Genomic DNA, 57,671 nt, shown 5'->3' on the forward strand with positions numbered 1-57,671 from the left:
CACCCATAGAGTGGGAAGTCATGTATAGTGACACCATCGCCCAACGGGGCGAGGTGGCCTGAACCTCAGCCTCTCGCGAACCCAGGACGGTTCAGCCGCGAACCCTCCGGCAACACACCACCCACACCAGACCGCACATCAAGATTCGCCGCAGCCAACGCCGCCGAACTCACCCCCGGCAAACGCGCCGCCAACGACTCCCACGTATCACCCGCAACCGTCCGCAACACCCGACCAGCAACCACCTCCTCCACCACGACACGCCCACCGCCGTCATGCGGAACCGCCCCCACCGGACCCGACAACGGCCCCCACACAACCGCCGCCGCAAGCGCAACACCAACACCCACCAGCGCGGCACCCTTGCCGAACGCGCGCAGGAGCCGGGACCGGCGGCCAGGCCGGGTCGACGCGACCGTCCGGTCGGACGGACCGACGGTGGCCGACGTCGCCGCGGAGCGGGCGGGGCGGTTCGGCGGGCCGCGGTTGCGCACCACCCGTCCGGTGTCGGTCGCGGCGGCGCTGGATCCCGCTCCGGCCCGCGCGCCCGCCACGAGCACCGGCGCGGCGTCACCGCCCAGCACGGCCGCGGGCCCGCCGCCGGCGCCCGCCGCGCCGCCGCGCCCGCCCACCACCGTGGCCGGCCAGCCACGCGCATCGCCCGGTTGCGCGCCGGTCCGCTGCAGGTGCGCGTCGAGCACGAGGAGGGCCTCCCGCTGGCCGATCGCGCGCAGACCGCCCGGCCGGCGCAGCGCACCTGATCCGTGCCGGACGAGGGCCTGCAGCTCGGCCTCGGTGAGGGCACCCGCGCGCGCCCGCACCAACAGGTCGAGTGCGGCGACCGGCAGCTGCGCCCGGTCCGCGTCGGTGAGCAGGCCGGCGCGGTCGCGGGCGAGCAGCACGTCGGCCAGCGCGGCGAACCGGGCGATCTCGGCGAGGGCACGCAGGTCGTCGAGCAGCTCCGGCGTCGCCTGGAGGTCGGGCGCAGGCGGCAGACCGGCCGCGATCCGCAGCGCGACAGCGAGATCGGCCTGTGTCCAGTCGGTGCGGGTCGCGAGGTCCGCTGCCAGGTGCCGGTCGCGCATCTCCGGCCGCACCGCGGCGCCGCCGGCCGGCGCAGCGGCAGCCAGCGCGACGCGGATCGCCACGACCACCGACCTCCGCAGGCCGAGGGCGGCGAGCTGCGCGGCGGGAACTGTCGCCAGCTGCGTGATCGACGTGATGCCCGCCCGGACCAGAGTGTGGTACGCGAGATCGCGGTGGCGGCCGGGCAGCGCCGCGATCAGCGTCTCGATGCGGTCCATCGGCCGCTGCCAGAGCAGGGTGTGCTCGGCGGGCGTCAGCCCGTCACCGCTCGAGACCTCCGACAGCCACTTCCGCACCTGCGCCCAGACCCCCGGGATGGGCGTCTGGAGCAGCCTGCTGAACGCAGCCGGGTCGAGCGCGACGGCCGAGGCGATGACGCGGTCGCGGACCAGTCGCTGGGTCTGCCGCTCGGTGAGATCGGGCGCGGTGTCGAGCATCTCGTCGTGGATCTGCGCCCGCACGTCCGCGGCGGTCTGCCCGAGCGCCTCCGCGAGCAGCATCAGCGCGGCTGCCTCGGCCATCACCGCGGCCCGCTCCGCGGCCTCCGACCACACCCGGCGGCCGGCCGGCACGGTCGTTCCGGCCATCGCGTCGGTGACCCGATCACGGGTCAGCTTCTCGATCACCGTGCCCGGGCGCTGCGGGTCGAGCCCGAGGTACCAGTCGACGCCGGCCGGCCCCTCCACCGGGACACCGAGCTGCTCGGCGATGCGGGCCCGCGACGCGCCGGACGCGTAGGCGAGGAACGCCTGCAGTTCTCGATCGGTGAGCGCTGTGAGCCGCAGCCGCTCGGCGGGATCGCCCACCGGCGCCGCGTCGGTCTCGCCCGTCCGCCGCTCGATCAGCAGCTGCTCGGCGACGGCGACGGTCGCGGCGAGCTCTGCCGTGTCCATGCCGAGCCGTTCGGCAAGCTCGTCGGCGCGCTCGATCGCGGTGAGCCCGTCGAGCAGGCTCTGCTGGGCCGCGACGGCCTGCTCGACGTCCGCGGCCGTGTAGCGGTAGGGCTGCCACGATCGCTGCGGGATCAGGTCGGCGACCTCGAGCGCGGCGTAGTGCTCGGCGAGGCTCCGCGGAGCGTGCTCGACGGGGTACCGGTTGACCAGCTCCGTCAGGCGCAGGTTCTGCGCTTCGGTCAGTCCGGGGATCTGCTGACCCGCCCGGGCGGCGGTGAGCTGCAGCAGGTCGACGCCCGCCGGGTTGGCAGGCGGTACGGACCGCTGCGCCGCGGGTCCGTCGATGTCGATCCGCCCGGTCAGCGGCGCCTCGTGGACGGCGGTGCGCTGCTCGTACCGCGCCGCCAGCTCGGCTTCCTGCCGGGCCAGCTCGAAGAGCGTGTCCACGCCGACGGAGTCGAGGACCGGCGGGACGGGTTCGGCCTCCACCCGAGGAGCCCGGTACTCGCGCTTCCCGGGCGGCTGCAGCACCCGGTCCTCCAGCGACCGGTGAACGGTCGAGCTTCCGTTCTCACCCTGGCGGCCGGCCCGGCCGCGCCCCTGCATCTCGATCCGGACGGACTCCGGGAACTCGGTGATCACGACGTGCAGCCCGCCGGCCTCGTTCAGCAGGTCGTGCGCCGCACGCACCTGCTCTTCGGCCTCGAGCCGGGCGGCGCGCAGGATCGACTCGTAGGCGGCCTTGTCGCGGGCCGCCAAGCCGGGGTGCTCGCGGTGCGCGATCTCGCGAGCCAGGTACTCGGAGTGACCGCCGAGCGGCGGGTCGACGCCGCGGTTCGCCCGGTTGGTCGCGACGGTGATCCGGCCGGGCCGCCCGGCCTCGGCGAGTACCTGGTCCATCTCGGCGCCCTCGGTCAGGGCGGTGACGAGCTTGTGACCGTGGTCTGCCTTCGTCAGTCGCTCGGAGAGGGCGACCGCATCGAGCTCCGAACCGGCGAGCACCAGGACCGGGCGACCGGACTCCGAGACCTGAACGATCTCGTCGAAGATGCCGTCCCACTTCTCGGCCGCGGTGCGGTAGGTGACCGTCGTGTCTCGGCGGTTCATGCCCTTGTGGGGCCGGATCTCGACGACGTCCTTGCCGGTCAGGCGCGGCCCCCCGGCCGTACCGGTCATCCCGGCGTACGGGCGGCCCTCCAGGAACTCCAGGACCGTCATCGAGTCGAGCACCTGGGCCGGCGTGCCGATCGGGACGTTCTCTGCGTACTCGACGGCCTCGTGGAGACCGTTGTTCCAGCGGCGCCCGTCGCTGAGCAGCTCGCCGTGCTTGTCGACGATGAGGATGCGGCCGTCGTCCGTGCGGACGTAGTGGACGTCCCGCTGCAGGATCAGGTCGGCGGCCAGCGCGTTCTCGACGCGCCGCTGCAGCGCCGCACCGTCGGGTCCGGTGAGGTCGCGACCGGCGACCCCGTGCACCTCCTTCGTGAGCGTGCGGATGTGTTCGACACCAGCGCGGGTCAGTCGCACGCCGCCGCGGCCGACGGTGAAGTGCACGGCCGGGTCGAGCTGCGTTGCCGTGTGCGCCGCCCAGGCGAGCTCGGCCACCGGCGCCGTGGCGTCCTCGACCGGCTTCGACAGCACGTGCGGGGTGTGACCCTCGTCGAGCAGGACGCGGTCGACCTCGTCGATGAGTCGGAAGCCGCCGCGGTTCTGGTGCACCGGCTCGCCGCGCGCGTTGCGGGCCCGCAGCACGTCGAACACCAGCTCGCTGACCATGCCTATCGCGATGTCGGCGCGGTAAGCGGTCCACTTACCGGACCACGTACGGGTCGGCACGACCACGTCGACCGTCACCCCGAGCCGATCTGCGATCGGCCGGAGCGTCGCGTACACGTCACGCACGAGCTTCTCGTTCAGCGTCAGCCACTGCACGCCCCGCTCCGCGGCGGGGACACCGCGAGCGTTGCGGGCATCCAGGGCGTGCGCGAGCGCCGCCAGCGATCCGGTGAGCGTCTTGCCCTCACCGGTGAGCATCTGCACGACGTCCCCGCGGGCGAGGGCGATCGCCGCAGCGATCTGGTCGTCCCGCGGTGTCTTGCCCGTACGACGCGCGGCCTCGCAGGCGAGGGCGGTGCACTCGATCAGCGCATCCTCGACCGTGAGCTTTCCACGCCGTACGTCCTCGGCCAGCTCCTGGTACGACCGCAGGATCTCGCCGTCGGTGAGGCGCCGGACCCCCTGCCACACGGAGTGGGTCGCAGCGACCTCGGCGGCGAAGTCCGCGTCCGTCCGGGTGCCGGACGTCCGAGCCTGCTCGGTGGTGCCCGGAGGCGGCAGGCCGATGTTGTCGGCCGCCGGATCCAGCTGCCGCGCCTCGCCGTCCCGGGTGGGCGGCGCGGCGTGGTCGTCCGTGTGCGGGTGCTGGCTGCCGTCGCGCCCGGCGAGACCGGGCGCCGCGTCGTGGCCGCCACCAGCGGTGTGCGGCCGGGCGCCGTTCACGCGCTCGGTGGGCGACGCGGGTAGCGCCGGTGTGCCGGGGTCACCCACCGGGCGCGCCGGCCGGGACGGGTCACCCGACCCATTACGACCAGCGGAGCCACCGGGGGGGCCGGGTCCGTCGGGCGCAGCGGCCTGGGCGAGCGAGGTCCTGCCGACACCGTCGGTCAGCGAAGCCAGATCGGGCAGCGCGTACGGCTCGCCACGCACCCCGGTCTCGATCTCGGCGAGGTGGTGGCGGACGAGGTCGGCGAACCCCTCCTGGCTGATCCTGCTGTCGCGGACCGCCTCGACGAGGCGCTGGTCGACGACGATCAGGTCGTCGCGGGTGAAGAGGACGTAGTCCCCCTTGTGCATCTGCGGGTCACGAACGAAGTCGTCCACGACGCACAGGCCGCGGCAGCCGGCCGCCCTGATCTCCCGGGCCGGCACGCCCGACAGCCCGGCGAGCTCGACCGGGGTCAGCTGCGCGGCCGGTGTCGTCGGCCGGACGGTGGCGGCCGGTGCGCCGACGCCGCGCAGCAACTGGTCGGTCTGCACGATCCCGCCGATCCGCTCCACCCGGCGCTGGCGGATCTCCACCCCACGCTGGCCGAGCTCGTCGGCCAGCCGCGGACCGACGAACCGGTCGAGCCAGGCCGGTGTCGCGTCGCGACTCACCACGCGCGCTGCGAGACCGAGCTGCGCGGCGGCCACGGCCTCCGGGCTCACCCTGCTGCTGAACTGCAGGCCGAGCTTCCCGTACGCCCGCAGCGTGCCGATCAGGCCAGGGATGTAGCGCGTCCCGGTGAAGTTGATCCGGCCGAACACGCCACCGCGGGCGATGACCTTCCCGGCGAGGCCGGCGGTGGTGAGCCGGCCCGCCGTGGTCGAGAGGGTGTGGGAGAGGCCGATGGAGCGCATCCCGGGGACGATCCGCCCCGCCTCGATGCGGCCGAGGCCGTGATCGCGCAGGATGGTCGCGGCGGCCGTCGCGGCCGTGGCCAGACGCGGCGCCACCAACTCCGTGCCACGGCCGACCGCGAAGCGCGCGGCGGCGAAGTTGATCTTCAGCGGGGTCATCGCCGTGTTGCCCAAGACGACGCCGCTGTGCCAGGCCACCTTCGCGGCGACGTTGAGGCCGGCCGAGACGGAGGCGAGCCACCCGCTGCTGGCGGCCAGGGCGCCACGGATCCCCGTCGAGGACGTCCCGAGCTTGCCGGCGAGCGCGCCCGCCCCCTTCACACCGAGCGAGAGGCCCTTGAGGACCGCACCGGCCCCCGCCGCGACCAGCGCGACCGTTCCGACATCCTCCAGCGCCGTGGAGAACGGCCGGAAGTAGTAGTCGTCGCCGAGGCTGCGCTTGTCGGTGACCCAGCGGTCCCAGAAGTTGACGGCTCCCTGCGCGATGCCTCCGGTGAGTGGACGGTTCTCGGCGTAGCCGGCCAGCCCGTCGCCCCACGACTCGAAGGTGACCCAGCTCTTCAGCTCCTTGCCGACGGCGTGCAGCAGGCCCGGCACCGCACCGGTGACGACGTCCCAGGCGTCCCGACCCAGGTTCTTGAAGAAGCTGGGCACCGACTTCTCGGTGTTGCGCCCGAGCATGATGACCTTGCCGTCGAGCGCCGCGGACCAGCCGTCCACGCAGCCGCCGGAGGACTCGTCGCAGACCCTGTTGTCCTCGCCACCCGGTGCCTTCACGTGCAGGGTGAGCTTGGTGTGCTCGTCGTAGACGCGGCCACCGGTCTCGGCGCGCTCCGAGGTGGCGTCGCCGTAGCAGATCCCGTTGCCGCCCGTGCTGCAGTCGGCGAGGGTGTCCCAGTCGGAGTCGACGTGGATGCGGACCTGTCCACGGCACGTCCCGTTCGTGTCGGTGCAGTTGCCGGAGGCGACCGCGACACCACGGCGCTCGTCGTCGCCGCCCATGGTGAACGCACTCACCGAGATCGAGCAGCTGCCGGCCTGCTCCGCGGCGCAGGCCTTGTGGGCCTCGGCATCGTTCTTGTCCGACGCGTGCGAGGCATCGGCCTTCGCCTCGTAGGAGCAGGTCACACCGGCGCTGCCGAGGCACCAGGCCACCGCGTCGGCCCGGTGCTCCTCGGTGTTGACCTCGGCGTTGGCCGCGATCGAGCACCATCCGCCGCCGACGTTGCCGGAGTCGGAGCACGAGCTGCGCGCGCTCGCGGTGAGCTTGCCGTCGTCGCCGCTCCCCTGCTGAGAGCCGCTGGCGGAGAACTCGTACGTGCAGCCTGAGGCCGGGCCGTCGGTGTCGCAGCTGGAACCGAACTCCAGGTGCGCCGGGATGGTCTTCGGCACAGGCTGGATGCACCCGTGGGGGCTGGTGCACGGCGGCGGCGCGTCGATGTACTCGTCGACGAACTTGGCGACGGAGATCGACGAGCAGAACCCGGCCGTCTCCTTGCAGTCCGACGGGTTCTGCGAGGTCTTCATCCGGCCGTCGGGCGACTCGGCGTAGGCCCGGGTGCTGGTCTCGACCCGGGTGCACTTGGCGGCGCCGTCGCCCTGGCAGGCGGCGAACGCGGCCACCCTGCCGGCCTCGGGGTCGTAGGACACCGTGCCGGTGAGGTTGCAGCCTCCAGAGGTGCCGGAGCAGTCGGCGAGAGCGGAACCGGTGTGCCAGTCGTGCGCGGCGCGCTGCTCCAGCGATCCCTTGACGTGCGCTTCCTGGGTGCAGTGCGGACCCGCCGGGTAGCAGCTGGTCTGCACGTTGACCCGGGCCGGCAGGTAGACCGGGATCGGCTTGCCGTTCTCGTCGAGGACCTGGTTGCCCTGCTCGTCCGTCTCGAACAGGTAGATCTTGTTGCCGTTCTCGTCCAGGACCGGGCGGCCCTGGTCGTCCACCTGGTAGGCCTGCTCCGGGTCGAGCGCGACGAACTTGCCGTAAACCGTGCAGAGGCCGCCGGTCCGCACGCAGTCGACCTTGCCGTCGCCGGTGATCGTGCCCAGCTCGGGCCCGTTCGGCTCAGCCTGGCCCTCGCGGCTGATCGAGCCGACGAGGTGCGCCTCCGACTTCGTGCACGTGGCGCCCTCGGACTGGCAGTCGGAGAACGCGGTGATCTCGCCGGTCTTCTTGTCGTAGGCACCACCCACGACGGTCGAGCACCAGCCGCCGGTGCCGGAGCAGGCGTTCTCTGCAGTCGCCCGGATCGCACCACCCGGCGCCTGGATGGTCGCCGAGGTCTTCGACCAGTGCGAGCAGGATCCGGCGCCCGTGTTCTGGCAGCCGGTGCCGACGACGAGCATCGGCGGAGTCGGGGTGCCGTCCTCGGCGACGCCGGCCGGGTGGTACTTCGCCACGCCGGTCAGGCCGCACGACCCGACGCCGCCGCGGCACGTCCCGCCGCCGGTGCCGGTGAACTCGCCACCCGGGGACTTCGCGTCGATGCTCAGGTTGGCCCAGCGGCTGCACGACCCTCCCGAGGTCGCGCAGTACGAAGACAGCTCGAGCCTGCCGGTCTCCTCGTCGTGGACAGCGCGCGAGCCGGTCGCGCAGTAGCCGCCCGACGCCTGGCTGCCCGAGCACGTGCCACCCGCGTCGCCGCTGATCCCGTTGCCCTTGGCGGACGCGGCCGACCGCGTCGCGTAGTACGCGGAGCACGACCCGGTGCCGGCGCATCCGGCCTGGGCGAACGCGTTCTCGGCGTCGACCTTCACGACGGCCTGGGTGCTGCAGTACCCGCCGGAACCGCCGCCGGAGCAGCTCGACCGCGCCTCGCCGTGCTGGCCGCCGACCGTCTGCGAGGCCTCGGCGTGGCTGGAGTACGAGGCGGTGCAGTTCGTGGCCCCGCTGCAGCCCGCGGCGGCGTACGAGTAGCCCTTGCCCGCCCGGGCCACGGCGTGCACCGCGATCCCGCCGGAGCCCTCGCCGACACCACCGCCGCTGCCCGACGCGTTGGCGTGCGCCCAGGACCGGTGAGTGCCGTCGTCGTAGGAGGCGGAGCCGGAGGCACTGGCCGAGTAGGAGTAGCGGCAGTTCGCCGCGCCCACGCAGGACGCGGACGCCGTGGCCTGCCCCGGACCGGCCCAGGCGCGCGCCGACACCGCGACCCCGCCGTGGCCGACACCACCACCCCCCGAGCCAGCGGCGTACGCGCTGGCGCGGGATCCGCTGGACGCCGCGGACGCAGAAGCGCTCGCCGAGTAGGAATGGCGGCAGTTCGGGGCGCCGGTGCACGATGCAGCCGCCGAGGCCCAGCCCGGGCCGGCTGTGGCCCGCACCGCGACCGCGACCGCGCCCCGGCCCCTGCCACCGCTGCCGGAGCCGGACGCCGACGCGCTGGCCCGGCTGCCGGGCCCGGCCGCCGACTCCCCGGCGCGCGCTGCGTACGAGTGGTGGCACTCGACACCGTCTGTGCCGCGGCACTCGGCCATGGCCTGCGCGGTCCCGCGCGCAGCCTGGGCGCTCACCAGCGCCGCGCCGGAGCCGGTGGTGCCCCGGCCGTGCGCGGTCGCGTCGGCGCGGGAGGTGGCCGAGCGGGCGTGCCCCTCGGCGCGGAAGGAGAACGCGCAGTCCGCTCCCGGCGTACCGGCGCACTCAGCGCCCGCCAGCGCGTAGTCCGAGGTCGCGCCGACCTGCACCGCGCCCGAGCACTGTCCGTCGGTCGCGGCGGTGCAGGCCGACCGCGCGCTGGCAGTGTGCGCGCCGCCGGGAGCCGGGGACTGCGCGGCGCCCTGGAGCCGGGTCGTGCAGCCGGTGCCGACGCAGCCGGCCTCCACTCGGGCGAGCCCGTCGCGGGCCGAGCCGCCCGTCACCACCTGGCAGGCCGGGCCCGCGCACTCGGCGACGCCGACGGCGTGGCTGGTGCGCGCGGTCCGCGGCGCGGATCCGGTCCGCAGCGCGTCGGCGATCGTGGCGGGATCATCGGTGGCGACGGTGACGCTGCGGCCGGAGACGGGGCAGGCCCCGGCCGCCGTCGAGCAGGCGCCCTCGATCGACGCGCCGGTGACGCCGGTGCGGTTCTTGCCGGTCGGCGCGACACCGACCTGGCCCTCGGTCACGAGCGCGGCGACGCAGTCCTCGGCACCGGAGCACGCGGTGGTGCCCTCGGCGGTCGAGACGGACGTGGGGTCGGTGGCTGCGCCGTTCGCGGCCGGGCGGCGGGCGGCCCGCGCTGCGTCAGCGGCATCTCCGTCGGGGCTGGCCGCGGTCGCGGTCCGGCCGGTGACGGTGCCGATGCAGCCGGCGGGGCAGTCGATCTGCGCGGCGGCCTGCGTGGACCCGGACCAGCCGGGGAGCGTCCGCCGGCCCTTCGGATCGTCGGGGTCGGCCTGCCCAGAGCCGTACGCGGTGACGGCGGTGGCACCGGCCTCGGCCGCGCATCCGGTCGGCCCGCCGAGGCATGCGGCCTCCATGCGGGAGTGGCTCCGCGCCAGGTCGCCGGCCGTGTAGGTGGCGTCGGCCGTGGTCGCGGCCGCGCACAGCGGGCCGGAGCACTGCGCCAGCGCGTTCGACGTGGCGTAGGTGGCCGGGGTGTCGGTGACCGGCTTCGCGGCGAGCTCCGCGGCGGCCTCCGCCGCCTTCGTCGCCTCCGCGGCGGCCTTCTTCGCCTCGGCGGCCTTCTCGATGTCTTCGGTTGTCGCGCCCGGGCGGGCGGCGATGCGCTGCGCGCGCTCGGCGGCCTTGCGGGCATCGGCGGCCTGCTGGGCGAGCTGTTCGGCAGCGGTCTGGTTCTGTTCGGCGACGATGTCGGCCACGACCTGGCCGGACGCCGCGATCGAGCTGGTGCGGACCTGGCAGTCGGCCTGGCCGGTGACGCAGGTGCCGCTGGTGGTGCTCGCGCCGGTCGGAGGACCGCGGGAGCCGTCGGCGCCGGTCATGTTCTGCGGGCCGTCCGTGCCCGCGGCGGAGGTGCGGGCGGTGCCCGCGCAGCCGTTGCCGGAGCCTGCGCAGTCGAGGGCGGCGTCGGCCATCGTCCAGGACGACGCGCCCGGCACCGTCGGCCCGCCGGTGTTCGCGCTCGAACCGGGTGCGGTCGGCGCGGGCGGCACCGCGGGCTCCTGGCCCGACGGGCCCTGCCGGCCGGTCGGCTCGTCACCAGTGGTGCCGGAGGTCGTGGTCGCGTTGCTCGTCGGGGCGGCCTGCAGGATCGGCGCGATCCGGTTCGCGTCCGGACCGGAGGAGGCGCCCGAGTTCGACACGCCCTGGCAGATCCCGCCGGTGACGCCCTCACAGACGCTCTCGCTCCACGAGCCGCGCGGGTTCGGCGAGACGCTCGGGTCGGTCGCGGTCGCTCCCGACGACGCGGTGCCGGTGCAGCCGCGCCCGTCCTGGCAGATCACCAGGGCCCCGGCCGCCGACGCCGCGGAGGCGCCCGCCGGCAGCCGCGCCGCGTTGGTGGCCTGCCCGTCACCGGCGAGGGCCAGCGCCGCGCCGGGGCCGCTCGCGGCGGTCGAGACCGACCGCACCTGGCAGCCGCCCGTGCCGCCCGTGCAGGACGCGGTACCGGTCGAGGTGCGCGGACCCACGGTCGTGCCGTCGAACGCGCTGCTGGTGGTCGTGACCGTGCCCGCGCAGACCGCGCTGCAGTCCAGGACCGCCTCCGACCGCGCCACCGACGACGGGCCGGTGAGCGACTGCCCGGCCAGCGGCTCGCCGGTCTCGGGATCGATCGTCACGTGGTCGGGTGCGCTGGATGCGGCCGCGGTCGAGCGGCCGGTGCAGCCGCCGCCGGTCACGGTGCACTCGCTGGTGGTGGAGCTCCCCCGCGCGTCCGGGCTCACCGCGGTGTCGCGCGCGCTCGTCGCTGCCAGGGTGGTGCCGCCGCATCCGGTGTCCGCACCGGAGCAGGACACCTCCGCGGTGGTGGTCGAGACCGACACCGGGCCGGTCACCGGCTCCACACCGGCCGCCACCGCCTGCGCGTCGCGGGCGGAGCGGTTCTCCACCGCGGTGGTCGCCGCGGTCGAGCAGGAGCCGCCGACGCCGTGGACGGTGCACTCGGTGGTGGCCCGGCTGTCCCGCACGCCGGTGACGTCACCGCTCGCGGAACCGGAGGTGCTGGCGGCGCCCTTGCCGGCGCAGCCGTCCTGCGCGCACTCCGCGTTCGCGCTCGCCTCGCTCGCAGCCGTCAGCTGCCGCTCGGCCGGCGTGTCGGCGAACCACGACCAGCGCTGGTGCGCGGTGGAGTCGCCCACCTCGGAGCGGGCCCGGCTGCTGCACTGACCACCCGCGGTCTCGCACGAGGCCGAGGCCTTCGTCTCCCGCACCGCCGTGACCGGCTTCGCCTCCGCCGTGGCGGCATCCGCGGCCTTCGGATCGGCCGGGGCGCGGCCCGGAGCGGCGATCTTGCCGGTGGTGGCGGTGTTGGTGGATCCGGTGCAGGTGTCGGTGTCGCAGTCGACCCACGCCTGCACCGCGGACACGGCCGCACCGTCGCCGTCGACCGTCGCGCCCGGGGTCCGGGTGAACTCGCTCGTCTCCGCCTCGTACGACCAGCGCGCCCGCTCCCGGGCGGTCGGGTTGTCCGCCCGCGTGTCGGACGTCGCGCCGCACGAACCCTCGGTGACGGTGCAGTCGGCCGATCCGGACCCGTCGCGAGTGGTGGCCACGCCGTCGGCGGTCGAGGCGGTCGCCGCCTTCCCGCTGCCGGACCCGTCGATCTCGACGCTCGCCCGCGAAGCCCCCTCGCCTCCGCGGACCGCGTCCGAGCCGGAACGCGCCCAGCACCCGCCGCCCGTGATCGAGCAGTCGGCCGCCGCCGTCGTCCCCCGAGACCGCGGCTTCTCGGCCGCAGGCTCGCCAGTGGCCTCGGCAGCGGTCTTGGCAGTGGTCTCTCCAGTGGTCTTGTCGGTGGCCTTGCCAGTGGTCTCGTCGGTCGCCTCGACCACCGCGGGGATCACCGTGTGCTCGCCGTTGCTGGACGTCGCCGCGGCACCCGTGCAGCCGGCCGCGTCCGACGCGCAGCGGGCGGACGCCTCGGCCGTCGTCTCCTCACCGAGCTGCACGCGGGCTGCGATGCCGCACTCGCCCGCGGTGGTGGCGCAGTTCGCCGACGCCTTGGCCGCGCCAGACCGTTCCTCCGTCGATGCCGCGGTCGCCCGCGTTCTCTCGGTGGCGGTGGTCGCGTCGCGCGCGGCACCGCTCGTCTCACCCGAGCAGGCGCCCGCCGTGGTGCGGCACTCCATCTCCGCGCCCGCGCTCGTCGCCCGGGTGCGCTGCCCGCCGTCACCCTCGCCCAGCTCGAACCGGGCGGTCGCCGTGACGGCGGCCTCGCCCGAACCCTTGCGGCTGTTCGAGGTGCACGCTCCGGCGGTCAGGTCGCACGAGGCACCCGCCGCGCGGTCGCCCGACTCGACGGACACCCCGCACCCCGACGAGATCCCCGCGAGCGCGACGCACCGGTCCTGGCTCGTCGAGCGCTCGTCGTCGTGCCACGCGTCGCGGTCCTGGTCACGGTCCCGCTCCTCGGCGACCGCCGCGCGGCACTCGACGAACACCCCGCTCGCACCACAGCCTGCGGCCGCGCCGTCGCCCGGGTCCGCCTCCGACGTGGGGGCGTCCCGGCCCGTCGCCTGCCGCAGCTCGTCCGTCTGCGCGTAGACCTCGTCGCGGCGCTGTTCGTAGGCCGCCACGTTCTTCTCGTGCTCGGCCTTGCTCACCGTGCCGGCAGCGACCTTCTTCTGCTCGGCCTCCAGAGCGGCCTTCGCCTTGTCCAGCTCGGCGTGCCCGGTCACGACCTCGTCGACCAGCTGGGCATCGTCGTCGGAGACGTACTCCCGCGACTCGGCGAGCTTCTCCTCGCGCTCCTTCTGCGCCTTCTCCGCGGCCTCGAGCTCCTTGGCCGTGAGCTTGCCCGCAGCGGCGTCCTTCTGCGCCTTCTCGAGCTCCTTCGCGCCCTTCTCGACCGCGACCCGGTTCTCCAGGTACTCCTCGGTGGCCTTCGAGGACCAGTCGTCACCGCCGTACCAGCCACCGTGCCGCGGTGACCGTCCGTAGCGATCGTCGGCCCACGACGGCGGGCCCCGACCGGCCATCGCCCGCAGCTCGTCCGGGGCCGATCCGAGCCCGGCGCAGTCGTCGACGGAGGCGCTGCACCGGGCCGGCGAGCGCTGTCCGGTGAGGACGACGTCGCCGTGGTCCTGCCCCGCGAACTTCTGGGCGGCGAGCTTGTTCGCCGACTTCTCGTCGACGCCCGCCCGCACCAGATCGGTGACGAACGCTGCGGCCCTGCGGACGTCCTCGGGGGTCACGCCCTCGGGAAGATCGGAAGCGGTGCGCACGAGGTCGCGCACGGCCTTGCGCACGTCGCCGCCCGCCTCGGCGGCAGTGCGGACCGCGGCGACCTTCTTCCACACCTCGGCGCCGTACTCGCCCCATTCCGCGAGCCGGGTCGTGGTGGGTTCCTTCGAAGTGTTCCTGCCGGCCTTCGCTGAATCCTCGGCAGACGTCTTCGGCGAATCCTTCGCCGTCTTCTTCGCCGTCTTCTCCGCTGCGTCGTCCGCCGAATCCACCGAGGCGCGCTTCGCCGCGGCGGTCACCGCCTCGGTGATCGTCTCGCGCACCGCATCGCGGATCTTCTCGGCGGCCTTCCCACCGGGCCGGCCGCGGCCGTCGAGGGCATCGCGGACGATCTCGTCGACGGTGGCCCGGATCTCGTCGGCGGCGGCGCCCGCCTTCTTCACGACCGCCCGGACGGTGTCGCGTCCGCTGCCGCCCTCCTTCCCGGCCGGACGGGACTCACCGGCGTCCTTCTTGCGACCGGGCCGCTCGCCGGTATCGCCCTCGCGGCCCGTGCCGCGATCCGTGCCGGCCTTCTCGCGCTGGCGGGCCTTGCCGTCGCCACCGCGGTCCCGGTCACCGTCGGTGACGGTCGTGCGGTGGGTCGATTCGCGCACGGTGCCCTGCGGGTCGTCCGCGAACCGGTCGCGCATCTTCTCGACATCGGCGACGGTGACGGTCTTCGGCTTCTTCTTCTCGCCGCCGTCGTTCTTCGGCTTCTTCTTCTCGCCGCCGTCGTTCTTCGGCTTCTTCTTCTCGCCGCCGTCGTTCTTCGGCTTCTTCTTCTCGCCGCCGTCGGACTTCGGCTTCTTCTTCTCGCCGCCGTCGGACTTCGGCTTCTTCTTCTCACCGCCGTCGTCCGTCTTCGGCTGCTTCTTCCCGCTCTCGCCGGACGTCGACTTCTCGTTGCCGTTGTCGCTCGACTTGCTCTTCCCGGAACCACGGCTTCCGTCGTCGGACTTCGACGAGCCGTTCTTCCCGCCGTCGGTCGAGCTGCTGTCCTTGCCTCCCTTCTGGAGGCTCGACGTCGCAGCCATCGGGACGACCACGGCCGCCGACGCCGGCGTGGCCATCAGCACCGAGCCCAGCCACAGCGCCACGAGCGAGCCGGCCAGCACCAGCACCCACCGCAGGAGGCGCAGGACGAAGTCGGCCGGACCGAACCGCAGGTGCACGGCGTCCGCGGGCACACCGGCAGCGAGGCCGGCGGCCTCGCTGTCGTGTGCGCGGTACCCGTGCATGGGAGGTGCTCCTCGGTGGATCCGCCGCGCAGATGCGGCGAGAAGGGGATCTCGACAGCCCGGAAGAGGGCGTCGATCAGGGAAGTCTCGAGCACAGGGGTAGCCAGACCCCTGGAGAATCCGCACGTCGCGCCTGGGGCTGCGACCTGCCGCGGGGAACCCGCCGCCCACCGAGTCGCGCTACTTCAGCAACCCAGGGAACCGCGGTCGTCCCCACCACCCGAAGGTGGATCACGGGGAAGATAGCGAACCCGCGACCCGCTCGTCCAGCATCCGTCCACAGTCAACGATCTCGGCACCCGACGCTCTCGGCACCCGACGCTCTCTCCGCCGGATCGGGCAGCGGCCGGCCGGCACCGGCCGACGGCCCGCCGGCCCGATCGCCGCGTCGGCGACGGACCGAGCCCGCCGCACCCGTCGGAGCACCTCGCGCGGAACCGGGTGCCGCCGCGCCCCGATGAGCGCAGTCCATGATCGAGAGTGCCCGGAAGCACCACCGCGAAACACGGCGACTCCTCGATCGCCGGGAGCGCCGACACCCCCCTGCCCATCGGCGGGCGACAGCTCGGAGAATCACACATCCAGGACCGCGCCCTGCCCCGCTCCCGCACCGGGGAATTCCGCATCGTCACCAGCAGGCGCACACCACAGACCGGAAGAGGATGTGCTCCCGCGCACGACGTCCGGAACACCGGACCCGCCGTTTCCGGACGAGCGCGGAACCGGTCCGCCGAAGGGCGGGCGAAGCCGCCCGTCACACGTGTCGCGCCCCGACGGGATCGGTCCTCCGCCGGTCTTCAGCCGACCAGCGGAACGATCCCGAACGGAGCCCGGAAATCGACTCGGCACGACCCTTCGCCCGTTCCGGTCCCCGACGGCGGACCGGAAGGATCGTCACGCGAGGTGACCGTTGCCGTCCGTCCGCCACCGCGCAAGGCACTCCCGCAGCCGCCCGGCGATGCCGTCCAGGAAGGCCTCCCCCTCCTCCGCCGACGCCCCCGCGGGGTCCCCCAGGACGCCGTTGGGGCTCACCGCCCGCGTGCCGCCGGACCGCAGGGCAGGCATCAGTTCGGACAGGGGCGCGGTGTTGCCCGCCTCGGCCCGGTCCAGCCGCACCGCCCCCGGGTCGAGGGCGAGGAGCATCGACGTCTCCACCCGCCCGGCGTGCGCGTCCCCGCCGGGCACACCGCACCCGAACCACGCCGCGTCCCGGCCCTCCGACCGCAACTGCAGCACGGCGTTGCGCACCGTCGGGAGATTTCCGCCGTGCCCGTTCACGAAGAGGATCCGCGCCGCCCAGGACGACGCGGAGCGACCCAGCTCGACGAGCACCGCGTGCAGCGCCTCGTGCCCGATCGAGAGTGTCCCGGGGAATCCGTCGTGCTCTCCCGACGCCCCGAACACCGCGGGTGGCGCGACGACGATTCCGGGCATTTCCGCGATGGCGCGTTCGGTGATTTCCACAGCCACCCGGACGTCGGTGTCGAGCGGCAGGTGCGGCCCGTGCTGCTCCACCGATCCGACCGGGACGACGACGGTCGGCGAGCCCTCGAGGTCCGGCCAGGTGGCGGCGCAGAGGTGGCGCGGCATGCCCGTCACAGTCCCATCCCGACCCGCTCACCGTCCCGGATGGCGGAGTCGGCGCGCCGCGGTGCGACGCAGTCGCCGATCCGCTGCGCGGGGATCCCGCGCTCCCGCAGCGCCCGCCACAGGTCGTCCGCGGGCAGGGCCGGGACGGCGCACACGACCCAGTCGCAGTACCGCTCGAGGGCCTCTCCGGTGGTGTGCCGGAGCAGCTGCAGGCGGACCCCGGCCCCGTCGGCCGCAGCCCCGACGACGGCGAGTTCGTCACTCAGCGTGATACCGGCGGCTGCGGCCCGGCGGTGGAAGTGCTCGCTGTCGAGGGTGGTCCCGAGCACCTGCGCGACCGTGAGCGCGGGCGTGGAGAGCTCGACGCGGCACCCGCGCGCGGCCAGCAGCTCGGCCACGGAGGTGGCCTCGTGGGAGCCCAACTCGTCGTGCACGACCACGTCCCCGGCCGGGGCGACGCGACCGGCCAGCACGTCGCGCACGTCCACGATCCGCTCGATCCCCACCGCCCACGCGGGTCGTCGGGGCACCGCCCCGGTGGCGACGACGACCGCGTCGGCCCCCTCCGCAGCGACGGCGTCGGCGTCCACGGCCATCCCCGTGCGGACGTCCACCCCGGCGCGCAGGCACGCGGCGTGCAGCGCGTCGACGAGGCGGGCGAACTCGCCCCGGTGCGGGGCGGAGGCCGCGAGCCGCAGCGCCCCGCCGACGGCGGCCGATCGCTCGCACAGCACGACGTCGTGGCCGCGGCGGGCCGCCGACTCCGCCGCCGTGAGCCCGGCCGGCCCGCCGCCGACGACGAGCACCCGCCGCCGGCGCGTCGGCGCGGGCAGCGCGATCGACTCCCGCCCGGCCCGCGGGTTGGCGAGGCAGCCGAGCCGCTGGTTGAACCCGACCCGGCCCACGCACTCCTGGTTGCAGCCCACGCACGGCATGGTCGGCCCGCGGGCCCACGCGGGATCGGCGATCTGGCCGCGCACCACGCCGACGAGATCGCAGTGCCCGCCGGCGAGCGCCGCCTCCGCGGCCGCGTGGGTGGTGAACCGGCCGATCCCGATCACGGGCAGCCCGGCCCGGCGGATCGCCGCCGCCACCGGCAGCGCGTAGCCGGGCGGCACCGACATCGGCGCCTCGATGAGGTGCAGCGTCGCAGTCGCCACCCCGGTGGCGGTGTTGACGTACGTGACGGTGCCGTCGGCGGCGAGCAGCCGTGCCGTTTCCACGGCCTCCGCCAGCGGGGTACCGCCGGGCAGCCCCTCGTCGCCGCAGAGCCGCACGCCGAGCACCCGGTCGCCGATCGCGTCGCGGACGGCCGCGGCGATCTCCCGCACGATCCGCGAGCGGTTCTCGATGCCGCCGCCGTAGCGGTCGGTGCGGCGGTTGGTGAGCGGGGAGAGGAACTGTCGCAGGATCGAGGCGTGCGAGCACTGCAGCTCGACCCCGTCGAACCCGCCCTCGACGCACAGCTGCGCGGCCCGCGCGTACCCATCGGTCAGCTCCCGGATCTCCCGGGTGGTGATCTCGACGGGGACCTCGCGGAACATCGGGTCGGCGATCGGCGACGGCGCCCGGATCGGCTCGCGCGAGTACATGCCGCTCGACTGAGCGCCGTTGTGGTTGAGCTGGGCCAGGATCGGCACGTCGTGAGCGTGGACGGCGTCGGTGATCGCCCGGTACCCGGGCAGCGCCGCCGGGTCGCCGCCGCGGATCAGCTTCTCGTACGGCTGGTCGCCGGGCAGCACCGAGTGCTCCTCGGTGATCACCAAGCCGGTCCCGCCGGCGGCGCGGGCGGCGTAGTACGCGGCGTGCTGGGCGGTCGGCAGGCCGGCCTCCGCGGCGGCGGTCAGGTGCGCGGCGAAGACGATCCGGTTGCGCAGCCGCAGCGGGCCCAGATCGAACGGGCTGTGCAGCAGGCTCACCGCGCGACCCCGATCTCCGTGCTCGCACCGATGGCCAGGGCCACCCGCCGGGCCTCGCGGACGGCCTCGTGCACGGTGCGCGGTGCGACGCAGTCACCGATGCGGGGCAGATCGGGACGGGCCCGCCAGAGGGTGTCCTCGGGCAGCCGGTAGCCGCAGTCGATCACCGCCGCACAGGGCACGGTGCGCCGCTCCCCCGTCCAGACGTGCTCCAGCACGGCGTGCCCGCCGCGCACCTCCACGAGCCGCATCCGCCGCTCCCGCACCACCCCGGCACGGGAGAGCCGCACCGCCACCTCGGCCGGGTCCTGCAGCTGCTTGCCGGCCACCGCGTCCGGGGTGACGAGCGTGGCGCCCAGCGGTTCGGCGACGTCGCAGCCGATCCCGTCCCCGACCGGGTCGTACACCACGACGGGCCCGGCTGGTCGGGCCCCGGCCGATGCCGGGTACACCGGCACGTCCGACGGATACTCCGGCGGCGCGTCCCGCCCGCCGGTCGCGAGCACGACGGTGCCGCGCAGGTCGTCCGGCCCCGCGACCACACCCAGCTCGACGATCACCCCGGCCCGCGCCAGCTCCCGCTCCCACCACTCGACGAGCAGGCCCGCGCGCGGGTTGGGCCAGCACCGCATCGTCCCGCCGAGCCGGTCACCGCGCTCGACGAGCCGCACCCGGTGCCCGCGCAGGCCGAGCACCCGCGCCGCCTCCATCCCGGCCGGTCCACCGCCGACGACGAGCACGTCCCGGGCCACCGGATCGCGGCCCTCGATCGGCGGGTCGATCGTCTCGTGGCCGGAGCGGGGTTCGGCGTCGTCGCTGACGATCGGGTTGCGGACGTCGCGGACCTCGGTCCACCGGTTCGACAGCAGCGGCGGCCGGATCCGCTCCGGGTGCCCGCTGCGCACGTGCGTGACCAGGTCGGGGTCGGCGATCAGGCTTCTCGTCATCTCGACGAGGTCGCAGTCGCCGTGGTCGAGGGCGTCCTGCGCCATCTCGACGTCGACGACGCTGCCCTGCAGGCACACCGGCACCCGGCCGCGGAACGACCGGCAGAGCTCCCGGTTGAACCCCGGCGGGGTGTGCCAGTCCGGCCGGGTCGCCCCGACCGACAGCCCGCTGCCGCGCACTGGGACGAGGTAGTCGGCGTCGAGGTCGCGCGGCACCGACTCCGGCGTGATCCCGGCCCAGGGGGCCAGCTCGTCGCAGCACAGCCGCAGCCCCAGCACCCGCCCGTCGAGCTCCTCGCGCACGGCCGCCAGCACCGCGCGCAGTACGGCGTCGGACGGGTTCGGCGTCGACAGCCCGGAGAGGAACTGCCGCAGCAGCGAGTGCTGCCCGGCGTTGATCTCCACGCCGTCCAGGCCCGCGGTGACGGCGAGCCGGGTGGCCGCGGCGAACCCGTCGACGAGCGCGGCGATCTCCTCCTCGCCCATCGCGAGCGGCACCTCGCCGACGCCGGCGTCCGGGATCGCCGCCGCACCCCACAGCTCCCGCTCCGTGTACGCGGAGCTGCCCTGGGCGCCGGCGTGCCCGAGCCCGGCCAGCACGAGCGCGCCGTACGGGCGGCAAGCGGCCGCGACGGCCCGCCAGCCGGGCACGGCGGAGGTGGCCAGCGGCGCGCGCTCGTAGGGATGGTCGGACGGATGCACCGAAGCGATCTCTGTGACGATGACGCCGGCGCCCCCGGCCGCCCGCGCGGCGTAGTAGGCGGTGTGCCGCTCGGAGAACGCGCGGCCGCAGCCGAGGTTGGTGACGTGCGGACCGAACAGCACCCGGCTGGGCGCCGTCCGCGAGCCGAGTGGGACTGGTCCGGCCAGGGGGAACTCCTGGCCGGACCGGACATCAGCCGCCTGCGACGGGCACCTGCCGGGGATCGAAGCCCGCGATCGGGCTGGACTCGCAGGCCTTGTCGGGCCGCCTGCCGATCTGCAGCAGCACCGGGGCCTTGCCGGTGCGGCCGTTGCGCGGCGCGGACCGGGAGTGGTCGACGTCGGAGCGCGGGATGACGACGCCGTCCCGCGCGGCCAGCGCCTGCTCGCCGTAGCCCTGCACGCACTCCGGGTCGGGCCCGTCGAGCGGCAGGCCGGTGAAGAACTTCGCGGCCATGCAGCCGCCCTGGCAGCTGTCGAAGTGCTGGCAGGACCGGCACGCACCGCCGGTCTGCGGCTGGCGCAGCCGCTGGAACAGCTCCGACTCGCGCCAGACGCGGGCGAAGCCGCCCGGGTCGCGCACGTTGCCGGCGAGGAAGTTCTGGTGGATCGCGAACGGGCAGGCGTACACATCACCGACGGGGTCGATCAGGCAGACGACCCGACCGGCGCCGCACAGGTTCAACCCGGGCAGCGCCTCGCCGTAGGCGGAGAGGTGGAAGAACGAGTCGCCGGTGAGCACCTGGTCGCCGCGCTCGAGCAGCCACTCGTACATCTGCCGCTGCTGCGCGGCGGTGGGGTGCAGTTCGTCCCACACGTCGGCACCGCGCCCGGACGGCCGCAGCCGGGTGATGCGCAGCTGGGCCCCGTACTTGTCGGCGATGGCCTTGAACTCGTCGAGCTGGTCGACGTTCTGCCGGGTCATCACCACGGAGATCTTCGGCTGGGTGAACCCGGCCTCGGCGAGGTTCTCCAGCGCGCGGATCGCCATGTCGTAACTGCCGGGGCCGCGGACGTAGTCGTTGACCTCGGGGGTGGCGCCGTCGAGCGATATCTGCACGTCGACGTAGTCGGTGCGGGCCAGCTGCGCCGCCCGCGCCTTGTCGATCTTGACGCCGTTGGTGGAGAACTTGACCCCCACCTGGTGGTCGATGGCGTAGTCCAGCAGCTCCCAGAAGTCGGGGCGCACGGTCGGCTCGCCACCGCCGATGTTGACGTAGAAGACCTGCATCGCCTGCAGCTCGTCGACGACGCGCTTGGCCTCGTCGGTGGTGAGCTCACGCGGATCGCGCCGCCCGGACGACGACAGGCAGTGCGCACAGGTCAGGTTGCACGCGTAGGTGAGCTCCCAGGTCAGGCAGATCGGGGAGTTCAGGCCGTACTGGAAGTGCTCGACCAGCTTCACTGGGGACGCTCCTCGATCGTGCCGCTGGCCTTCAGCCCGGCCAGCGCGCGCAGGTAGGCGGGGCGCTGCTCCTCGGGAACTCCCGCCGCCTCGACGGCGGAGTGCACGTCGGGGTGATCGGCGAGCCCGGAGACGACCGTGACCAGCTCGGGCGTCTTCAGGAACGACAGCTTGCGGGTCACGAAGTCGTAGACCAGTGCCCCGAACGGTTCCGGGCGCAGCGCCACCGAGGGGCTGCACCGGTGCGGACGTTCCGGACGGAAATCCGGGCTCGCCGTCGACATAGCGGTGATCGCCTCAGTACACGCCGCACATGCCGTCGATCGAGACCTCCTCCACGAGGGTCTCCTCGACGACCGGCTCGTCGGTGGTGGTGGACTGGGGCTCGTTCTCGGCCATGCTCGCTCCTCGGTCGTGACGTCCTGATGGCATGCAGCCACCTGGGACGGTAATTGGCACCCGGTGCCGAATACAAGACCGGTTCCGATGACTGCCCGAAAGCAGGGGGGACAACCGCCATGAGCACGGTTCTGCTGCACCTGATCGCGACGGCGCAGTGGCGGGAGGTGCTCGCCGCGGGCGCGGTGCACCCCCTGCCCGGCGCGCAGTTCGTCCACCTGTCCGCCCCGGAGCAGGTGGCGCTGCCGGCGAACCGGCTCTTCGCCGGCCGCCGGGACCTGCTCCTGCTGGTCCTGGACCCGGACCGGATCGGCGCCGAGGTGCGCTGGGAGCCGGGGGTGCCCGGCGATCCGGAGACGATGCGCTTCCCGCACGCCTACGGCCCCGTGCCGACGACCGCGGTGCTCGCCGTCGTTCCGTACCGCCCGGACGCCGCCGGGCGCTTCGCCGAACCGGACCCGCTGCCCGTCGACGTCGCCCGCCGCTGCCTGTTCCTCGAGGAGTCGGTCACCCGGCGAACGGCGGCCACGGAAGCGCCGGTCACCGGCGGGGTGGCGGTGCGCACGCCCGCTGTCGCCGGCTCCCGCCAGCACAACCAGCTGCTCGTCGCCGGGCCCACCGACGCGGTCACGCTCGCGGCGGACGCCGACGCCGAACTCGGCGGTTCACCGCACCGCACGGCGACCCTGCTCGGCGAGACCCACCGGCCGACGGCCGAGGCGCTGGCAGCCGCCGGGTGGGAGGCCGAGGAGATCGTCGTGATGGCCGCGCGGCCGGGCGGCTCCCGGGTGGCCGGGGTCGAGCAGGTGGACGCCGAAGCGCTGCGCCCGGTCTGGGCGGCGACGTGGCGGCGCGACGTCCCCGGCGTCTCCGACGCCGCCGTCACCGACCTCGTCGACCGCAACCTCCTGCAGGAGGAGGTCGTCGACGCCCGCTACCTCGCGGTCCGCGCCGAGGGAGCGGTCGTGGCCTCGGGGATCCTCCTGCTCGACGGGGCGACGGCGTGGCTCACCGACCTCGCGACCGATCCGGCGCACCGCGGCCGCGGACACGGCGACGCCCTCGTCACCCACGCACTGGCGATCGCGGGCGAGGCGGGCTGCGACGTCGTCGGGCTCGGCGCGGCCGCCGGCGACTGGCCACGGGCCTGGTACGCCCGGCGCGGCTTCGCCGAGGTCGAGCGCCTCTGGTGCGTCACGGCGCAGGAGGTCTGACCACCCGCGGCGGGCTGGCCCGCACCCGGCGGGGAGGCCAGCCCCACCGCCGATCCCGCCAGGTGGCACGCCTGATCACGGCCGCCGTCGTCCCTAGCGTGGTGAGCATGTCGCTTCCCCGGGTCCTCGGCGCCGCGCTCCCCCTGCTCACCGCCGCCGCTCTGACTGCGTGCGGCCCGGCCGTGACCGGCGCGCCCGCCCCGGCGCCGATCCGGGCAGACCACGCCGCCGCGACGCTGTGGACGCAGTACGGCGCCACCCCCACCACGAGCGCGACCGACGTCGCGTCGCTGGGCAGGTCGGTGCTGTGGCTGGACACCGAGGGCCGGGTGTGGACGGCCGAGCCGGCGCCGGCCGGGCCGTGGCAGCCCACGGCCGTCGTCGGGCTGCCCTCGGGGATCGTCGACATCGACGGCATCGAGCGCTCCGACGGCGAGTTCACCGCGGCCGCGGTCGACAGCGGGGGCGGGGTGTGGATGTGGGGCCGGATCACCGGCGCCGATTCGGCCGGCCCGTACGACACCGTGGTCACGACGCCGAAGCGGATCGAGGGGGTCAGCGGCGCCCACAAGGTCGCCGTCGGCCCGGGGGTGGCGTTCGCCGTGACCGCGGCGGGCACCGTCGTGTCGTGGGGGACGTCGACGGACTACGAGCTGCTCGGGCGCACTGCCCCGGCCGACGTCCCCCAGCCCCCGCAGGAGCTCGCCGGGCCCACCGGCGTCATCGACGTGGCGGCCGGGTTCCCGGCGGTGTACGCGCTGACCCGGGAGGGCACCGTGTGGGGCTGGGGCAGCAACAACTACTCGCTGCTCGCGCCCGGCGACGCGCTCACCCCGGACGAGCCGGTCCTGCTGCCGCAGCTGTCCGGCATCGTCGCGATCGACGCCGAGGACTTCACCGCCTACGCCGTCACCGGCCGGGGGACGGTACTGGCCTGGGGCGACGGCGCGAGCGGCGCGCTGAGCACCCGGGCCGTCGAGCGGGCGCCGATCGACGCCCCGGTCACCGTCGCGGGCGTGGACGACGCCGTGGAGGTCGCCGCGGGCGCGAGCGGGGCGATGGCCGTGGGCCGGGACGGATCGGTCCACGTGTGGGGCGCGTACGCCGTCCCCGACGGGAAGGGCGGGGTCCGCGACAACGACGCCGGCACCGCCGTGCGGCTCGACTGGATCAGCGGAACGGTCCTGGTCGCGGTGCCGCCGCGGCAGGTCCAGGAGAGCTACGCGTTCCTGGTCCGACCGTGATTCAGCCGGCCGGAAGGAGCTCGTAACACGCTATTACGCTGTCGGCCGTGAACGTCGACGTTACCCCGCTGCCCGGCATCGGTGTGCGCAAGGACTTCGCGATCCGCGGGGGCCGCCGCATCGGTGTGGTCAGCCACCGGGACGGCAGGATCGAGCTGATCGTCTCCAAGGCCGACGACCCGGACGCCTGCCTGGCCGAGATCCCGCTGACCGTGGACGAGGCGAGCGCGCTGGCCAACCTGCTGGGCGCGCCGCAGCTCGTGCAGCAGCTGTCGCGTGAGCACGGCGACCTCCCGGGGGTGCAGACCCGGGGGCTGCCGATCAGCAGCGGGTCGAAGTACGACGGTCGCACCCTGGGCGACACCCAGCTGCGCACCCGCACCTCCGTGTCGGTGGTGGCGGTCATGCGGGCCGGGCAGGTGCATCCGTCGCCCTCGCCAGATTTCACGCTCACCGCGGGCGACGTGTTGATAGCAGTAGGCACAACAGAAGGGCTCGACGCTGCGGTCAAGATCCTCGAGAGGGGATAGGACCGCGTGGACCACACCGCACTGGAACTGATCGAGCTCGGCGCCGTCTTCTTCGGTCTGGGTCTGCTCGGCAGGCTCGCTGAGAAGATCGGATTGTCACCCATCCCGCTGTACCTGCTCGGCGGCCTGGCGTTCGGCAGCGGCGGTCTCATACCGCTGACCGGCATCGAGGACTTCACGGCGCTGGCCAGCGAAGTCGGTGTGGTGCTGCTCCTGCTGCTCCTCGGCCTGGAGTACTCCGCGACGGAGCTCGTGACCGGTCTGAAGAAGTCGTGGACGGCAGGTCTGCTCGACGTCGTGCTCAACGCGGCGCCGGGTGTCGCGGTGGCGCTGATCCTCGACTGGGGGCTGGTCGGTGCGCTCGCGATGGGCGGCGTCACCTACATCTCCTCGTCCGGGATCATCGCGAAGGTCCTCGGCGACCTGGGCCGGCTGGGTAACCGCGAGACCCCGGTCGTGCTGTCGATCCTCGTGCTCGAGGACCTCGTGATGGCGGTCTACCTGCCGATCCTCACCGCGGTGCTGGTCGGGGTGAGCCTGGTCGGCGGGCTGACGGCCGTCGGCATCTCGGTGGCCGTGGTCGGTGTGGTCCTCGTGGTGGCGCTGCGCTACGGCCGCGTGGTGTCCGCGATCGTCGACTCCCCCGACCGCGAGGTGTTCCTGCTGAAGGTGCTCGGCGCCGCCCTGCTCGTCGCCGGGTTCGCCTCGGCGATGCAGGTGTCCGCTGCCGTCGGCGCGTTCCTGCTCGGCATCGCGATCTCCGGCTCCACCGCGGAGAACGCCACCAAGCTGCTGGAACCGCTGCGCGACCTGTTCGCCGCGGTGTTCTTCGTGGTCTTCGGCCTCAACACCGACCCGGCGATGATCCCGCCGGTGCTCGGCTGGGCGGTCGTGCTCGCCGTCGCCGGCACGATCACCAAGCTCGTCACGGGCTGGTGGGCGGCCCGCCGGCAGGGCATCGGGAAGCTCGGTCGCGCCCGGGCCGGTGCGGCGCTGGTGGCCCGCGGTGAGTTCTCGATCGTCATCGCCGGCCTGGCGGTGGCGAGCGGCGGGGTCGACGATCGGCTCGCCGCGCTCGCCACCACCTACGTGCTGCTGATGGCCGTGATCGGGCCGATCGCCGCCCGCGTCGTCGAGCCGATCGCACGTGCGGTCGGCGCGCGCCGCACCAGCGAGCAGCCCGCCATGAGCCCCTGACGACCAGCCCCGACGACCAGCCCTGACGATCAGCGCCGCCGGGGCAGCCCGCAGGTCACGCAGTGCGCGGACGCTGGTGGCACCGGGGCCGCGCAGCGCACGCACGTCGGCAGCGGCGGTCCGGGCAGGATCGCCGTGCCCACGGCGGCGCGCGGTGCCCCGTTGACCGGGACCGGGGGTGGTGGCCCCCAGGCGCCGGTCGGCCGCCCGCCGTACGGGACCGGGCCCGGCGGCGGGTAGCTCGGGAGGCCGTGCGGCGGGGTGCCCGGTCCGGGCACCGCCGCGGTCCGGTCGGCCCGGCGGCGCCGGGACCGCGCGATCAGCGTCCCGACGAGCAGGAGCAGCAGCGCCCCGCCGCCGGCGACGATCGACCAGAACACGACCGGGGAGAGCCCGAACGGCAGCCCGGAGCCGGAGGGCGTCACCGGGACGTCGCCGTACTTCTCGCGGGCGCCGAGCGCGGCGACGCGCATCTGGGCCGCCTGCGGGTGCCCCGGCGAGATGGTCAGCAGCTCGTCGAACGCGGCGACGGCCTGCGTGTAGTGGCCGGCGTAGTAGTCGTCGAGCGCGGTCCGGTACAGGGTGTCGACGCGGCCGGCCTCGGCGCGCACGCCCTTGGTCGAGAGGAACGCGGCGAACGTGTCGGCCGTCGTGACGAAGCTGAACGACTCGTTGTCGTAGCCGGCGACCCGGCTGTTGATGCCGACGAGCCGGCCCTGCAGGTCCACGGTCGGCCCGCCGCTCATGCCCGGGCCCATCGCGGCGGACAGCTCGTAGAACGGCAGGCCGTTCGTGGTCTTCTTCGAGCTGATGCGCCCGTCCTTGTTCGACGGCTCCAGACTCGGGTCGGTCAGGACGTCGTTGCGCGCGGGGAAGCCGATCGCGATCACGTCGCTGCCGACGGTCACCTCGGCGTCGGTGGCCAGCGGCAGCGTCGGCAGGTTCTTGACGTCGATCTTGAGCAGGGCCACGTCGCCCTGGGAGTACGGCCGGTACCCGACGACCTCGGCCTGGTGGGCGATCGGCCGCTGCCCGGCCTCGGTGGAGCCGGTGACGACGTAGACCTGCATCTGCACCGGGCTGCCCGGCGTCGGGCCGCGCACCACCAGGTTCTTCTGCGCGAAATCGAGCGCAGCGGAGGGATCCACGCCCGGGTTGACGGAGAGGAACCGCTGCACGATCGCGGTGATCAGCTGGCCGGGGATCCCCTCGAGCGTCTCGGTGTCGACGCAGTGCCCGGCCGTGGCGACGAAGCCGTCCGGGTTGATGCCCGCGCCCGTGCAGATGTCCACGTTGTTGGCCTCGATCGGCTCCGGCGCGGCCAGCATCGTGCCGGTGGGGTCCTCGACGACCGCCTGGACGCTGCCGATGATCCGAACGACGGCCGGCCGGGCGAGGTTGACCGCCCGTTCCGTCGGGTTGGACGGCGGGGGCGCGCCGCCCTTGGTCGAGGCCTGGGCCGTACCCGCTCCGAACAGCGTGGTGAGGAGGGTGGCAAGGGTGACGACGGCGACCGCCACCGGGCGTGATCGAGTCATGGTGAGCTCCCGCATCGTCCGTCGACGGCCGACGGATGTCCGGGCTAGAGCATCGGGCTTCGCGGGTGCTCCCCGACATCGCGCGACGCGCAGCGTTTCGCCGCGGCCGCGCAGGAAATCCTCACCGTCCGGCCATTGACAGCCGGGGTCAGTCCGTGCCGGCCACCGCCGCGTTGTACAGCTCGCGCCGGGACACCCCGGCCGCCGCGGCGACCGCGGCGACGGCGTCCTTGAAGCGCTCGCCGCCGGCGACTCGCTCGTTGACCGCGTCGATCAGCGACGCCGTTGTGGGCGGCTCCGGCTCGCCGCCGGCGAGGACGACGGTGATCTCCCCGCGCACCTGCTCCGCGCCCGCCCACTCCGCCAGCTCGGCGAGCGGGCCGCGGCGCACCTCCTCGTGGGTCTTCGTCAGCTCCCGGCACACAGCGGCGGCGCGGTCGGGCCCGAGGACGTCGACGGCGGCAGCGAGGGTCTCAGCCAGGCGGTGCGGCGACTCGAAGAACACGACCGTGCGCCGCTCCCCGCGCAGGGACTCCAACCAGCGGCGCCGCTCGCCGGGGCGGCGCGGGGCGAATCCGTCGAAGCAGAAGCGGTCGGACGGCAGCCCGGACACGACCAGCGCCGTCGTGACGGCGGACGGTCCGGGCAGGCAGGTGACCAGGAGCCCGGCGGCGGCCGCGGCGGAGACGATCCGGTAGCCGGGATCGGACACGACCGGCATGCCCGCGTCGGTGACGACCACGACGGTGCGCCCGGCGCGGACCTCGTCGAGCAGGCCGGGCAGCCGCGCGGCCTCGACGGCGTCGTAGTGGCTGACGATCCGCCCGGACACCGTGACCTGCAGCGACGCGGCGAGCGCGCGCAGCTTGCGGGTGTCCTCGGCGGCGATCACGTCGGCCGTCTCGAGGGCCTCGCGCAGCCGCGGTGACGCGTCGCCCGGGTTGCCGAGCGGGGTCGCGGCGAGCACGAGCCGACCGGTTGCCGCCTCGAGGTCCATGCCATCACCCTACGATCGGGCCCGTGGTCCTCCGCTCAGTCGGCAGTGCCCGCCCGGTCCAGCCGTCGCGGCCGGCCGACGAGACACCCGAGGCGGGCATCGTCGCGGTGGGCGGGGCACCACCGCTGCGCCACCGCGTCGACGACCCCGTCACCCTGCTCGGTCCCCCGCCGCCGGCGGACCGGCTGCGCGGCTGGCTCGTCACGCTCGTCGTGACCGCCGTCGCGGCGCTGGTGCGGTTCACCGAGCTCGGCCGGATCACCGAGGGCGGCCACACGCCCGTCTTCGACGAGAAGCACTACGTCCCGCAGGCGTGGCAGATGCTGCGCAACGGCGGGGTGGAGGACAACCCCGGCTACTGGCTGGTCGTGCATCCGCCGCTGGGCAAGCAGCTGATCGCGATCGGCGAGGCGATGTTCGGCTACACCGGCTTCGGCTGGCGGTTCGCGGCGGCCACCTGCGGGGTGCTGACGGTGCTGCTCGTGGTCCGCGCGGCCCGGCGACTCACCCGGTCCACCCTGCTCGGCGGGCTGGCCGGGGTGCTGCTGATCTGCGACGGGCTCTCGCACGTCCAGTCGCGGATGGGGATGCTCGACGCGTTCCTGGCCCTGTTCGTGGTGGCCGCGTTCGCGACGCTGCTGGTCGACCGCGACGACGTGCGGGCCCGGATGGCGCGCGTGGTCGCCGAGAGCCGCGCCGCCGATTTCGAGCACGGCCCGCGCCTCGGGGTGCGCTGGTGGCGGCTGGCCACCGGGGTGCTGCTCGGACTGGGCTGCGCGGTGAAGTGGTCGGGCGTGTACTGGCTCGTCGCGTTCGCGGCGCTGCTGGTGATCTGGGACGCCACGGCGCGGCGGGCCGCCGGGGTGCCGCGGCCGTGGGCGGGCATGCTGCGCCGCGACCTGCTGCCCGCGGCGTGGGCGTTGGGCGGGGCCGCCGCGATCGCGTACCTGCTGCCGTGGGCACCGTGGTTCGCCAGCGAGACCGGCTACGACCGGTACGCCGTCGAGACCGAAGGTCTGCAGCCCTGGCCATTGGTGCCGCAGGCCCTGCAGGGGCTGTTCGTCTACGCCGACCGCGTCCTGGAGTTCCACTCCGGGCTCACCACGCAGGGCCAGGGTGCGCATCCGTGGGAGTCGAAGCCGTGGACCTGGCCGATGGGGCTGCGGCCGATGCTCTACCACTACCAGTCCGGCCCGGAGATCATCGGCTGCGGTTCCGACGACTGCATCAGCGCGGTGATGCTGATCGGCACCCCGGCGCTGTGGTGGCCGGCGCTCGCCGTGCTCGGGTTCGGGCTGTGGCGGGCGGTCACGCGGCGGGACTGGCGCTGGTCGGCGGTGCTCGTCGGCTACGGCGCGGGCGTGCTGCCGTGGTTCGTCAACATCGACCGGCAGATGTACTTCTTCTACATGACCCCGGTCGTCCCGTTCCTGGTGGCGGGGACGGTGCTCGCGATGGGCGAGGTCCTCGGCAGGCGCGGCATGACGAGGGAACGCCGCCAGACCGGCCTCATCGTCGTGGGGCTGTGGGTGGGCGCGGTGGTCGCGAACTTCCTGTGGCTCTGGCCGATCCTCAACGGCCTGCCGATCACGCAGGAGATGTGGGACATGCAGCTGTGGCTGCCCTCGTGGCGGCAGTAGCCGGTCGCCGGCCGTGCGCGCCGCCCCCCGACGGCGGCGCGCACGGCCGGATCTGACCGCCCTGCACGCTCAACGCCCCGGCGGCGCGGATGGTGCCCGGGAACCGCGACCGTCGCCCGTTGGAACCAACGATCCCGGTGCGTCGGGTCCGGGGCCTCGGTAGCGTCGGGATCGACGGCACGAGGTGGAAGCGGGAGGTGAGCTGGTGAGCACGAACGTGGACACCCTGGTCGACGAGCTGCTGAAGCAGTACGACCGCCCGGACGCGGCCGCTGCGGAGCTGCTGTGCCGCAGGCATCCCCGGGACGCGGTGGCGTTCACCGTGGTGGACGCCGATCTGTCGAGCCGCGACGTGACCTACGGCGAGCTCGACGAGGCGTCCGGCCGGTTCGCCGCGGGATTGGCCGGGCTCGGCGTGGGCACGGGCGACCGGGTCGCGACCCTGATGAGCAAGTCGGTCGAGCTGGTGACCGCCCTGCTGGGGATCTGGCGCCTCGGCGCGGTGCACGTGCCGCTGTTCACCGCGTTCGCGCCAGGGGCGATCGCGCTGCGGGTCACCGGCAACGGCACGAAGGTCGTGATCGCCGATCCGGACCAGCGCCCCAAGCTCGAGCCGGGCCCGGACATGCCCGCCGAGCGGGAGTGGCGGATCGTCGTCACCGGTGAGCCGAGCGGCTCGGACGTGGGGTTCGCGGATCTGCTCGCCTCTGACGCCCCGGCGCCGGACCCGGTGGCGGTCGGCGGCGGCGGTACGCTGATCGAGCTGTTCACCTCCGGTACGACCGGCGCCCCGAAGGGCGTGCCGATGCCGCTGCGCGGGCTGGCCGGCATGCACGCCTACCAGGAGTTCGGCCTCTACCACACCGACGACGACGTGTTCTGGAACGCCGCCGACCCGGGCTGGGCGTACGGACTGTACTACGCGATCGTCGGGCCGCTGGCGACCGGTCGGCGCAGCCTGCTGCTGCGGGCCGGGTTCTCCCCCGCGCTCACCTGGCAGGTCCTGTCGCGGTTCGGCGTCACCAACTTCGCCGCCGGGCCCACCGTGTACCGGGCGCTGCGCAACGCGGACGTGCCGGTGCCCGGCGATCTGACGCTGCGCCGCTGCTCGTCGGCGGGCGAGCCGCTCACGCCGGACGTCGTGACGTGGGCGCAGGAGGTGCTGGGCGTGCCGGTGCGCGACCACTACGGCCAGACCGAGACCGGGATGGTGATCGCCAACGCCTGGCACCCCGATCTCGTGGCAGACATCAAGCCCGGCTCGATGGGCCGCCCGCTGCCGGGGTGGCGGGTCGAGGTGCTCCGCGCGGACTCCGAGGAGATCGCCCCGGTCGGCGAGCAGGGGCGGGTGGCCGTCGACGTGCCGGCGAGCCCGCTGATGCCGTTCACCGGCTACCGCAACGCACCCGAGCGCACCGCGGAGCGGTTCAGCGCCGACCGGCGCTGGTACTTCACCGGCGACGTCGCCACCAAGGACGCCGATGGCTACCTCACGTTCGCCTCGCGCGACGACGACGTGATCCTCATGGCTGGGTACCGGATCGGCCCGTCCGAGGTGGAGAGCGCGCTGACTCAGCACCCCGCGGTCGCGGAGGCCGCGGTCGTCGGCGAGCCGGACGAGCTGCGCGGCGAGGTCGTGGTCGCCCACGTCGTGCCGAGGCCGGGCACACATACCGGCGACGAGCTGGTGGCCGAGCTGCAGCAGCTGGTGAAGACCCGGCTCGCCGCGCACGCCTACCCGCGCCGGATCTACGTCGTCGACCAGCTGCCGAAGACGCCCAGCGGCAAGATCCAGCGCTTCCTGCTGAGGAAGCGCTAACCGGCCGCGGCGAGCAGCGCGCTCGCCCCGAGCGCCAGGCCGGTGCCGGTGAGCTGCAGCCGGGTGAGCCGCTCGCCCAGGACGAGCCGGGCCAGCACCACGACCACCACCGGGTACAGCGACACGACCACCGAGGTCAGCCCGAGGTCGCCGAGCCGGGTCGCGACCAGGAACAGGGCGTTGGCGAAGGTGTCGAGCACACCGCTGGCCACGATCAGCCCGAGCGCGGGGCGCACCGGCGCCCCGCGCATCCCGCGGCTGGCGAGCACGATCGCGCCGAGCACGAGCGTCGCTGCGCACCGGCCGGCCAGCTGCGGCCACATGCCGGAGTCGGCGGGTGAGGCGTCGAGCGCGACGAAGAACAGGCCGAACCCGATCCCGGCGGCGAGCCCGAGCAGCACTCCGCCGCGGGCGCCCGCCGTACGGTCGGTGCCCATCGTCGCCATGACGATCGCGGCGAGCGCGAGCGCCATGGCGAACCACGCGACCGGTCCCGGTCGCTCCCCGCCGATGACGCCGACGAGGAGCGGGAGTCCGGCCCCGACCACCGCCGACAGCGGCGCCACGATGCCCATCGGCCCGACGGCGAGCCCGCGCAGGTACAGCATCAGGCCGGTGACCCCGGCGACCGACGCGGCGAGCCCCCACCCCACCGCTGCGAGCGACAGCTCTCCCGGCAGGAGCAGGACCGTGGGCACCAGCGCGACGAAACCCGCTGCCTGGGCGAGCGTGGTGACGACCAGCACCGGCGTGCGGCGCGCGGCCAGCCCGCCCGCGAAGTCGGCGATGCCGTAGGAGAGGGCGGAAGGCAGGGCGAACGGGACGGACATCGAACCTCTGGTTCAACGAAATGGATCAGCAGTTCATCTTGTTGAACCCTAACCCCAGACGCATCGCCAGTTCAACAGACTATCCGGCCAGTACGGCAGAATGATCTCCATGACGACCCCGGACGCCGTCGCGGCGGCGATCGGCCGCAACGTCCGCGCCCTGCGCCAGCAGCGCAGACTCACCCTCGACGCGCTCGCCGCGGCGTCCGGTGTGAGTCGCGGCACCGTGATCCAAGTGGAGTCCGGCAAAGCCAACCCGAGCATCGCCACCCTCGTCGCGCTGTCGGAGGCGCTGCAGGTCGGCGTGGCCTCGCTCGTCGACACCGGCAGTGATCCGCGCGTCGTCGTCCGGCGCGGCAGCGAGGCGCCCCGGCTGTGGACCAGCGACGACGGCAGCACCGCGACCCTGCGCATCGGCACCGATCCGCCCGACCTGGTCGAGCTGTGGGACTGGACGCTGCAACCCGGCGATGCGTTCGACGGGCTCGCCCACCCGGTGGGCACCGAAGAGATCCTCACGGTGATCTCCGGGCAGCTGACGATCACGGTCGGCGAGACGACCGCGCACCTCGACGTCGACGACACGGTGATGTTCCAGGCGCACGCGCCGCACCGCTACGCGTGCGCGGGGGACGAGCCGGTGCGGTTCACGATGGTGGTGCTGCAGCCCGGCGACGCCGGGATCGTCCCGCCCGAAGACATCGCGTCGAGGACGACGACGCCGTGATCGACCGGGCTCGTTGATCACGCCACGTCGTCCTCGACGGGATCAGCAGGCCCCGGCCAGCAGCGGGACGTGCACGGGGCGCACCTCCAGCGTGAGCGGGTCGATCTCCGAGCGGTACCCGCAGCGGCCGACCTGCACGAGCACGGCCTCACCGGAGAACCGCAGATCCGTCACCTCGGGCCCGTCCGCGCGACCCTGGTAGACGACCGACTGCTGCTCGAACGGCCCAGCACCGGAGCGCACCACCACCGAGTAGACCGGGTCGGCCGCGAAGGCGCCGCCGCGCAGCACGACGAGGCGGCGGTCGCCGTCGACGACCGTGCGCACCTCGGCGCCGCCGGAGGCGATCCCGGCCACGAACCAGGTCAGCACGCCCCACGCGGCGAGCGCGGCGACCCCGACCCCGAGCACGAACCCGCGCAGCCCTCCCCGCAGCGCGACCGCGAACACCGCGGTGCCCAGCACGATCGCCAGCCCGACCAGGCCGAGGCTGTACCAGCGGGCGTGCCGCAGGTGGAAGGGGTCGAGCAGCGACAGCGCAGCGAGCACGCCGACCACCGCCGTCAGGGCCACCAGCACGATGACGGCGACGGCCCGCCGAGGAAGAGGCACGTGCGCATCCTGGCGCAGCCGCGCCGCGGCGTCACCCGGCGGAGGCGGCCACCTCGTCCAGCACGGTCGCGATCCGGTGGCGGGGCAGGTCCACCAGCCGCGCCCCGGGCGGGGCGGCGACAGCCGCCCGGGCGGCGTCGCGCGGAAGCCCGGCGTGCCGCACCAGCCCGTCGCGCCACACGGTGGCCAGCACCCCGGTCGCCCGGTCCAGCACGTGCCGCTGCAGACGCTGCGCGCGGTCCAGCTCCCCGACCGGCACCGGCACGGCCGTGACGGTGGCCAGTCCGCGAGCCGGGTGGTGGCGGCGCACCTCGACGGCGTACTTGAGCGCCACGAACGGGGGCAGCGCGGCGAGATCGGGGTGCGTATCCCGGACCACCAGGACGAGCCGGGACGCGGTCGCGACGAGCAGGCTGCGCAGCAGCCACGGCCCGGGATCGGCGACGAGATCGACGGCGACGGTGCCCGGCCGGCGCCGGATCGCGGGCGGCAGCCCGCTGCCGAGGAAGGTCGCGAGCCGGGTGCTCGGCGGACCGGCCGGCCAGTCCGTACCCACCACCCCGGCGACGTCCCCGTCGAGCAGGTCGGCGGCGCCGGCCAGCCGCCGCGGCGCGGCCTCGAGCGCGTGCGTGCCGTGGGTGTAGATCGTGGTGGCGGCGGCGCGGGGATCAACTCGGTCGAGGTGGCGCCACGCGCGGGCGGTGGCGCGGCAGACGTAGAGATCACTGTGCGAGCCGATGGCCTGCGCGCCGCGGTACCGGTTGAACCGCGGCAGCATCGCCTCGGTGTAGAGCCCCAGGTCGGTGAGCGCCTGCTGGACCTTGAGCCCGAGCGCGGGCTGGCCGTCGCCGGTGCCGTAGGAGATCACGACCTGGCCGTACTCGCGGTGCCGCAGCCCGCGCAGTGCGGCGAGGGCGAACAGCCGGACCCCCTCGGGCGTGTAAGGCGGGTCGGTGAACGCCACGTCGGCGGCGGCGACGAGCTCCGGCGGGAGGCCGAACCGCAGGTCGGCGTACCGGCACTCGACGGCCAGCCCGTGCGCCGCGGCGGTGCGGTCGATGTACTCCAGCAGCGCCTCGTCGAGATCCACGACGGCGACCCGCGCGCGCGGGTGCACCAGCGCGGTGGCGAGCGCGGTGAGATCGTGGTCGCCGACGAACAGCAGCGGCGCCGTGGCGAGGTCGTACTGCTCGTCGAGCCAGCGGGCCCGCCGCAGCGCGGTCTCCGGCGTGGCCGCCACGTGATCGAGATCGCGCCGCGCGGCCGGGGCCCCGTCGATCCACCCGGCGATCGTCGCCAGCAGTTCGGACCGCTCGGGCGCGGGCCGTGGCCGCACGTGCGCAGCGATCCCGTCCGGGCGATCGTCGAGGCGGAAGAGATCGCCGTCGGCCCGGGCGCCGGCCAGCTGCAGGACCTGCTCGACGCTGCGCCGCGACAACCCGGTCTCCCCGACCAGCTCCGCCAGCCCACGCGGGCGCTCGGCCACGAGCTGCACGACGCGAGCGGCGTGCGGTGAGCGCGGCCCGAACCGCGCGACGAGCGCATCGAGGAGGCCGGTCACGCGCAGATCATCGCAGTCCGGGGCCGCGCCGACGCCGCCGCGTGTGCCCGGTTGGTGGTTCCGGCCCATCCGGAGTCGTCGTCACGATGCCGCTGTGCGGCGTGTTCCCCACCCCGATCGTCAGGCCTTGATCACCGCGGATGCCTCCTTCGCCGAACGATGGCACGAGGCGCGCAGCCGCGTCTGCCGATACACGGACAGGCTCGGTCGCGGCATGGACGCAGGGATCATCGACACGGTGACGGCGTTCCTGCTGCTCGGCTTCGGCACCACGGGTCCTGCGAGGGACACCCTGATCGGGCGTCACCCGGACCCTGGGTCCAGATCGAACTGCCCGAACCGGTCGTACCACCCTGGGATGACCACGAGAAGGTCGCCCGTCTGCTCACCGAGGCCCGAGATCCGCTCACCAACCTGCTCAACAGCTTCTACAGCGAGCACGAGCGGGGCCCGTATCAGTTGGTCGCCGGTGAACTCTGGGACGGTGAGAGCGGCGCCCTCATCGGGTTCACCGTGTGCTCAGCAGGGCTCAGGGACGTCAACCGCGGCAAGGTCCCCCGTAGGGATGTCGACCGCCAGGCCGCTCAGGACGAGATGGCGTGCTTCACCGACTACCTGATCGAGCAGGCGATGCAGCGACACGCCGAGGACGGAGGCCGACGACGTGGAGAACTCCGGTCCGTCGACATCGACGCGGGGGTCGCCGACCTGTGAAGGTCCCCGACCAGACGGGTGGAGCTGAGGGGAATCGAACCCCTGACCTTCTCGATGCGAACGAGACGCGCTACCAACTGCGCTACAGCCCCGGTGTCCGGTCGCCCGGACGTCTCAACGTTAGCAGGCCGTCATTCACCGGCTGCACGCCGGTATCCCCTTAGCTCGCTCTGGCCGAGATCGTGCTGGTCAAGCTCGTCGTCGAGCTCCTCCACGAGCACGGTGCCGGCCGGGAGCGGGGGCGGCGGCGCCGGCTCCAGCCGCGGCAGCGCCGACTCGATCGTGAGCTCGTCGAGCGAGACGAGGCGCGGCGCGGGCCCGCCGGTGCCGGAGATCCGCTCCTCGGGCTCCTTCTTGAGGTCGTCCTGCTCGTCGTCGCGCGCCTCGTCGTCCTCGAGCTGCTCGGACTCCTCGGCCTCCGCCTCGTCGAGCGCCTCGCCGAGGTCCTCCGCCGCCGGTTCGGCATCAGCGGCGTCCGGGCTGCGGCGGGTGACCTCGCGGCCGCGCCGAGCCCACTCGTCGGCGGCGGGATCGGCAGCGGCGCTGCTGGCTCGGCGGGCCGCGGCGAGGCGGGCGGCCCGGCGGGCGCGGATCGCCTCCTCCATGCGGACCTGGCGGCGCAGGTAGACCAGGTACCCGACGAGGGCGACGTCGATGGCGGCGTGCGCGGACCACACGACGGGGATGGCGGCCGCGGCGATGACCCCGGAGACGAGCGCCAGCAGCAGCATCGTCAGCACGACGCGCTGGCGGAACACGGCCCGCGTGCGGGCGGCCGCGGCGGCGGCCTGCGGGTCGTACCCGCCCCGGCCGGGGCGGTAGCGCGGCGGCGGGCGGTCCCAGCCGCGATCGTCGGCCGGGACGTCGTCGGGCGCCGTGCGGGCGCGGGGCACGTGCAGGTCCGAGGTCCGATCGGTACGGGTGTCGGCCAACTCGTCCACCTCCGATTCGGGACGACGTGGGCGGTCCAGCACCCGGCCGGCGAGCGCCGACTCGCTCGGTCGCGGCACCTCCTGCCGATGCCGGGCCACTGCGGGAAGCAGGATCAGCAGCCAGATGACCACCAGACCTGCGAAGATCATCGAGCTGGGCAATGCCGCTGTACCTCCCCCCGAGAGAGCGCTGGACGGAGCGACGGATCCCGCCGCCCCCGAGGCAAGATCGGCTCCGTAGCCCAACCTAATGAGGCCGTGCGGGGGATCGGGGCAGCGACGCGCCGTCGCCGTCAGGTTCACTCAGGCGTCGGCACGTGAGCTCTGGGATTCCAGATGCGCGTGTGAGTGATACCTGATCGAGTGGTGATCACGCGCGCGAGGCGCGGCCCTCGGCCACGAGCCGGCCGACCAACCCTTTCGGGGGGAGCTCCTCACGCGTCAGAGCGAAGCACAGATGATCTCGCCACGCTCCGTCGACCTCGAGGTAGCGGCGGAACAGCCCCTCCTGCCGGAACCCCAGCTTCTCCAGCACCCGCAGGCTCGCGCCGTTCTCCGGGCGCACCGTCGCCTCCAGCCGGTGCAGCCCGACCGGGCCGAAGCAGTGGTCCACGACGGACGCCACCGCCGCGGTGATCACGCCGCCGCCGGACACCCGCGAGTCGACCCAGTAGCCGACGTAGGCCGACAGCAACGGCTCCCGCACGACGTTGCCGACCATGACGTGCCCGGCGAAGCGACCGTCGACGGTGACCGCGAACGGCAGTGCGAGCCCGCGGCGAGCGGCGGCGCGCAGCTGCAGCCACCGGCCGGGCCACTCGATCGACGAGTTCCGCTCCAGCCAGGTGCCGGGCAGCGTCGGCTCCCACGGCGACAGGTAGGCCTCGTCGCGGATGCGGATCGCCGACCACTCGGCGCCGTCGCGCAGCCGCACCGGACGCAGCGCGACCACCCCGGCGCGCACGCGCAGCGGCGGGAGCCTCGCCGGCCAGCCGGGGTGCCGCCCCGGCGGGCGCTCCGGCACCGGATAGCCCACTAGCCGACCGGCAGGAACGCCACCGTGACCTCGTCGTCCACGGTGGCCTCGGTGACGTCCTCCGGGACGATGATCAGCCCGTTGGCATCGGACAGCGAGGTCAGCAGGTGCGTGCCGGAGTTGCCGAGCGGCTGCACCAGGTAGTCGCCGGACGCCTCCTCCCGCAGTAGGCGCGCACGCAGGTAGCCGCGGCAGCCGGGCAGGGACGTGATCGGCGAGGTCAGCCGGGCCTGCACGGTGCGCCGGTACGGCGGGCGGCCCTGCGCGTAGCGCAGCAGCGGCCGGACGAACACCTCGAACAGCAGCAGCGCCGTGGCCGGGTGCGACGGGAACAGGAACGTGGGCACCCGGTCCTCGCCCAACCGCCCGAACGCCTGCTCGGACCCGGGGTGCATCGCGACGCCGGAGTCGTCGAGGTCCCCCAGCTCCGAGACGGCCGCGCGCACCTCCGTGCCGGCCCGGCCGTTCACCGCCCCGCACAGCACCAGGACGTCGCTGAACGGCAGCCGGTCGGCCAGCGCCGCACTGATCTCCTTGGCGTCGCCGCGCACCAGCGCCGCGCGGGCGACGTCGGCCCCAGCCTCCCGCGCCGCGGCGGCGAGCGCCGGCGAGCAGGTGTCGGGGATCTGCCCGGGCCCCGGGGTGCGCTGCAGGTCGACCAGCTCGTCGCCGACCGAGACGATCGAGACCCGCGGCCGCGGGTGCACCAGCACCTTGTCCCGCCCCGCGGCCGCCAGCAGGCCGACCTGGGCAGGGCCGATCACCGCGTCGCGGCGGACCGCGACGTCCCCCGGCTGGACGTCTTCGCCGACGCGGCGCACGTTCGCGGCCGACGGCACCCCGCGCGTGACCTCGATGCGGGCCGTGCCGCCGTCGGTGTGGTCGACGGGCACGACGGCGTCGGCCAGCGTGGGCAGCGGGGCTCCGGCGGCGACCGCGACCGCCTGGCGCGGCTGCAGCCGCAGCGGCTGGCGGGACCCGGCGGCGATCTCCCCCACCACCGGGATCGACACCGGATCGACCTCGGAGGCGCCGCTGACGTCGACGCTGCGCACGGCGTAGCCGTCGATCGCCGCCATGTCGAAGGCGGGCAGCGGCCGCCCGACGACGACCTCCTCGGCGCTGCGCAGGCCGTAGGCCTCCGCGATCGCGACGCGGACCGGTGCCGGGCGGACCGCCCCGCCCAGCACCCGCTCGAGCTGCTCGTCGACCGTCCTCACCGCATCACCCCTGCTTCAGGCGCTCGGTCAGCCAGGTGCGCAGGTCCGGGCCGTAGTCGGGGTGCTGCAGGGCGAAGTCCACGAAGGCCCGGACGTAGCCACCCGGGTTGCCCAGGTCGTGGCGGCCGCCGCGGTGCACCACGACGTGCACCGGGTGCCCCTCCTCGATCAGGAGGGCGACGGCGTCGGTGAGCTGCAGCTCACCGCCCGCCCCTGGGGTGATCCGGTCGAGCGCGTCGAAGATCGCGACGTCGAGCAGGTAGCGACCGGCCGCAGCGTACGTGGACGGTGCCTCGTCGGCCGGCGGCTTCTCCACCATGCCGTGCACGCGCTTCACGTCGGGCTCGTCGGTGTCGGTGACGTCGAAGACCCCGTAGGCGGAGATCTGCTCGCGCGGGATGTCGAACGCGCACAGCACGCTGCCGCCGTAGCGGGCGCGGACCTGCGCCATCTTCTTCAGCACCCCGCTGGGTAGCACCAGGTCGTCGGGCAGCAGGACGGCGAACGCCTGCTCGTCCGGCCCGATGGCCTCCCGCGCGCAGCCGACGGCGTGGCCGAGCCCGAGCGGCTCGGGCTGGGTGACGGTCCGCACCTCGATCAGCTCGTGGGCCCGGCGGACCTTCGCGACCAGCTTCTCCTTGCCCCGCGCCGCCAGCTCCTTCTCCAGCTCCGACGAGTCGGCGAAGTGGGCGGCGACGGCGTCCTTGCCCGGCGAGGTCACGATCAGCAAGCGCTCAGCGCCGGCGTCCGCGGCTTCGGCGGCGACGATCTCGATGCCGGGCGTGTCGACGACCGGCAGGAGCTCCTTCGGGACCGTCTTGGTGGTGGGCAGGAACCGGGTGCCCAGACCGGCGGCCGGCACCACGGCCGTGCGGAAGGGCTGAGGCGCAAGCTCGCTCATGACCGGCGAGCCTATCGGCGCCGCTACGGTGGACGGGTGACGGCACACGGTCTCGACGCACCCGGGGCAGCCGACGAGGCGGTGCGGGCTGCCAAGTCCGAGGTGCGTTCCCGCGTGCTCGCCGCCCGCCGCGCCCTCGCGCCCGAGGTGCGGGCCGCCCGCGCAGAGGCGATCGCAGCCCACGCCGTGGCGCTCGCCGCCGAGTTCTCCGGCCCGATCTGCGCCTACCTCCCCTTCGGCACCGAGCCCGGCTCGCCGGCGATGGTCGAGGCGTTGGTCACAGCCGGCCACGACGTCCTGCTGCCCGTGGTGCCCGAGACCGAGGGCCCGATGGACTGGGCCCGCTTCTCCTCCACCGACGACACCGCGCCCACGGCGATCGGGATCCGCGAGCCGACCGGACCGCGGCTCGGCCCGCAGGCGATCACCGAGGCCGCGCTCGTGCTGGTCCCAGCCCTGGCGGTGGACCGCTCCGGTGTCCGGCTCGGCCGCGGCCGCGGTCACTACGACCGCTCCCTGCGGCTCGTCTCCCCCACCGCGCTGCTCGTCGCGGTGATCGACGACGACGAGCTGGTGCCCCGCCTGCCCGCTGAACCGCACGATCGGCCGGTCGACGCAGTGCTCATGCCCACTGCCGGGACGGTCCGGCTGCGGAACAGATCCTGATCGATCCGGGTTAAACTGGCACTCACAGCGTTCGAGTGCCAGGGCACGGAGTCAGAGTGCCTGGCCCGTGCAGCCCGGAGGAAACCCCGTGCCGACCTACCAGTACGCGTGCACCGCATGCGGACACCGCTTCGAAGCGGTGCAGTCGTTCTCCGACGCATCGCTCACGGAATGCCCGCAGTGCGCGGGCAAGCTGCGGAAGGTGTTCTCCTCCGTAGGGATCGTGTTCAAGGGCAGCGGCTTCTACCGCACCGACAGCCGCAACGGCTCCGTGCCGTCGGGTGACTCCTCGTCCAGCTCGAAGGACTCGTCGAGCGCATCGGGCTCCTCCGGGTCGGGTTCGTCCTCGAGCACATCGTCGTCGAGCACCCCGACGGCGGCCGCTTCCTGATCGCGAGTTGTCCACAACTCGCCAGTAGCATCCACAGGTTTCCGCGAGGGACTCCACAGCGGCGTTCGACGGCCTAGCGTCGCCCCCATGCCCGATCCGCTCGCTGCGCACCTGTCCGAACGGATGGCCAGCGCCGTGCGGGCCGTCATCGGCGGCCCCAGCTGGCGGCGCACCCTGCGCGTGCGCCGCACCGCGGCCGCCGTGCTGGCCGGCACCGCGCTGGTCCTCGTCGCGGCGCCGCGGGCAGGACCGTCGGCCGGTGCACCGGTCCTGGTCGCGGCCGCCGAGCTGCCCGCCGGCACCACCGTGCGCGCCGCCGATCTCGCGGTCCGCGAGTGGCCTGCCGATCTCGTGCCCGTGGGCGCCCTGCGCTCCCCCGACGCCGCCGAAGGGCGGGTCCTGGTCGGGGCGGCTCACCCGGGCGAGCCGCTCACCGACGTCCGTCTGGTCGGCGGCGCTCCGGTGCCGCACGGGACGGCGGCCGTCCCCGTCCGCATCGCCGACGCCGCCGTCGCCGCCCTCCTGGTGCCGGGCAACCGGGTCGACGTGGTCACGGTCGGAGCGCGCGCCGAGGCCCCGTCCGTGCTGGCCGCCGACGCGCCGGTGCTGGCCGTGCTGCCGGAGGAGAAGGGCGCCCGCGGGCGGCTCGTCCTCGTGGGGATGTCACGCGATGCGGCGACGCGCGTGGCTTCTGCCACACTCACCGACCAGGTGACGATTACCCTCCGCTGATGCTCAAAGGATTCAAGGACTTCATCCTGCGCGGCAACGTCGTCGACCTCGCGGTGGCCGTCGTCATCGGCGCCGCGTTCGGCGCGATCGTCACGTCGTTCACCGAGAGCATCATCGAACCACTGGTCAACGCGGTGACCCCCGCCGACAGCCCCGGGCTCGGCGTCACCGTGATCCCCGGTAAGGAGAGCACCTACATCGACTTCGCGTCGGTGATCACCGCGGCGATCAACTTCCTCATCGTCGCCGCAGTCGTGTACTTCGTCATCGTCCTGCCGCTGAACAAGCTGCAGGAGCGGCGCAAGCGCGGCCAGGTCGAGGAGGTCCCGCCCACGGAGGCGGAGCTGCTCGCGGAGATCCGCGACCTGCTGCGCGCCCAGCGGGGCGGCCAGGCCTAGCTACCAGGCCCGGTCGTGGTGCGGCGGACGGTCGGCGAGCAGCTCGGCGTCCCGGTCGCGCGACCGGTCGTCCGGGTGCTCGAACTCCCGCTCGTCCCGGGTGGTGTCGGGCAGGACGTCGCCGAACACGGCGGCGAGCTTGCGACGGAGCTGTTCGGACGGTTCGGGCACGACATCCATCCTCCTCCGGTGCCACGATGGGCGCATGAGCAACCCCGACGACCGCACCGAGCGGGCGAAGGAAATCACCGACACCGTGCTGGAGAAGGCGGGCGAGCTCGCCGAGAAGGCTGGGCACAAGGCGGCGGAGCTGGCCGAACTCGCCCGCGAACGGGCGCCTGAGGTGCTCGACAAGGCCGCGGAGCTGGCGACGCAGGCGGTCACCACCGCGGCCGCGGCGGTCGACAAGGCCACCGGCGGGCGGTTCCACGAGTACCTCGCCTCGGTCGGGGCGCAGAAGCCGCCGGAGCCGCCGGAGGAGGAGGACTGAAGCTCAGTCCTCGAGCCCGGACAGCTCCGAGATCACGTGCGCCACCAGCGGGGTCAGGGTCGCCATGCCGTCCCGCACGGCCGCGCGGGACGACGCGAGGTTCACCACGAGCGTGCTGCCGGAGACCCCGGCCAGCCCGCGGGAGAGCCCGGCGTCGATGGCGCCCGCGGCGAGCCCGGATGCGCGGATCGCCTCGGCGATGCCGGGGATCGGCCGGTCGAGAACGCCCGCGGTGGCGTCGGGGGTGACGTCACGGGGTGACACCCCGGTGCCGCCGACCGTCACCACGAGGTCGACGCCGCCGATGACCGCGGTGTTCAGCGCGTTGCGGATGGCGACCGCCTCGCCGGGCACGCTCACCACGCCGTCGACGAGCAGACCGGCCTCTTCGAGCAGCTCGGTGACGAGTGGTCCGGTGGAGTCCTCGCGCTCGCCCTGGCTCACCCGGTCGTCGACGACGACCACGAGAGCGCGGCCGATCTTGGGCGGTGCCATCTCCATGGCATCACCGTAGCGACCGGCTCAGCGACGCCCTGCACACGGTCGGGTGGTCAGCTCGCGGCGTCGAGCGTGACCTCCACGGTGCGGTCGGACAGCTCGATCCGCACCACCTCGCCGGGTGCCCGGGAGCCGATCGCGGCCTGCAGGTCGTCGCCGGTCAGCACAGGCCGGTCGTCGATGCGGACGACGACGTCGCCGATCGCGATCCCGGCCCGGTCCGCCGGCCCGCCCGCCGCGACGGTCCGCACGACCGCACCGGTGCGCCGGGAATCGGTCGCGACGGTGAGCCCAGCCGACGCGCGCGCCGCCTTGCCGGTGCGCTCCAGCTCGTCGGCGACCCGCTTGGCCTGGTTGATCGGGACGGCGAAGCCGACGCCGATCGACCCGTCCCTGGGCCCGGTGGTCGCGATCGCGGAGTTGATGCCGATGACGCGGCCGGCCATGTCCACCAGCGGCCCGCCGGAGTTGCCGGGGTTGATGGCGGCGTCGGTCTGGACGGCGTTGAGCACGGTCTGGGTGCGCGCGCCCTGCGCCGGTCCGACCGTGACGGCCCGGTCGAGCGCGCTCACCACACCGGTGGTCACGGTGCCGCCGAGGCCGAGCGGGGAGCCGACGGCCACGACCTGCTGGCCGACCGCGATCGAGGAGGAGTCGCCGAGCTCGGCGGGGACCAGCCCGGTCAGCCCCTGGGCCTGCACCAGCGCGAGGTCGGAGTTGGGGTCGCGCCCGACGAGCTTCGCCTGCGCGGTGCGACCGTCCTGCAGCTGCACGACGAGGCCCCGGCTGCCGATCTGCTCCACGACGTGGTTGTTGGTGAGCAGCAGCCCGTCGGGGCGCAGGACCACCGCGGAGCCGGTCGTGTCGGACGCCCCGTTGGCGCGCAGCTGCACCACGCTCGGCAGCACCTTCGCGGCGACCTGCTCGACGGTCCCCTGACCCGCGGACGCCTCGGCAGCCGGGTCCGGGCCGCGGCTCGCGAGCGAGTAGCCGATCGCACCGCCCGCCATGCCCGCGAGGATCGCGGCGGCGGCCGCGGCGGCCGCCAGCACCGGCCATCCGGGTGTCCGGCCGGCGAGCCGGGCCGGGCGGCCGGGCATCGGCGGCGGGGGCTGCAGGACGGCCTGTCGGGGAACGGCCTGCTGGGTAACGACGTGGGGTGGCGCCTGCTGCAGGAAGATCGGCTCGGTCGTCGCGACCGGACCGTCCGGGGTGCCCGCCGGCTGGGGCCCGGCCGACGGGACCGGGTGCGGGACCGCGCCCGGGTCGGTGGTCGCGGAGTCCGCAGTGGACGCCGGTGCGGTGGCCGTGGGTCCGGTGGCCGGCCCGTCGTCCGGGGCAGGCGAGGGCGCGGGGATCACGCCCATCGTGGTGGTGGCCGCCTCCCCGTCGTCCTCCGACCGCTGCCGGGGGACGCCGTTCGAGCCGCGGTGCTGCCGGGTCGGGCCCTCGACGTCGACGGGCTCGCGGGCCTCGGGGACGACCGGCTCGGCCTCCTTCTCGCGGGCCCGCTCCGCCGGCCGGTCCTGGGCGGGGATCGCGTCCCGGACGTCGTGCTCGGCGGCCTCCGGATCGCGGTCCTCGGCCTGCTCCGAGGCGCGGTCCGGGCCGCTGCGGTGGCGGCCGTCCGCCCCTCCCGCGTCAGGCTCGTCCTGCTCCTCGGCGGGGCGCGCGTGCCGGGGGCGCTCGGCAGGCTCCGGTGCGGTGCCGCGAGCCTCCGGCTCCTGGTGTTCGGTGCGCGCTCCGTCGGCACCGTCAGCGCCGTCGGCACCGTTCGTGCGGTCGCGGGTCCCCGTCGGGCGGGCTCCGGACTTCTGGTCGGTGCTGGCCCGGTGGGTGCCCTCGGGCGGGGTCGGCCAAGGATCGGCGGTCCAGCCGCCGATGCGCGTCCGGGGCTCGGGGACGCCGGACGAGAAGAGGTCGGTCGCCGGGCGGGAGGTTGCGCGCTCGGACCCGGCGACGCCCTGGGCGAAGCGGGCCGCCGCCGCGCCGTAGGTGGTGGATCGACGCCCGGGATCGGTGGCGGCGCGCGCGGCCGGATCGGCCGGTGCGTCGGCGAACAGGTCCACCGAGCTGCTGCTGGCGTTGCCGAACGGGGTCGCCTCGACCCGCCGCCGTTCGCCGGGTACCCGCTGGGGCAGGATCGGGGATGCGGCGGTCTCGGGCGACTCGTGCCGGGCCTCGTCGGAGCGCTGCGGCCGCTCCACCGATGCGCTCGGCGTCTGCGCGGCCAGCTCGGCGAAGAGCGGGTCGTCGCCATCGAGGGAGGCCTGCGCGTCGAACAGCTCGTCGAGCGCGCTCGGCTCGTCCGGCCCGAAGCCGCGGCTGAGCAGCTCGTCGACCGACACCGGTCCCACCTCGGCCGGGTCCGGGGCGGTCTTCGGTGCGTCGTCGGACCCGTAGGGCCACGTGCGCTCCGCGCCGGATCCCTCCCCGTCGGTGGGGTCGGCGTCCGGCGCGTCCGGCAACTGCTCCGTGCGACCTCTCGGCTCGCGGTCGTGCATCGCCATCACCCGTTCGGCTGTCCGTCGACTCGGGCGTCAGCCTATGAGTAGGGAATGCGCGCCGCGGCAGCCCCCGACCGGCCACGGTCGGGCGACGGCATCACCCGTGCGCCGGGCGGCCCGGTAGACGCACCGCGAGCAGGGCCCCGCCCTCCGGCGCCCGACCGGCCCACACGGCGCCACCGTGCCGCAGCGCGACCTGGCGGACGATGGCCAGCCCGAGCCCGGAGCCGGGCATCGTGCGGGAGGTGTCGGCCCGGTAGAAGCGCTCGAAGACGTGCGGGAGGTCTTCAGGGGCGATGCCCGGTCCGGCGTCGGCGACCTCCAGCACGATCCACCACTCGTCCAGCGGTCGCATCTGCACCCGGACCTCACCGCCGGGCGGGCTCCACTTGATCGCGTTGTCGAGCAGGTTCAGCACCGCCCGCTCCAGCGCGGTGGCATCGCCCATCAGCGTCCAGGGCACGAGGACCGTCTTGAACGTGATGCCACCGGCGCGGCGGCGAGCCCGTTCGAGGGCGCGTTCGATGACGTCCATGAGCTCGACCGGCTCGTGGACGACGGCGGGAGCGTCGTCGCGGGCCAGTTCGACCAGGTCGCCGACGAGTGTCGACAGCTCGGCGACCTGGGCTTGCACGTCCTCGAGGATCTCCGCCCGCTCGGACTCCGGCAGCGGCGGGGCTCCGGGCCGACTGGCGGCGGCGAGCAGCTCGAGGTTGGTCCGCATGGACGTCAGCGGGGTGCGCAGCTCGTGGCCGGCGTCCGCGACGAGGCGGCGCTGCTGCTCGCGGGAGGCGGCGAGCGCACCGAGCATCTCGTTGAAGCTGTGCGAGAGCCGGGCGAGCTCGTCGGTGCCCTCGACGGGGATCGGCCGCAGGTCACCGGTGGCGGCGACCCGCTCGGTGGCGTCGATGAGCCGGTCGACGGGCCGCAGTGCCGCGCGGGCCACCGCGACCCCGGCGAGCCCGGCGAGGACCACCCCGACCCCACCGACGATCGGCAGCGACGTGCCGAGCTTGGTGAACACCTGCTGGGTCGGGTCGAGCCGCTGGGCGATCACCAGCGCCTGGCCGCGGCCGGCCGGGACCGCAGCGACCCGGTACGGGTGGCCGTCGAGCTCCGCGGTGCGCACCGTGTGCTCGGCGCGGCCCGCCGCGACCGCCAGTTCCTGCGGCCCGAGCGGCGGCGCGGAGGCCTGACCCTCCGCGGAGATGAACGTGCCGTTGACGTAGAGGAGCGCGAGGCGGACGTCGCCCGCCCCGAACGCCTCCGGCGGGAGGCTCGCGAGCTGCTGCGGGTTGACCAGGTCGCTCTCGGTGGCGAAGTAGGCGCGCTGGAGCAGGTTGGCGTCCAGCGTGTCCATGATGCTGATGCGCACGGTGATGAACGCCGAGATCGACACCAGCACCACCATCAGCCCGGCGACCAGTGCCGCCAGCACCCCGATCCGCCCCCGGAGCGAGAACTGGTCGAACCGCTGGAACGACGCCGTCACGGTGGCGTGTCGCGCAGGACGTACCCGACACCCCGCACGGTGTGGATCAGCCGCGGCTCGCCCCCGGCCTCGGTCTTGCGGCGCAGGTAGCCGATGTAGACCTCGAGGGCGTTGCCGGTCGTCGGGAAGTCGTAGCCCCAGACCTGCTCGAGGATCTGGGAGCGGGTGAGCACCCGCTTCGGGTTGGTCAGCAGCAGCTCCAGCAGCGCGAACTCGGTGCGGGTCAGGCTGATCTGGCGGTCACCGCGGCGGACCTCGCGGGTCTCGGGATCGAGGGTGAGATCGGCGAACTGCAGCACCTTCGCCTGCCCACCGGTCGACGTGTACGGCGATCGCCGTCGCAGCAGCGCCCGCAGCCGAGCGAGCAGCTCCTCGAGGGCGAAGGGCTTGGGCAGGTAGTCGTCGGCTCCCGCGTCCAGCCCGGCCACCCGGTCGCTGACCGCGTCGCGTGCGGTGAGCACGAGGATCGGCAGCTCGTCGCCGGCCGCGCGCATGCGCCGGCAGACCTCCAGGCCGTCGAGCCGCGGCATCATCACGTCGAGCACCATCGCGTCGGGGCGCCGGGCCGTCACCGCGTCGAGAGCCTCCTGCCCGTCGGACGCCAGGTCGACCTCGTACCCGTTGAAGGCGAGGGACCGGCGCAGCGACTCCCGGACGGACCGGTCGTCGTCGACGACGAGGATGCGCATGGGGAAAGTCTGATCGGACGGTCTGAGAGGCGCCTGAGAGGGGGCTGTGACGGCGGCTGCAACCGCAGTCGACCGACCTGAGGAACCGGACCTCCGGAGAGTGGACCACTCCGCAGGGCGCGGATTGGACCTGCTGCCCGGTCCGCCTGCCGCATAGCGTGATCGCTGTGAGCAGGCGAGGAGCGGTGTTGTTCGCCCTGATGGGCGTGATCTGGGGCGTCCCCTACCTGATGATCAAGGTCGCCGTCGAGGGGGTGTCGGTGCCGGTGCTGGTGTTCACCCGGTGCGCCCTCGCCACCCTCCTGCTCCTGCCGCTGGCGCTGCGCGGCGGTCAGCTCGCCGGGGTCCGGCCGTACTGGAAGCCGATCGCGGCGTTCGCGTTCCTGGAGATGATCCTCCCGTGGTACCTGCTCGCCGACGCCGAGCAGGACATCTCCAGTTCGATGACGGGCCTGCTCATCGCGGCGTCCCCGATCATCACGCTGCTGGTGGCGCGCTTGCTCGGCAGCTCGGAACGGCTCGGCCCGGCCCGCATCGCCGGCCTGGGGATCGGCCTGGCCGGGGTGGCCGTGCTCGGCGCGCCCGAGCTGCGCGGCGACAACCCCGTCGCGATCCTCGAGGTCCTGCTGGTCGCGGTCTCCTACGCGATCGCCCCGCAGATCGCCGCACGCAAGCTGCAGAACGTTCCGTCGCTGCCGATGACCGTCGCCTGCCTGATCTTCGCGACCGTCGTCTACGCACCCCCGGCGGTCGCCACCTGGCCGGCCACCGTGCCGAGCGGCTGGGTGCTCGCCGCGATCGCCGGCCTCTCGGTCATCTGCACGGCGATCGGCTTCCTCGTCTTCTTCGCCCTGCTGCGCGAGGTCGGCCCGTCCCGGGCACTGGTGTTCACCTACCTCAACCCGGCCGTCGCGGTCGCGGCTGGTGTGCTGGTGCTGGGCGAGCCGCTGACCGTGTCGATGGTGGCGGCGTTCGTGCTGATCCTCGCCGGCTCGGTGCTCGCGACCCGCGCTGGTCGCGCCCAGCGGACGGTGGAGGCGGCCGAGGCCGCCACCTGATCCGTCCAGCCACGCGGCTAGGATCGCGGGCACGCCCTCGTAGCTCAGGGGATAGAGCAGCGGTTTCCTAAACCGCGTGTCGCAGGTTCGAATCCTGCCGGGGGCACGCACCGCGGTCGGCGTCACGCAACGGTCGGCATCGCGGAGGCGGTTCCGCGGGGCCGGTGCCCTCAGCCGACGAGGGTGAGATCTCGCATCGAGAACGAAGTTGCGCTCGATCGAATCGGTTCGAAATCGCCACGACTTCGTTCTCGACGAACCACCATCACGTCGGCGGGGGAGCAGACGGCCGCGGTGACGAGGCGGAAGGTCTCCCCGGCGGCTCGTACACGCCGTGGTCGAAGGCGTAGACGATCGCCGCGGCGCGATCGCGCAGCCCGAGCTTCGACAAGATGGCGCTCACGTGCGACTTCACGGTCGCCTCGCTGAGGACGAGCGCGTCGGCGATCTCCCTGTTGGTCGCACCGCGGGCGATGAGCGCGAGCACCTCGTGCTCCCGCGCGGTCAGCTCGTCGAGGCGGCGGGCGGCGCGCTGCGCCGGCGCGAGCGTGCGCCGGTGCGCGGCCAGCAGCCGCGGTGTCACGGCCGGGTCGAACCAGGCCGCACCGGCCGCCACGGCACGGGCGGCGGCGAGGATCTCCGCGGCGCCCGCGTCCTTGAGCACGAAACCCGCCGCCCCGGCCTCGAGCACGCCCCACAGGACCTCGTCCTCGTCGAACGTGGTGAGCACGAGCACCGGCGGCGCCCCTGACCGGTCACGGAGTCTGCGCGTGGTCTCCACGCCGTCGAGCCCGGCCATGCGCACGTCCATGACGACGAGATCGAGGTCGAGCTCGTCGATCTGCGCCAGCAGCTCGGAACCGTCGGCGCACTCGGCGACCACCGTGAACCCGTCCCGGGGCCGCAGGATGCGGGCGATGCCGGCCCGGACCAGCTCCTGATCGTCGACGACGGCGGTGCGCACGCTCACGGCGCGCTCCCGGGCAGCGCGCACCGCACGACCCAGCCGTCGTCCACGGGACCGGCGACGAGGGTGCCGCCCGCGGCGGCGGCCCGCTCCCGCATCCCCGTCAGGCCGTAGCCCGGCCGGTTCCGCGCCGGGCGCACCGGTCGGCTCGTCACCTCCAGCACGGTCGCCGTCGGTTCGGCGGCGACGTGGACCGAGGTGCGGGCGTCGGGCGCGTGGCGCGCCGCGTTGAGCAGCGCCTCCTGCGCGATCCGGTAGAGCGTGAGCGCCGCCATCGGGTCGACATCTCTGAGCTCGCCCGTGGTGGTGTGCTCGACGGAGAGGCCGCCGGCGCGGGCGTCCGCGACCAGGCGCGCGATGCCGTCCAGGCCCGGGACCGGGGAACGGCCGTCGCCGTCGTCACCGTCGGCGGAGCGCAGCAGCGCGACCGTGGCCCGCAGCTCGGTGAGCCCGCGCCGGCCGCTGTCCTCGGCCGCGGCGAGCGCGAGATCCGCCTCGGCCGGGTCGTCGTGCAGGACGTGGCGGGCGCTCGCCACCTGCAGGAGCACCGCGGCCAGGCCGTGCCCGACGAGGTCGTGCACGTCCCGGGCGATGCGGCGGCGCTCCTCCTCCGCCGCGCGCGCCGCCGCCGCGGCGCGGGCGGCCTCGTCGGCGGCGCGCTGCTCCTCCTGACGACGGAACAAGCCCGCGATCAGCGCGGGGAACGCCACCGCTGCCACCCACACGCCGACGTCGACGTCATCCGGATCCAGAACGTCGACCAGCACCGGTACCGCGATCGCGACCAGCACGCAGACCGCCGTCGTGGCCGGGCCCGTGTCCCAGCCGGCGACCGCGATCGCCAGCAGCGACAGCAGCAGCATCCCGGGGTCGAGATCACCTGATCCCTTCGCCACCAGCACCGCGATCGACACCCCCGCGGTCAGCACGGGCGCGGGCATCCGGTCCGGCCGCAGCGCCCACACCCCGAACAGCGCAGCACCTGCCACCAGCGCCGCGGTGCGCCACGGATCGGCGGGATCGGTGATGGCCGCGTACACCACCGCACCCACCGCGGCGAACGGCATCGCGGCCCGCAGGAGATCACGACGACCGGGAGCCATCCGCGCATCGTAGAGCCGCCGACCGAGATCGATCCCCCGCTCGGAACGTGGCCGGGTGGTCACGGTCGCCGCAGCCACGCCTCGAGCGGTCCTCGCCGTCCGGCGCGGCCGACCAGAACGGCGATCACCACGAGCAGCGCCCAGGTGCCGACGGCCAGCCCCGTCGCACCCGCGAGACCGACCCGGTCGCCCAGCCCGCCGCCGTACGGTGCGAGCACCGCGACGAACACCACCGACTGGACGACGTAGCAGGACAGCGATCGCCGCCCGCACTCCGTGAGCGCCCGCGCCACTCGCCCCTGTGCCCGCGCCGCGACCAGCCCGGCCACCGCGACGAACGCCAGGCCGCCCGCGTACCCCGTCACTCCGTGCAGCGCGCCGGCCACCAGCCGGGCGGCCAGTCCGGGGTCCGGCCACACGGTCGCCGCCATCGTCGCCAGCGGCAGCGCGCCGAGGATCGAGACGGTGAAGCCGACGGACGCGATCCGCAGCAGGACCGGGCGGTGGTCCCCGGGCGCGTCCAGCAGCCCCCGCCGCGCCACCCAACCGCCGAGCAGGACCGCCGCAGCCAGACCCAACGCCTGGACCAGTCCGACGACCGCCCATTCGACGATCCGCACGACCGCGGCCGACACCGGGTCCGCCACCCCCGTCGACACCAGCCAGGACCGCTGGTCGGGCGGTCCCGGCGCCGCCAGTGCCGCACCGGCGAGCGCGGGCCCGACGAGGAACCCCCCGGCCAGCCGGCGCAACCGTGCCGCCGGCGCCGTCGCGACGAGCCCGCCCAGCGCCAGTCCGAGCAGCCCGTACGGCCCCAGCACGTCACCGGAGAACAGCAGGGCCGCGTGCACCGCCCCGAGCAGCAGCAGCCGACGCGCCCGCGTGCGCACCACTGCGTGTCCGCGCTGCTCGGCCAGCCGTACCAGCCCGTACCCGAAGAGCACCCCGAACAGCGGGTACGCCCGACCGTCGACGAGCAGGACCTGTCCCAGCGCGACCGCACGGTCCACCGGCCCGGGATCGGCCGCGTGCCCGCGCACGCCGACGTCGTGCCCGAACAGGAAGAGATGGGCGTTGGCGATCGCGATGAAGAGCAGCGCGGCGCCGCGGGCGAGATCCGGGGCGACCGCCCGGGTCGCGACGAAGGCAGTGGTGGACACCCCACCGATCGTCGGCCGTCGTAGCTGCAGGCACATCGGCCTGCGGTCGGGTGTGCGATCTCCTACCGCAGGCGGAGGAGGCCGGCGGAACCGCGCCGCCGGAGCGGCCTCAGCGGAACGCCTGCTCCCCCGTCAGCAGCTGCCCGAGCACGAGCGTGTGCATCTCGACGGTGCCCTCGTAGGTGAGCACCGACTCGAGGTTGGTCATGTGCCGGATCACCGGGTACTCGAGCGAGATGCCGTTGGCACCCAGGACGGTGCGGGCGCTGCGGGCGATCTCCAGCGCCTCGCGCACGTTGTTCAGCTTGCCCATCGACACGTGCTCCGGGCGCAGCGTGCCGGCGTCCTTCTTCCGGCCCAGGTGCAGCGCCAGCAGGTAGCCCTTGACGTACTCCAGGCACATGTCGGCGAGCTTCTGCTGGGTCAGCTGGAACGCGCCGATGGGGCGGCCGAACTGCACCCGCTCCCGCGAGTAGCGCCGCGCGGTCTCCAGGCAGGACCGGGCTGCGCCCAGAGCGCCCCACACGATGCCGTAGCGGGCCTCGTTCAGGCAGGACAGCGGACCCTTGAGGCTGCGCGCCTCGGGCAGCATCGCCGAGGCCGGCAGGCGGACGCCGTCCAGCACCAGCTCACCGGTCGCCGACGCGCGCAGCGACAGCTTGTGCTTGATCTCGGGGGCCGAGAAGCCGGGGGTGTCGGTCGGCACCACGAACCCGCGCACGCCCTCGTCCGTACCCGCCCACACCACGGCGACGTCGGAGTACGGCGCGTTGGAGATCCACATCTTGCGGCCGTCGAGGATCCAGTCGCTCCCGTCGCGGCGGGCGACCGTCCGCATGCTCCCCGGGTCCGAACCGACGTCCGGCTCGGTCAGGCCGAAGCAGCCGATCGCCTCGCCGGCGGCCATGCGCGGCAGCCACTCCTGCTTCTGCTCCTCGGAGCCCCACCGCCAGATCGCGTACATCGCCAGCGAACCCTGCACCGACACCAGCGAGCGCAGGCCGGAGTCGGTCGCCTCCAGCTCCAGGCACGCCAGGCCGTAGTCGACGGCCGACATGCCCGGGCAGCCGTAGCCCTCCAGGTGCATGCCGAACAGCCCGATCGAGCCCAGCTCGCGCGCCAGCTCACGGACGCCGGGGATCGCGCCGACCTCGAACCACTCGGCGATGTGCGGCTCCACGAGCTTGTCCAGCAGCTTGCGGACGGTTTCGCGGACCAGCCGCTCGTCCTCGGTGTGCAGCTCGTCCAGCGCGGCCGGGTCGGCCGGGTCCGGTACGGGCAGGGTCATCGGGTCGACGTGCGTCATGCGTTGTCCTCCTTGCGGAGCCAGCGACGGACCTGGTCGCTGTGCTCACCCAGCCGCGGCGGGGCGGTGTATGTCGTGACGGGTGTCTCGGAGAGCGAGACGGGGTTGCGCACCTGGGCCGGCCGTCCCGGCCCCACGTCCACGAGCGGGTCCAGGCCCAGCTGCTCGGCCAGCCGGAACCCGTCGGCGACGGAGCCGACCCGGCCGGCCGGAACGCCGACCGCGGTCAGGCGGGCCACCCACGACTCGGCGGAGTCGGCGGCGAGGCGCCGCTGCAGCTCGTCGACCAGGGCGGCCCGGTTCTGCACCCGGGCGGCGTTGGTGGCGAAGCGTTCGTCGTCGGCGAGCGACTCGTCCCCGACGGCGGCGGCGAGCTTGCGGAACTGGGCGTCGTTGCCGCAGGCGATCGCGAACGGGCCGTCGGCCGCCTCCAGCAGCTCGTACGGGGCGACGGACGGGTGCGCGTTGCCGAGCCGGCCCGGGGCGTTGCCGGTGGTCAGGTACGACGCGGCCTGGTTCACCAGCGCGGCCAGCAGCGTGGACAGCAGGTTGACCTCGACGTGCTGGCCCACCCCGCTGTGGGCACGGGCCTGCAGCGCGGCGAGGATGCCGATGACGGCGTCCTTGGCGGTGAGCACGTCGACCAGCGCGACGCCGACCTTCATCGGCCTGCCGCCCGGCTCACCCGTGACGGACATCAGTCCGCCCACCGCCTGCGCCAGGAAGTCGTACCCGGGCAGCTCGGCGCCACCGGTCCGGCCGAAGCCGGACACGGAGCAGTAGACGACGCCGGGATTGTCCCGGCGCACCTGCTCGTAGCCGAGGCCGCGACGGTCGAGGGCACCGACGCGGAAGTTCTCGATCACCACGTCGGCGCGGCGGGCGAGTTCCCGCGCCGCCTCCAGATCGCCGGGGTCGTCCAGGTCCAGGGTGACGGACTCCTTGTTCCGGTTGGCGCTCTCGAAGTAGGCCGCGGAGTTGTCCGTCCACGGTGGACCCCAGGTGCGCGTGTCGTCCCCGGCACCGGGCCGCTCCACCTTGATCACCCGCGCGCCCAGGTCGGCGAGCGTCATGGCGGCCAGCGGACCCGCGAGCACACGGCTGAAGTCGGCGACGAGGAGCCCGTCGAGCGGAGCCCGGAGGGGACGATCCATGCCCTCAGTGTCGCCAGCCGATACCTCGGACAGAAGTATCAATTACCGCCGCAGCGATACCGCGAAGGTATCACGACATCCGGGCCGCGAGCTCCACCAGCCGGGCGAGCGCAGGGTTCGGATCCGCACGGCGCCAGGCGAGCCGCACCTCGACCGGGCCGAGCCCCGGGTCGAGCGGCCGGAACACCACGTCGTGCACGGGAATCGCCGCGCTGACCCCGGAGAAGACCAGCGCGATACCGGCGCCCGAGTCGACCATCAGCAACTGCGTGGGCGAGTCGACCGCCGTGTCCACGATCCGCGGCACGAACCGCCCCAGCGTGCCGAGCAGGTGCAGCCGGTTCGACAGGGTCGCCCCGCGACCGCCCGGCAGCGCGATCCACGCCTCGTCGGCGAGCTCGCCGGGCCGCAGTGCCTCCGCGACGGCGAGCCGGTGCTCCGCCGGCAGCGCGACCAGCAGTTCCTCCTGCGCCAGCACCAGCGAGTCGACCTCGTCCGGCAGCCGGTCCCAGCGACCCACCACCGCGTCCAACCCACCGGCGAGCATCCGTTCGAGGCCGGGCTCGGACAGGTGCGAGCCGCGCAGCTCCAGGGTCAATCCCGGGTAGTCCTCGCGCGCCCGGCGCACCAGCGCGCCGACCAGCGCGTACACGGAGGCGCCGGAGAACCCGAGCCGCACCCGGCCGGACTCGCCGCGGCGCATCCGCCGGGCGATCTCCACGATCCGCTCGGACTGCATCACCAGCGACCGGGCCGGCTCGATCAACGCCTCCCCCAGCGGCGTCAGCGCGACGTGCCGCGGCCCGCGCTCGAACAGAGGTGCACCGAGCTCGGCCTCGATGGCGCGGATCATCCGGCTGAGCGGCGGCTGGGCCATCCGCAGCCGCGCCGCAGCGCGGCCGAAGTGCAGCTCCTCGGCCACCGCCAGGAACGCCCGCGCCCTGTGCACATCCATCGGGGAGAACCGTACGCTCGACCGTCCCGCCGGAGTGCGACGCGCTCACGGGTTCCGCAGAACCCGGCCCGCTGAGGCGCCGACCGGAATCAGGCGCCCTCGAAGCCGAGCACCCGCCATGCGCGATCGGTGAGCTCGCCCCCGGCCCGACCCTTCGACGCGGTCAGCAGCTCGCGCCTGCGCGCCTCCTTCAAGTGCGCGCGCACGGTCTCGGGCGAGCGCCCCACCATCTCTGCCAGTGCAGCCGTGACCGCCCGTTCGCCGGTCACGACGAGGTGGACGTACTCGGCGGCGAGGATCGCGAGGTATCGGTCGTCGACGCCGTGGCTCAGCGCCTTCCGCAGGGCTGCCCGCGCACGACGCCGCCGCTCCGCCGGGTCGTCCTCCACGGCATCGACGGCGGCCCGGAGTTCCCGGCGCTTCCGCGCCGCCTCGGCGAAGTCGAGCCGGCGGACCACGGTCGAGCTGATCCCGGCCGCGACCTGCGTCGGATCTGCGTCCTTCGCCGGCCGGATCGTCACGGACCGCGGGCCGCCTTGATCGACGTCGATCGGCCAGGCGAACTCAGCCACCCACGGCCCCACCCGCTGCTTCACCACGGTCTGCGACACGGTGACACTATACACCAAGTATGTCAAACCTGGGTTTGTCATACATGGTTAAAGCCGCCGATCGGACGCGACGACGAGCCGCGGATCCGCGCGACTGATCCAATACCGATGAGCCGATCGGAGTCGATCGTGCGCATCGGGTAACGGCGGATCTCCCTCGGCCGACGATCACTGCACCCCAGCAGCACGCACCGCCGATCGCTCCCCACCCGTCGCCGGCGTGCGTCCGAACCACAGGAGTGCAGAGCCTCGTGCGCCGCCCGTCCCGCACCGCAGTCGTCGTCGGATCGCTCACCCTCACCGGTGTGCTCGTCGGCGGCACCGCGTACGCCACCTCCGCCGGCACCGCGGAGCCGGACACCTACTTCGCCTGCGTCAACGACCTCACGGGAGCGATGCGCCTGATCGCTCCCGACCTCGGCCAGACCTGCGACGAGCGGGTCGGAGCCACCCACGAGACCCTCATCTCCTGGTCACGCGGCCCCGGTCCGGCCGGCCCTCCCGGTCCTGCGGGACCGCGCGGTCCCCGCGGCCACAGCGGCGACTCCATCGACGACATCGGCGACCTCGCCGGCATGTCCTGCACGTCGGGGCGCGAGCGCGGCACCGTCGTCCTGCGCATCGCGCCGCCGGAGCAGGGCTCGGGCATCTCGCTCATCTGCAAGACCCGCAGCACGATCGACTGGCGCACCGTCGCGCCGACGACTCCCGCACCCGCGCCGACTCCCACACCCGCGCCGACGACGGTGCCGCGCAGCTCAAGCCCCGCGGAACCCGGCTTCGGGTCTCCTGGGACGTCCGCGCCGCCGCACGTCCCGGACCTGCCTCCGCAGCCCGGGTCAACTCAGCCGACGTCCCCGGGACCACTCCCCTTCGGCCTCTGATCG

Annotated in this window: 43 protein-coding genes and 2 tRNA genes; 16 read left to right on the plus strand and 29 right to left on the minus strand. The window is 74.1% G+C overall.

The genetic code is table 11. The annotated features are described in order from the left end of the window. Positions 1–65 precede the first annotated feature (65 nt). The 7 genes from BUE41_RS07885 to mftA form a co-directional block, all read right to left on the minus strand. Entirely contained in the window at positions 66–14,933 is a 14,868-nt protein-coding gene (locus BUE41_RS07885; RefSeq protein ID WP_073456356.1) for a preprotein translocase subunit SecA, read from the minus strand. Positions 14,934–15,827: 894 nt separating this feature from the next. Then, positions 15,828–16,523, minus strand: a complete 696-nt coding sequence (mftE, locus tag BUE41_RS07890) for a mycofactocin biosynthesis peptidyl-dipeptidase MftE (protein WP_084754627.1) — start codon at positions 16,521–16,523, stop codon at positions 15,828–15,830. Between the two features lie 5 nt (positions 16,524–16,528). After that, complete coding sequence (locus tag BUE41_RS07895) at positions 16,529–18,442, minus strand: mycofactocin system FadH/OYE family oxidoreductase 2 (RefSeq protein WP_073456358.1); 1,914 nt, start codon at positions 18,440–18,442, stop codon at positions 16,529–16,531. Further along, the gene (locus BUE41_RS07900) at positions 18,439–20,316 is read right to left on the minus strand and encodes a mycofactocin system FadH/OYE family oxidoreductase 1 (protein WP_268794454.1); all 1,878 of its coding nucleotides are present in this window, start codon (positions 20,314–20,316) and stop codon (positions 18,439–18,441) included. The genes BUE41_RS07895 and BUE41_RS07900 overlap by 4 nt, the downstream gene beginning before the upstream one ends. After that, positions 20,285–21,496 (minus strand): mycofactocin radical SAM maturase, encoded by a 1,212-nt coding sequence (mftC, locus tag BUE41_RS07905; protein ID WP_073456359.1) that lies wholly within the window; start codon positions 21,494–21,496, stop codon positions 20,285–20,287. The genes BUE41_RS07900 and mftC overlap by 32 nt, the downstream gene beginning before the upstream one ends. After that, positions 21,493–21,780, minus strand: coding sequence for a mycofactocin biosynthesis chaperone MftB (gene mftB / locus BUE41_RS07910; RefSeq protein ID WP_073456360.1), 288 nt, complete (start codon positions 21,778–21,780; stop codon positions 21,493–21,495). The genes mftC and mftB overlap by 4 nt, the downstream gene beginning before the upstream one ends. A gap of 13 nt (positions 21,781–21,793) precedes the next feature. Continuing rightward, complete coding sequence (gene mftA / locus BUE41_RS07915) at positions 21,794–21,895, minus strand: mycofactocin precursor MftA (RefSeq protein ID WP_073456361.1); 102 nt, start codon at positions 21,893–21,895, stop codon at positions 21,794–21,796. A 119-nt stretch (positions 21,896–22,014) separates the two neighbouring features. Here mftA and BUE41_RS07920 point away from each other — a divergent pair, with 119 nt between their 5' ends. From BUE41_RS07920 to BUE41_RS07935, 4 genes are all read left to right on the plus strand, one after another. Then, positions 22,015–23,109, plus strand: a complete 1,095-nt coding sequence (locus BUE41_RS07920; protein ID WP_073456362.1) for a GNAT family N-acetyltransferase — start codon at positions 22,015–22,017, stop codon at positions 23,107–23,109. Between the two features lie 107 nt (positions 23,110–23,216). Next, entirely contained in the window at positions 23,217–24,353 is a 1,137-nt protein-coding gene (locus BUE41_RS07925) for an RCC1 domain-containing protein (RefSeq protein ID WP_143172029.1), read from the plus strand. A gap of 47 nt (positions 24,354–24,400) precedes the next feature. Continuing rightward, complete coding sequence (locus tag BUE41_RS07930) at positions 24,401–24,883, plus strand: cation:proton antiporter regulatory subunit (RefSeq protein ID WP_073456364.1); 483 nt, start codon at positions 24,401–24,403, stop codon at positions 24,881–24,883. Between the two features lie 6 nt (positions 24,884–24,889). After that, positions 24,890–26,080 (plus strand): cation:proton antiporter, encoded by a 1,191-nt coding sequence (locus tag BUE41_RS07935; protein ID WP_073456365.1) that lies wholly within the window; start codon positions 24,890–24,892, stop codon positions 26,078–26,080. Positions 26,081–26,109: 29 nt separating this feature from the next. Here the strand turns inward: BUE41_RS07935 and BUE41_RS07940 are convergent, their stop codons facing one another. Both BUE41_RS07940 and rsmI read right to left on the minus strand, forming a co-directional pair. Continuing rightward, complete coding sequence (locus tag BUE41_RS07940; RefSeq protein WP_159444875.1) at positions 26,110–27,618, minus strand: S1 family peptidase; 1,509 nt, start codon at positions 27,616–27,618, stop codon at positions 26,110–26,112. A 148-nt stretch (positions 27,619–27,766) separates the two neighbouring features. Continuing rightward, complete coding sequence (rsmI, locus tag BUE41_RS07945; protein WP_073456367.1) at positions 27,767–28,615, minus strand: 16S rRNA (cytidine(1402)-2'-O)-methyltransferase; 849 nt, start codon at positions 28,613–28,615, stop codon at positions 27,767–27,769. Between the two features lie 107 nt (positions 28,616–28,722). Between rsmI and BUE41_RS07950 the strand changes: the two genes are divergently transcribed. Further along, the gene (locus BUE41_RS07950) at positions 28,723–30,255 is read left to right on the plus strand and encodes a dolichyl-phosphate-mannose--protein mannosyltransferase (RefSeq protein WP_073456582.1); all 1,533 of its coding nucleotides are present in this window, start codon (positions 28,723–28,725) and stop codon (positions 30,253–30,255) included. A 205-nt stretch (positions 30,256–30,460) separates the two neighbouring features. Further along, positions 30,461–32,074: an AMP-binding protein gene (locus BUE41_RS07955; RefSeq protein WP_073456583.1), complete on the plus strand. Its 1,614-nt coding sequence runs from the start codon at positions 30,461–30,463 to the stop codon at positions 32,072–32,074. Here the strand turns inward: BUE41_RS07955 and BUE41_RS07960 are convergent. After that, the gene (locus tag BUE41_RS07960; RefSeq protein ID WP_073456368.1) at positions 32,071–32,904 is read right to left on the minus strand and encodes a DMT family transporter; all 834 of its coding nucleotides are present in this window, start codon (positions 32,902–32,904) and stop codon (positions 32,071–32,073) included. The genes BUE41_RS07955 and BUE41_RS07960 overlap by 4 nt on opposite strands. A 109-nt stretch (positions 32,905–33,013) precedes the next feature. On the opposite strand from BUE41_RS07960, the gene BUE41_RS07965 reads away from it, so the two are divergent. Then, positions 33,014–33,631 carry a helix-turn-helix domain-containing protein gene (locus BUE41_RS07965; protein WP_073456369.1) on the plus strand — a complete coding sequence of 206 codons (618 nt, stop codon included), beginning with the start codon at positions 33,014–33,016 and terminating at the stop codon, positions 33,629–33,631. Between the two features lie 42 nt (positions 33,632–33,673). On the opposite strand, the gene BUE41_RS07970 is transcribed toward BUE41_RS07965, so the two are convergent. Together BUE41_RS07970 and BUE41_RS07975 are read right to left on the minus strand one after the other, a co-directional pair. Further along, positions 33,674–34,243 carry a hypothetical protein gene (locus tag BUE41_RS07970; RefSeq protein WP_073456370.1) on the minus strand — a complete coding sequence of 190 codons (570 nt, stop codon included), beginning with the start codon at positions 34,241–34,243 and terminating at the stop codon, positions 33,674–33,676. 31 nt (positions 34,244–34,274) lie between these two features. Further along, complete coding sequence (locus BUE41_RS07975; RefSeq protein WP_159444876.1) at positions 34,275–35,804, minus strand: bis-aminopropyl spermidine synthase family protein; 1,530 nt, start codon at positions 35,802–35,804, stop codon at positions 34,275–34,277. A gap of 159 nt (positions 35,805–35,963) precedes the next feature. Between BUE41_RS07975 and BUE41_RS30080 the strand changes: the two genes are divergently transcribed. Beyond that, positions 35,964–36,518 (plus strand): hypothetical protein, encoded by a 555-nt coding sequence (locus tag BUE41_RS30080; RefSeq protein WP_143172030.1) that lies wholly within the window; start codon positions 35,964–35,966, stop codon positions 36,516–36,518. A 19-nt stretch (positions 36,519–36,537) separates the two neighbouring features. On the opposite strand, the gene BUE41_RS07985 is transcribed toward BUE41_RS30080, so the two are convergent. The 5 genes from BUE41_RS07985 to BUE41_RS08005 all read right to left on the minus strand — a co-directional run bounded on the left by BUE41_RS07985 (position 36,538) and on the right by BUE41_RS08005 (position 40,607). Then, positions 36,538–36,610: transfer RNA gene (locus BUE41_RS07985), tRNA-Ala, on the minus strand. 39 nt (positions 36,611–36,649) lie between these two features. After that, complete coding sequence (locus BUE41_RS07990) at positions 36,650–37,600, minus strand: hypothetical protein (protein ID WP_073456372.1); 951 nt, start codon at positions 37,598–37,600, stop codon at positions 36,650–36,652. A 220-nt stretch (positions 37,601–37,820) separates the two neighbouring features. Further along, positions 37,821–38,486 (minus strand): GNAT family N-acetyltransferase, encoded by a 666-nt coding sequence (locus BUE41_RS07995; RefSeq protein ID WP_073456373.1) that lies wholly within the window; start codon positions 38,484–38,486, stop codon positions 37,821–37,823. Continuing rightward, complete coding sequence (glp, locus tag BUE41_RS08000) at positions 38,486–39,706, minus strand: molybdotransferase-like divisome protein Glp (RefSeq protein WP_073456374.1); 1,221 nt, start codon at positions 39,704–39,706, stop codon at positions 38,486–38,488. Before glp ends, BUE41_RS07995 begins: the two co-directional genes overlap by 1 nt. A 4-nt stretch (positions 39,707–39,710) precedes the next feature. Then, complete coding sequence (locus tag BUE41_RS08005; protein WP_073456375.1) at positions 39,711–40,607, minus strand: UTP--glucose-1-phosphate uridylyltransferase; 897 nt, start codon at positions 40,605–40,607, stop codon at positions 39,711–39,713. 36 nt (positions 40,608–40,643) lie between these two features. On the opposite strand from BUE41_RS08005, the gene BUE41_RS08010 reads away from it, so the two are divergent. The 4 genes from BUE41_RS08010 to mscL all read left to right on the plus strand — a co-directional run bounded on the left by BUE41_RS08010 (position 40,644) and on the right by mscL (position 42,794). Continuing rightward, entirely contained in the window at positions 40,644–41,273 is a 630-nt protein-coding gene (locus BUE41_RS08010) for a 5-formyltetrahydrofolate cyclo-ligase (RefSeq protein WP_234997059.1), read from the plus strand. 88 nt (positions 41,274–41,361) lie between these two features. Beyond that, a complete protein-coding gene (locus BUE41_RS08015) occupies positions 41,362–41,664 on the plus strand; it encodes an FmdB family zinc ribbon protein (RefSeq protein WP_073456376.1) in 303 nt (100 codons plus the stop codon). An 87-nt stretch (positions 41,665–41,751) separates the two neighbouring features. Then, positions 41,752–42,396: an SAF domain-containing protein gene (locus BUE41_RS08020; RefSeq protein ID WP_234997061.1), complete on the plus strand. Its 645-nt coding sequence runs from the start codon at positions 41,752–41,754 to the stop codon at positions 42,394–42,396. Continuing rightward, a complete protein-coding gene (mscL, locus tag BUE41_RS08025; RefSeq protein WP_073456377.1) occupies positions 42,396–42,794 on the plus strand; it encodes a large-conductance mechanosensitive channel protein MscL in 399 nt (132 codons plus the stop codon). Before BUE41_RS08020 ends, mscL begins: the two co-directional genes overlap by 1 nt. On the opposite strand, the gene BUE41_RS08030 is transcribed toward mscL, so the two are convergent. Beyond that, positions 42,795–42,974 carry a hypothetical protein gene (locus BUE41_RS08030; protein ID WP_073456378.1) on the minus strand — a complete coding sequence of 60 codons (180 nt, stop codon included), beginning with the start codon at positions 42,972–42,974 and terminating at the stop codon, positions 42,795–42,797. A 25-nt stretch (positions 42,975–42,999) separates the two neighbouring features. Here BUE41_RS08030 and BUE41_RS08035 point away from each other — a divergent pair, with 25 nt between their 5' ends. Continuing rightward, positions 43,000–43,284: a hypothetical protein gene (locus tag BUE41_RS08035; protein ID WP_073456379.1), complete on the plus strand. Its 285-nt coding sequence runs from the start codon at positions 43,000–43,002 to the stop codon at positions 43,282–43,284. 3 nt (positions 43,285–43,287) lie between these two features. Here BUE41_RS08035 and BUE41_RS08040 read toward each other — a convergent pair whose 3' ends face one another. The 4 genes from BUE41_RS08040 to BUE41_RS08055 all read right to left on the minus strand — a co-directional run bounded on the left by BUE41_RS08040 (position 43,288) and on the right by BUE41_RS08055 (position 48,470). Continuing rightward, positions 43,288–43,779 (minus strand): MogA/MoaB family molybdenum cofactor biosynthesis protein, encoded by a 492-nt coding sequence (locus BUE41_RS08040; protein WP_407691655.1) that lies wholly within the window; start codon positions 43,777–43,779, stop codon positions 43,288–43,290. Between the two features lie 56 nt (positions 43,780–43,835). After that, positions 43,836–46,286: a S1C family serine protease gene (locus BUE41_RS08045; protein WP_143172031.1), complete on the minus strand. Its 2,451-nt coding sequence runs from the start codon at positions 46,284–46,286 to the stop codon at positions 43,836–43,838. 100 nt (positions 46,287–46,386) lie between these two features. Beyond that, the gene (locus tag BUE41_RS08050) at positions 46,387–47,781 is read right to left on the minus strand and encodes a HAMP domain-containing sensor histidine kinase (RefSeq protein ID WP_073456382.1); all 1,395 of its coding nucleotides are present in this window, start codon (positions 47,779–47,781) and stop codon (positions 46,387–46,389) included. Further along, positions 47,778–48,470 (minus strand): response regulator transcription factor, encoded by a 693-nt coding sequence (locus BUE41_RS08055; protein WP_073456383.1) that lies wholly within the window; start codon positions 48,468–48,470, stop codon positions 47,778–47,780. Before BUE41_RS08055 ends, BUE41_RS08050 begins: the two co-directional genes overlap by 4 nt. Positions 48,471–48,637: 167 nt before the next feature. Between BUE41_RS08055 and BUE41_RS08060 the strand changes: the two genes are divergently transcribed. Both BUE41_RS08060 and BUE41_RS08065 read left to right on the plus strand, forming a co-directional pair. Continuing rightward, complete coding sequence (locus tag BUE41_RS08060; protein ID WP_073456587.1) at positions 48,638–49,528, plus strand: DMT family transporter; 891 nt, start codon at positions 48,638–48,640, stop codon at positions 49,526–49,528. Positions 49,529–49,561: 33 nt separating this feature from the next. Continuing rightward, a tRNA-Arg gene (locus tag BUE41_RS08065) sits at positions 49,562–49,634 on the plus strand. Between the two features lie 159 nt (positions 49,635–49,793). On the opposite strand, the gene BUE41_RS08070 is transcribed toward BUE41_RS08065, so the two are convergent. The 7 genes from BUE41_RS08070 to BUE41_RS08100 form a co-directional block, all read right to left on the minus strand. Then, on the minus strand, positions 49,794–50,498 hold the full coding sequence (locus BUE41_RS08070) for a response regulator (protein ID WP_200803811.1): 705 nt from the start codon (positions 50,496–50,498) through the stop codon (positions 49,794–49,796). Continuing rightward, positions 50,495–51,598, minus strand: coding sequence for a sensor histidine kinase (locus BUE41_RS08075; protein WP_073456588.1), 1,104 nt, complete (start codon positions 51,596–51,598; stop codon positions 50,495–50,497). Before BUE41_RS08075 ends, BUE41_RS08070 begins: the two co-directional genes overlap by 4 nt. Positions 51,599–51,657: 59 nt before the next feature. Continuing rightward, positions 51,658–52,758, minus strand: a complete 1,101-nt coding sequence (locus tag BUE41_RS08080; protein WP_084754585.1) for a DUF418 domain-containing protein — start codon at positions 52,756–52,758, stop codon at positions 51,658–51,660. A gap of 109 nt (positions 52,759–52,867) precedes the next feature. Further along, on the minus strand, positions 52,868–54,064 hold the full coding sequence (locus BUE41_RS08085) for an acyl-CoA dehydrogenase family protein (RefSeq protein ID WP_143172033.1): 1,197 nt from the start codon (positions 54,062–54,064) through the stop codon (positions 52,868–52,870). Further along, the gene (locus BUE41_RS08090) at positions 54,061–55,218 is read right to left on the minus strand and encodes a CaiB/BaiF CoA transferase family protein (RefSeq protein ID WP_073456385.1); all 1,158 of its coding nucleotides are present in this window, start codon (positions 55,216–55,218) and stop codon (positions 54,061–54,063) included. The genes BUE41_RS08085 and BUE41_RS08090 overlap by 4 nt, the downstream gene beginning before the upstream one ends. Before the next feature lie 70 nt (positions 55,219–55,288). Continuing rightward, the gene (locus BUE41_RS08095; protein ID WP_073456386.1) at positions 55,289–56,173 is read right to left on the minus strand and encodes a LysR substrate-binding domain-containing protein; all 885 of its coding nucleotides are present in this window, start codon (positions 56,171–56,173) and stop codon (positions 55,289–55,291) included. 89 nt (positions 56,174–56,262) lie between these two features. After that, positions 56,263–56,784 (minus strand): hypothetical protein, encoded by a 522-nt coding sequence (locus tag BUE41_RS08100; protein ID WP_084754586.1) that lies wholly within the window; start codon positions 56,782–56,784, stop codon positions 56,263–56,265. 251 nt (positions 56,785–57,035) lie between these two features. Between BUE41_RS08100 and BUE41_RS08105 the strand changes: the two genes are divergently transcribed. Then, entirely contained in the window at positions 57,036–57,668 is a 633-nt protein-coding gene (locus BUE41_RS08105) for a hypothetical protein (protein ID WP_073456388.1), read from the plus strand. Positions 57,669–57,671 lie beyond the last annotated feature (3 nt).

The organism is Pseudonocardia thermophila, from assembly GCF_900142365.1.
GTDB lineage: Bacteria > Actinomycetota > Actinomycetes > Mycobacteriales > Pseudonocardiaceae > Pseudonocardia > Pseudonocardia thermophila.

What these genes read in the sequence shown, in the direction of transcription:
- BUE41_RS07885 (WP_073456356.1), bottom strand. Translation starts at nt 14,933, where the DNA reads ATGCACGGGTACCGCGCACACGACAGCGAGGCCGCCGGCCTCGCTGCC.
- mftE (WP_084754627.1), bottom strand. Translation starts at nt 16,523, where the DNA reads ATGCCGCGCCACCTCTGCGCCGCCACCTGGCCGGACCTCGAGGGCTCG.
- mftB (WP_073456360.1), bottom strand. Translation starts at nt 21,780, where the DNA reads ATGTCGACGGCGAGCCCGGATTTCCGTCCGGAACGTCCGCACCGGTGC.
- mftA (WP_073456361.1), bottom strand. Translation starts at nt 21,895, where the DNA reads ATGGCCGAGAACGAGCCCCAGTCCACCACCACCGACGAGCCGGTCGTC.
- BUE41_RS07920 (WP_073456362.1), top strand. Translation starts at nt 22,015, where the DNA reads ATGAGCACGGTTCTGCTGCACCTGATCGCGACGGCGCAGTGGCGGGAG.
- BUE41_RS07925 (WP_143172029.1), top strand. Translation starts at nt 23,217, where the DNA reads ATGTCGCTTCCCCGGGTCCTCGGCGCCGCGCTCCCCCTGCTCACCGCC.
- BUE41_RS07940 (WP_159444875.1), bottom strand. Translation starts at nt 27,618, where the DNA reads ATGACTCGATCACGCCCGGTGGCGGTCGCCGTCGTCACCCTTGCCACC.
- rsmI (WP_073456367.1), bottom strand. Translation starts at nt 28,615, where the DNA reads ATGGACCTCGAGGCGGCAACCGGTCGGCTCGTGCTCGCCGCGACCCCG.
- BUE41_RS07960 (WP_073456368.1), bottom strand. Translation starts at nt 32,904, where the DNA reads ATGTCCGTCCCGTTCGCCCTGCCTTCCGCCCTCTCCTACGGCATCGCC.
- BUE41_RS07965 (WP_073456369.1), top strand. Translation starts at nt 33,014, where the DNA reads ATGACGACCCCGGACGCCGTCGCGGCGGCGATCGGCCGCAACGTCCGC.
- BUE41_RS30080 (WP_143172030.1), top strand. Translation starts at nt 35,964, where the DNA reads ATGGCACGAGGCGCGCAGCCGCGTCTGCCGATACACGGACAGGCTCGG.
- BUE41_RS07990 (WP_073456372.1), bottom strand. Translation starts at nt 37,600, where the DNA reads ATGATCTTCGCAGGTCTGGTGGTCATCTGGCTGCTGATCCTGCTTCCC.
- BUE41_RS08005 (WP_073456375.1), bottom strand. Translation starts at nt 40,607, where the DNA reads ATGAGCGAGCTTGCGCCTCAGCCCTTCCGCACGGCCGTGGTGCCGGCC.
- BUE41_RS08020 (WP_234997061.1), top strand. Translation starts at nt 41,752, where the DNA reads ATGCCCGATCCGCTCGCTGCGCACCTGTCCGAACGGATGGCCAGCGCC.
- mscL (WP_073456377.1), top strand. Translation starts at nt 42,396, where the DNA reads ATGCTCAAAGGATTCAAGGACTTCATCCTGCGCGGCAACGTCGTCGAC.
- BUE41_RS08030 (WP_073456378.1), bottom strand. Translation starts at nt 42,974, where the DNA reads ATGGATGTCGTGCCCGAACCGTCCGAACAGCTCCGTCGCAAGCTCGCC.
- BUE41_RS08035 (WP_073456379.1), top strand. Translation starts at nt 43,000, where the DNA reads ATGAGCAACCCCGACGACCGCACCGAGCGGGCGAAGGAAATCACCGAC.
- BUE41_RS08040 (WP_407691655.1), bottom strand. Translation starts at nt 43,779, where the DNA reads ATGGCACCGCCCAAGATCGGCCGCGCTCTCGTGGTCGTCGTCGACGAC.
- BUE41_RS08045 (WP_143172031.1), bottom strand. Translation starts at nt 46,286, where the DNA reads ATGCACGACCGCGAGCCGAGAGGTCGCACGGAGCAGTTGCCGGACGCG.
- BUE41_RS08055 (WP_073456383.1), bottom strand. Translation starts at nt 48,470, where the DNA reads ATGCGCATCCTCGTCGTCGACGACGACCGGTCCGTCCGGGAGTCGCTG.
- BUE41_RS08075 (WP_073456588.1), bottom strand. Translation starts at nt 51,598, where the DNA reads ATGGCTCCCGGTCGTCGTGATCTCCTGCGGGCCGCGATGCCGTTCGCC.
- BUE41_RS08085 (WP_143172033.1), bottom strand. Translation starts at nt 54,064, where the DNA reads ATGACGCACGTCGACCCGATGACCCTGCCCGTACCGGACCCGGCCGAC.
- BUE41_RS08090 (WP_073456385.1), bottom strand. Translation starts at nt 55,218, where the DNA reads ATGGATCGTCCCCTCCGGGCTCCGCTCGACGGGCTCCTCGTCGCCGAC.
- BUE41_RS08095 (WP_073456386.1), bottom strand. Translation starts at nt 56,173, where the DNA reads ATGGATGTGCACAGGGCGCGGGCGTTCCTGGCGGTGGCCGAGGAGCTG.